We start from the raw sequence: 56,130 nt of genomic DNA on the forward strand, positions 1-56,130 counted from the left end.
CCGTCAGTGCCCTGCGCACGTTAGATGAAGTGCTTCTTCATCTTGGCACAGAGGGACGGGTCCATCCCATTTCCCACCGGGGCATTGCCCAGCACACCACCTGTGGGAGGCCAATGGGTTCACGCCAGCCTGCGTAGAACTTATTTTTTGGCTGCCATGGCGGACAGTGTCCTGAACTGGTTACCCCATCACGGTTTTTATATGGAATGCTGCTATGCCATCAACGTCGTCACATGGAGCGACTGACACCATGCATCATGAGTGCGTGATTTCACTGGGTTCCAATATCGAACCCGAGCACCATTTTGCCCGAGCACTGGACATTTTAAGCAGCGAGTGTGAGCTGGTCGCCCACTCGGAGGCTGTTCGTACGGCGCCGGTTGGCTTTCAGCAGCAGCCCGACTTTCTCAATGCTGCGCTGGTGGTTCGCACCACGCTGGAGCGGCGCGCCTTCAAGGCCTATTTGAAGGATGTCGAGCATCGCCTGGGACGCGTGCGTGGGCCGATCAAATCGGGGCCTCGTACCATGGATTTGGACATCGTGGCCTGGGATGGCGAGATAGTGGACGAAGGCTATTTTCAGCACGACTACGTGCGTGGCCCAGTCGATGCCGTGCTAGCCGACAGCGGGCGCTCGCTAATCAGTGCGGGCCCTGTCCGACATAATTGATGCGACAGGCCTCACGTTTTCGGGGTGGCGGCCGATAATTACGCTAACCGCGCCCTGCGCGTTTACTTTCGAGGTCATGCCCGTGCTTAGCCTTGCGACCAACATCACGTCGCTGCTGGTGATGAACAATTTACGTACTAGCCAGCAGGCCATGCAGACCTCCATGCAGCGCCTGTCTTCCGGCTTGCGTATCAATAGCGCCAAGGACGACCCCGCTGGTCAGGCCATTGCCAATCGCATGGGCGCGCAGATTCGAGGCATGAACCAGGCCATTCGTAACACCAACGATGGCATCTCCATGGTGCAAACGGCGGAAGGCTCGCTGAACCAGATCAACGACAACCTTCAACGTATCCGTGAGCTGAGCGTTCAAGCCCTCAACGGCACCAACTCTTCCGAAGATTTGGCCTCTATTCAGCTGGAAATCGATCAGCGCTTGGAAGAGATCACCCGTGTCACTGAGCAGAGTAACTTCAACGGCATTCCTCTGATCAACGCAGATCGGACCCTGAACATTCAGGTAGGCGCCAATGCGGGGGATGTGATTGGCATTCGTTTTTCCGCCATGGGGCTTCAGGCGCTTGGTCTGGAAGATTTTAGCGTGCTGGACGACAGCAACGCCACCGACAAACCCATGGACGTGGTGGATGAAGCCATGAAGCTGGTCGACCGCCAGCGCAGCTACCTGGGCGCCGTGCAAAACCGCTTCGAAAGCGTGATCGACGGCCTCAACACCAACATCATCAACACCTCTGCCGCCCAGTCACGCATCCAGGACGCCGATTACGCGCAGGAAGTCTCCAACCTGATTCGTGCCCAGCTGTTGCAGCAGGTCGGCATCTCCATGCTGGCTCAGGTCAACCAGCAGCCGCAGGTGATTCTACGGCTGCTGCAAGGCTTGTAAGCCGAGATCAGTCGATGAGCCCTTGCTCTCGCGCCATGGCATAAGCCGCTTGCGGCCACGAAGATGGTGGTCAGCAGCAAGATGGCCATGGCCATCCAGGTGCCGCCAGGCAGTGCCTGGGCCACGGTGAGGGTAGCCACGTCGAACTGGAAGTTTTCGAGTGCCTCGGTGATATCGATCACGTCGGTCAATTGGTAGTAAATGCCGGTACCGCCCAGCAGCGTGAACCAGACGGTCGTCGCCAAAGGGGCGAGCACCGCCACCGCCAGAACCAAAAAAAAGCGCCATTCAATGAATGGCGCGAGGACAGGAAACTGAGCACAGTATACCGTCGGGTTAGACCAAAGTCTAACGATTTGGCCAAAATGTTTTCTAATGGTGCGAGATGGGTGTGGTGCGCACCATTTTGGCGCTTTCAGGCGCAATGAGGGACCCGTTCGCTTATCTAAGCGCATGAATGAACAGTAAAAAGCAAAAGATGGCAGCGTTGCTGCAAAGCATCATCAATATTGTATACAAGGTGCTCACTGCCATGCCGACTCGCTCCCGTACTGCCCGTTCCTCTTTGTTTCCGCTAGCGCTATTTGGCGCGGCGCTGATGATGCCACTCGGCGCTGCTGCCGAGACGACCTCGATTCGCTTCCAACTGGACTGGCGTTTCGAAGGTCCGGCAGCACCGTTTCTGATGGCAGCCGAAAAAGGCTACTTCGCCGAAGAAGGTCTGCAGGTTCAGATCGATTCGGGAAGCGGCTCTGCAGGGGCGGTGAACCGGGTGGCCTCGGGTGCCTATGAGATGGGCTTTGGCGATCTCAACGCGCTGGTCGAATTCCTTGCGGAAAACCCGGAAGGCCCCGGCATCAAGGGCGTTTATATCGTTTATGACGGCACGCCCGCGGCGGTGTTTGCGCGCAAGGAGAGCGGCATCGAGAGCCCCGCTGACCTGGCAGGCAAAACCATCGCCGCCCCGGCCTTCGACACCGGCTATCGCGCCTGGGGCATCTTTGCCGCTGCCAATGGGCTGGAGGCCGACGCGGTGGCGTGGCAAAACGTCGACCCTGCGCTACGCGAAACCCTGCTGACCCGGGGCGATGTCGATGCCATCACCGGCTTCTACTTCACCAGCCTGCTCAATCTGGAAGAGCGCGGCATGAGCGAAGACGAGCTGACCATCATGCCGTTCCCCGACTACGGCGTCCCGCTGTACGGCAACGCGATTCTGGTCAGTGATGCCTTTGCCGATGCCAACCCCGAGGCCGTGCAGGGCTTCCTGCGCGCCTTCAACCGTGCGCTGGGAGAGACCCTGGCAGACCCCGAAGCGGCCATCGAGTACGTGCGTAACCGCGACGGCCTGATCGATGTCGAGATGGAAACGCGTCGCCTGAAGCTGGCGTTGGAGAGCGTGGTGGATACCCCCGATGCCCGTGAATATGGCGTGGGCGGTGTGGATGACGCGCGGCTGAGCCAGGCGATTCAACTGGTGGCGGATGCTTACGATCTGCCCACGTTGCCATCCCCCGATCAGGTCTTTGACTCCCGCTACCTGCCGCCGGTAGAAGAGCGCATGCTGCTGCCGGAGGCGGAGTGATGTCGGCAGCGTTCGTCCGCTTCGATGACGTCAGCCTGGCGTACGACGGCTCGGGCAACGCCATCGAAGATATCGACCTGTCGATCCACGAAGGCGAGTTCGTCGCCTTCGTAGGGCCGTCAGGGTGTGGCAAATCCACTTTCATGAAGCTGTGTACCGGCCTGCATGCCCCTACGCAGGGAAGCATTCAGGTGGATGGGCTGCCCGTGACCGGGCCTTTGAAAATCACCGGCATGGCGTTCCAGAATGCCAACCTGCTGCCCTGGCGTACCACCCTGGACAACGTGCTGCTGCCGCTGGAAATCGTCGAGCCCTATCGGCGGCAGTTCCGCAAGCGCCGGGAAGAGTTCAAAGGCTGGGCTCGGGCGCTGCTCGAGACGGTGGGCCTGGCCGAGCATGAAAGCAAGTACCCCTGGGAGCTGTCGGGGGGTATGCAGCAGCGGGCGTCCATCTGTCGCGCGCTGATTCATCGGCCGCGCTTGCTGATGCTGGACGAGCCCTTTGGCGCGCTGGATGCGTTCACCCGTGAAGAGCTCTGGTGCGTCTTGCGTGACCTGTGGGAAGCCCAGCGCTTTACCGTAGTGTTGGTGACCCATGACCTGCGCGAAGCCGCTTTCCTGGCCGACACCGTCTATGTCATGAGCCGTCGTCCGGGGCGCGTGATCGAGCGGCGCATCATCGAACTGCCTCGCCCTCGGGCGCTGGAAACCACTTACCAGAAACCGTTCATTGACCTGGTGCAGTCGCTGCGTGCCCAGATCGGTGAAGTGCGCAGCGCCTGAAGGAGTGCCCATGACCCATAATCGCAAGCTGGCCGAGCGGCTGGCTCCCTGGATCGCCATGACGGGGCTGGTGGTGATCTGGGAAGTGACGGTACGCCTGTTCAACGTGCCCAGCTTTATTTTTCCCAGCGCGCTGGACACGGTTCAGGCGCTGGTGACCTACGCCGGGCCCATCGGCAAGCACTCCTGGCAAACCTTCTGGACCACGCTGATTGGCTTTGGCCTGGGCGTTGCCGTGGGGCTGTTGCTGGGCTTCATCATCGGCTCGTCGCGCTTTTTGTACAACGCCTGCTACCCGCTGCTGGTGGGGTTCAACGCCATTCCCAAGGTGGCCTTCGTGCCCATTCTGGTGGTCTGGTTCGGTATCGGCTCGGTGCCCGCAATACTCACCGCCTTCCTGATCTGCTTCTTCCCCATCGTGGTGAACGTGGCCACTGGCCTGGCGACCCTGGAGCCTGAGATGGAAGATGTGTTGAGGGTGCTGGGCGCACGGCGCATCGATGTGCTGCTCAAGGTGGGCTTGCCGCGTTCGCTGCCGTACTTCTTCGCCTCGCTGAAAATCGCCATCACGCTGGCCTTCGTGGGCACGGTGGTGTCCGAGACCGTGGCCTCCAACCAGGGCATTGGCTACCTCATGATGAGCGCGGGCTCGCAGATGCGCATGGGGCTGGTATTTGCCGGGCTGCTGGTGATCAGCGCCATGGCCATGGTGATGTACGAGCTGTTCTCGCTGCTGGAAAAGCGCATGACCGCCTGGGCACACCGCGGGCAGCAGCGCCAGTAGCCGGTCAGGCTACCAGCGGTAGAGGAGCGACGCGCTGGTGGTATGGTCGGTACGCTCGCTGGCCTCTTCGGGGGGCTGGGAGTTGCGCTTGATCTCATGAGACAGGCGCAGCGACAGCCGCGAATTCAGGCGTGCCGTGAGGGCCGACAGCGAGCGCGAGGTGGTGTTCTCATGGGTATACTCCACCGACATCTCCTGGCGTAGATCCGCGAACTGGGAGAACTCCCAGCGGTAGTCCAGCGCCGAGTAGGCCACGCCCAGCCGCTCGTTCTCATCGTCACGCAGCCGGTCATGGCGATAGCCGGGCCCTGCTTCCAGAGAAAGATAGTGGCGCTCGCCATCCACAATCTGTCGACCATAGCCGCCAATGGCGGTGAGCTGCTGATCGTAGCCCGCAAAGCGGTCCTTTTCCCAGCGGGCAAACCCAAACAGATAATGCGGGCCGTTGAAGTCATAGCGCTCCCGCCCCGCCACGAGGTACTGCTCCGCGCTGGTGTTGCCATCCTTGCTGACATTGCGCACTTCTGCCCGAAACGAGTGGGTGAAGTCGCCGGTCAGCCAAGTGAGCAGTGTTTTGCCGATCAGCGTGCGGCTGTCGGTATTGCCGGAGAGCTGGTTGAAACCAAGCTCGGCATCGCCGCTGAAGATGGGTGCATCTTCCTGGGGCGGCGGTGGCGCATAAAAAGGGTTGGCTGCGGCAGCCCCCGCCCAGAGCGGGCAGCTGGCCAGTAACAGGTAGCGTGAAAGGTGTCGCACTCTTCTCCTCCTTGAGTGTTGCGGTGGGCAGGGAGTATATAAGCCGCTGGGTGAAAAAGCGCAAAGCCTAACGCCGCCTGGCGGTGCGTGCCATAATGACGCTCTTGCGCATCACGAGTTCCCTTATGACAGAGCCCCGCCCACGCACCCTGGCCGAACTGCAGCGCTGGCGTCGCACGCGCGCCAAGCGACGTTGGTACAAACGCAGCTTTCGCTTACAGGTCATGATCCTGGTGGGCCTGCTGCTGGCGGGTATGCTGCTGGCCCAAGGGACCTACCTGAACTACCGTAAAGCCGACATTATCACCTATCAAATGGGCGAGCGGGCGCTGGCGGTCGCCAAGACCGTGGCGGCCATGCCGCAAATCGTCGATGCCTTCTCCACGCCCGAGCCCTCCCACTTCATTCAGCCGCTGGCCGAGCGGGTGCGCCAGGAGACGGGCGCGCGCTATGTGGTGGTGGGCAACGCCCAGTCGATACGCTACTCCCACCCGGTGCCCGAGCGCATCGGCGAGCGCATGGTGGGGGATGATAATGATCAAGCGCTGATCTATGGTCAATCCTACGTGTCCGAAGCCACCGGCACCCTGGGCACCGCCATGCGCGGCAAAACGCCGATTTGGGATGAAGAGGGCAACATCATCGGCGTGGTTTCCGTCGGCTTCATGCTCGACCGCGTGGACATGGACGTGGCGCGCTACACCAAGCTGGGCTGGATACTGGTGGCCATGATGATCGTGCTCGGGTTTGCTGGCGCTTATTGGCTGTCGCAGCACCTCAAGAAGATCATTCTCGGCCTCGAACCCTACGAAATCGCCCGCCTTGCCATGGAAAAGGAAGCCATCCTGCAATCGATTCACGAGGGCATTCTGGCCGTCAATCGAGACGGCCACATTACCCTGGTGAACCAGCAGGCGCGCCGCTTTTTAGAGCTGCCCGACGAGCACGTGCTGTTGGGGCAGCCCATCCGCGAGGTAGTGCCCAACTCCCGCCTGCTGGAAGTGCTCAGACACGGTGAGCAGGAGTTCGACCAAGAAATGTGGCTGGGGGATCACCCGGTAGTGGTCAACCGTGTGCCCATCATTCACGAGGGCGAGATCGAAGGCGCCGTGGCGACCTTCCGTAGCCGCCGGGAAATCATCGACCTCTCTCAGGCGCTGACCCAGGCCAGCCGCGATGTGGACATGCTGCGCGCCCAGGCCCACGAGTTCTCCAACAAGCTCTACACCATTTCCGGGCTGCTGCAGTTGCAGCGCATCGAGGAGGCGCTGGCCCTGATTCATCAGGAAACCGAGCGTGCCCAGGCACAGATGAACTTTCTGATGCGCCATGTGGCCGATGCGGTGCTGAGCGGCACGCTGCTGGGTAAACTGACCCGCGCCCGTGAACTGGGCGTGGCACTGGAAATCGACGAACAAAGCTCGCTCTCCTGCCCGCTGACCGCAACGGGGCAAGAGGTCATGATGAGCGTGGTGGGCAATTTGCTGGATAATGCCTGCCATGCGGCACTGAACGGCCCTCACGGCGACCAGCCCACTGTGCGGCTGTTTTTCACCGACCTGGGCGAGCAGCTACTTATTGAAGTGGAAGATAATGGTGCCGGGGTGCCCGCCGAGCATGCGGAGTCGATTTTTGCCGAAGGATTTTCCACCAAAACCGGCAAGCATCGGGGCATAGGGCTGGCCCTGGTGGCGCGGCTGTGCCGCCAGCACGGGGGCGCAGTGATGCTGGAAGAGAGCGAGCTGGGGGGCGCCTGTTTCATTGCCGTGCTGGACCGCTCGCTATGTGCCAGCAGCGATGGGCCTCGGCTGCCAGGCTAAGCGGTTCACGCTCATAATAACGAAGTCAACAAGAGGATGACGCATGTCTGCGACGCAATACGGCATTCTGGTCGTCGAAGACGATTTCCGCATCGCCGATATTCACCGCGCCTTCATCGAGCAAAGCGACGGTTTTTATGTGGTGGGTATGGCGCGCAACGGCAGCGAAGCCAAAGCGCTGATGGCCGCACACGCCTCGCAAATACAGCTGATTCTGCTGGATGCTTACCTGCCCGACGTGGAAGGGCTGGAGCTTTTGTGGTCGATTCGCCGCGACCATGTGCACGTGGATATCGTCATGGTGACGGCGGCCCGTGAGGTGGAGACCATCAGCGAGGCGCTGCGTGGCGGGGTGTTCGATTACCTGATCAAACCCATCGAAGCGGCAAGAATGAACCAGATGCTGGCGCGTTTTCGGCGCGAACGGGAGGCGCTGGCCAACCGCGCCGAGCTGAACCAGGACGAGCTGGACCATGTGCTGGCCCGGGTGACGCCCAGCGAGCCTGAACGCGCCCCTCAGCGCAGCTTGCCCAAGGGCATCGACCGCTTGACCCTGCGCCGTGTGGTGGAAGCCTTGGCAGCAGACAGCGGCGCCCTGACCGCCATGCAGGTGGCGCGTACCATGGGCGCCAGCCGTTCGACGGCACGCCGCTATCTGGAGTTTCTCGTGGCCGAGCAAGCCGTAGGCGCCGAGCTGGGTTACGGGGATGTCGGGCGACCCGAGCGGCGCTACCGCTTATTGAAGGGGGATCACGGCTGGCTGGATGCGTGAGCAAAATGAACAAAACGCTCATAAAGAACAATTTGTCGTTTATGGTCACAAGCTTGTCCTGAAAGGTGGCTTTCTTCTAACGTTCGCAGTGTAACCACAATTGCCGCGTGTTCATCACCGCGCATAACAACATAATTGACTGTGGAGAACGCCCATGACCTCGCTTTCCTTCAAGCGCGCCGCTGTATTTGCTCTGCCTCTGGCAGCCCTCGCCATGACCACTGGCGTACAGGCCCAGGAGTGGACCCCAAGCCGTTCCATCGAATTCGTCGCGCCTGCCAACCCGGGCGGTGGCTGGGATACGCTGGTGCGTACCGTTTCCCGCGTGCTGCAGGAAGAGCAGCTGGCAGACCGTAACTTTGCGGCCATCAACGTGCCTGGCGGCGGCGGTGCCGTGGCATGGGCGCAGATCGCCCGTGACAGCGGTAACCCGCACAAGCTGTTTGCCACCAGCCCGCCCATCATCCTGGTGCCGCTGGCAGGCGCCTCGCGCTACGACCACACGGATTTCACCCCCGTGGCGCGCCTGATCACTGACTACTCCATCATTCTGGTGGCGGCGGATTCCGAATATCAGACCATCACCGATCTGTTCGATGCGATGAAAGAGAACCCGCGTCTGAGCGTGGGTGGCGGCAGTGCGCCAGGCTCGATGGACCACATCTCGGTGGCTGGCCTGGCCTCTGCGGCGGGTCTCGATGCTTCCTCGGTGAACTACATCCCCTTCTCGGGGGGTGGCGATGCCATGACCAACCTGATGGGCGGCCATATCGAGGCGGTCATTACTGGCGCGGGTGAGTCCGTGGGCCAGCTGGGCGAAGGCAGCCAACTGCGTGCGCTGGGCGTCTCTGCCCCTGAGCGCCTGGGCGGTGCCCTGGCCGACGTGCCCACGTACCAGGAGCAGGGTGTGGACTACACCTTCGATATCTGGCGTGGCGTGATGGGCACCCCTGACATGCCTGCCGAAGCCGTGGCCTACTACGAAGACCTGTTTGCCGAAATGCTCGAAACCGATGGCTGGCAGCAGGCTCGCGACCAGTTGGGCTGGATCGATGCCTACCAGGATAGCGAAGAGTTTGGCGCGTTCCTGGATGAGCAGAAAGAGCAGTTCAGCAGTGTCCTGAGCGACCTGGGCTTGCTGGCTCAATAACCCCCGTTTCACCGTGCTGCCCCGGGCCTGCCAGGCCCGGGGTCACTGCCTGTGACCGTAAGCGCAACCTGCGCCTTCGGAGAGACACCCCATGACTCGATTGAACACTAATCAGTGGCTGGCCCTCGTGCTGGCGCTTTTTGCAGCCGCCTATCTAGCAATGGCCTGGCAAATTCCAACCTTTCCTCTGCCGCGTCCGGTGGATTCAGATCTTTTTCCAAAAGTGCTGGGAGTGACCTTGTTATTGCTAGCAGGGCTGCTTTTCTTTGAAAAACCGGTGCCGCTGGCAGGCGCTGACGAGATCGACGAAGAGGCCACCAACGGTCCGCTGCTGTTGACGCCCTGGGCGCGTGTGGTGGTCACCGCCGTGGCCATCGCCGCCTATGCCTTCCTGCTGGTGCCGTTGGGCTTCGTACTGGCGTCGACGCTGCTGTGCGCCGGGCTGACGGCCTATTACGGGTATCGTCGTCATGGCATCAACCTGGCGGCTTCGCTGGGGGTAGTGCTGGCGCTGTATATCACCATGACGCGCGTCATGGATGTGTATCTGCCCACTGGCCTCCTGCCGTTCTGAATACGCCGTGCCCACGCACCTGCCGTAGTTTTTTAAGAGAGATACGCCCATGGATGCCTTGAACAACTTGATGTACGGCTTTGGCATCGCGCTCGAGCCCATCAACATCGCTTACGTCTTTGCCGGTGTGTTTGCCGGTACCATCATCGGTATGTTGCCGGGCCTCGGCCCGATCAGTGCCCTGGCGCTGATGATTCCGATCACCTTCTCAATGGAGCCTGCATCAGGCCTGATTCTGATGGCGGGTGTGTATTACGGGGCCATTTTCGGTGGCTCGACCTCTTCTATCTTGCTCAATGCGCCGGGGGTGGCGGGCACGGTCGCCACCTCTTTCGATGGCTACCCCATGGCCAAGCAGGGTTTGGCGGGCAAGGCGCTGGCCATTGCCGCCTACGCGTCGTTCATTGGCGGCACCGTCTCCATCGTCTTCTTGATGCTGGTGGCGCCGCTGCTTTCCAAAGTGGCGGTCAGCTTTGGGCCTCCCGAATATTTCGCGCTCATGGTGCTGGGCCTGACGGCGGTCGTCTCGCTGTCGGACAAGTCGCTGGTGAAGGGTCTGATTGCGGCGGTGATCGGCGTCATGATCTCGATCGTCGGCATCGACATGCAAACCGGCACCGAGCGCTACACCTTTGGCTCGATTCAACTGCTCGACGGCATCGACTTCCTGGTCGTGGCGCTGGGTATCTTCGCCCTGGCGGAAGTGTTCTACATGCTGCTGCGTGGGGGCGGTGGCAAGGAAGCGCCGCGCAATGCCATTGGCTCGCTCAAGCTGAGCGGCAGTGAAATGAAGCAAATCGCAGGCCCCATCAGCCGCAGCTCGGTGCTGGGCTTCTTTACCGGTGTACTGCCGGGGGCCGGTGCCACCATTGGTTCTTTCCTGGGCTACAGCATGGAAAAACGCCTGGCCAAGGATGGTGACACCTTCGGCAAGGGCAACATCAAGGGCGTGGCAGCTCCCGAAGCGGCCAACAACGCCGCCTGTACCGGCTCGTTCGTACCACTGCTGACCCTGGGGGTGCCTGGCTCGGGCACCACGGCGGTGCTGCTGGGGGCGCTGCTGGTCATGGGCGTGACGCCTGGCCCCATGATGCTGGAGCAGCGCCCGGACGTGTTCTGGGGGGTCATTGCCAGTATGTACATTGGTAATATTTTCCTGCTGGTACTCAACCTGCCGCTGATTCCGCTGATCGCCAAAATTCTCGATATGCCGCGTCCGCTGCTGCTCTCGATGATCCTGATCTTCTGCATGATCGGTGTTTACGGCATGAGCTTCAGCGTCTTCGACCTGCTGCTGCTGCTGGGCTTCGGCCTGATCGGCCTGGGCTTGCGGCTGTTCGGCTTCCCCACGGCGCCGCTGATTCTGGCGCTGATCCTGGGCAGCCTGATGGAAGAGTCCATGCGCCGCGCACTGCAGATTTCCGGAGGTGACTGGTCCATCTTCATCGACAAGCCTATTTCACTGTCACTGCTGATCATTGCGGCTCTGTCGCTGGGCATGCCGCTGCTGAAAAAGCGCCGCAAGCAGAAGGCCATGGCCGCCAAATAAGCGATTGTTGGGTGGTGGTGATGGAGTGAGTTTTGGCGTTGTCAGCGCCCGGGGGGAACCCCGGGCGCTTTTTTGTGTGCATGCACCCCTCTTTGGTGCAAGGCGCTTTGCTGGTGCATGACAACTGTGCATGGTGCCTCTCGGCTTGCCCTGAATTAGTGCGTCTGGCGCAATGCGGGTTTTTTTGAGTATCGCTAACTGTCTGATTGTCATTGTCTTAATAGGCTTTGATTCAATCTGGCGCACCCCTTGCAGTGTGAAAGGTGGATTAGCCCACGGCGGGCGAATGCCCGCTCTACGCGCCTATAACAAGCCCCTTCCAAGGGGTGCAAGGAGGTTCAAGTGACCACATCGCAACGCAAGACACACCCTCGTACCCTTGGCCGTTTCGCCACGGCCGCCCTGGCCGCCGCCATCATGGGCGCCAGCGCCCAGGCCGTTGCCCAGGACAACGACCCGATCAAGGTGGGTATTCTGCACTCCCTCTCTGGCACCATGGCCATCAGCGAATCGACCCTGAAAGACACCGTCGAAATGCTCATCGACCAGCAGAACGAAGCCGGTGGCCTGTTGGGGCGTCAGTTGGAAGCCGTGGTGGTCGACCCCGCTTCCAACTGGCCGCTGTTTGCCGAGCGTGCCCGCGAGCTGCTGGCCCAGCATGAGGTAGACGTGGTGTTCGGTAACTGGACCTCGGTATCCCGCAAGGCGGTACTGCCGGTGTTCGAAGAGCTGAACGGCCTGCTGTTCTACCCGGTACAGTACGAAGGGGAAGAGTCTTCCGAGAACGTCTTCTACACCGGCGCGGCACCCAACCAGCAGGCCATTCCTGCGGTGGAGTATCTGATCAACGAAGTCGGGATCGAGCGTTTCGCGCTGATCGGCACCGACTACGTCTATCCGCGCACCACCAACCGGATTCTGGAAGCCTTCCTGAAGGATGAGCACGGGGTGGCCGAAGAAGACATCATGGTCAACTACACCCCGTTCGGCCATTCGGACTGGCAGAACATCGTCTCTGAAATTCGTCGCTTCGGTGAAGAGGGCAAGCCCACGGCGGTGGTCTCCACCATCAACGGCGATGCCAACGTGCCGTTCTACCGTGAGCTGGCCAACCAGGGGATCGATGCCGCGGATATTCCCGTCATCGCCTTCTCGGTGGGTGAGCAGGAGCTGTCCGGTATCGATACCGGGCCGCTGGTGGGCCACTTGGCCGCCTGGAACTACTTCATGAGCGTGGACACCGACGCCAACTACGACTTCATCGACGCCTGGATCGACTGGACGGGCGATGAAGAAGCGGTCACCAACGACCCCATGGAAGCCCACTACATCGGCTTCAACATGTGGGCCGAAGCGGTGCGCAAGGCGGGTACCACCGATGTCGACGCGGTGAAAGATGCCATCATCGGCGTGACCGTGCCTAACCTTTCCGGTGGCTATGCCGCCATGATGCCCAACCACCACATCACCAAGCCGGTATTGATCGGTGAAGTGCAGGACAACGGCCAGTTCGACATCGTCTGGCAAACGCCGTCCACCGTGGCAGGCGATGCCTGGTCGGATTACCTGCCGGGTTCTCGCGACCTGATTGCTGACTGGCGTGCACCGATGCGCTGCGGCAACTTCAACGTCGCCAACGGCTCGTGCGGTGGCAGCACCGCAGCAGAAGAAGCCGAAGCGGCACTCGCCGAGTAACCCCCCTCCCTTGCCGCGAGCCTTCGCGGCAAGGGAGCACGCTATCTCTCCCCATTGATGATCACCAAAGGAAGAACCCCATGAGGCGTTTCCTTTCTGGGGTGTTGTGTCTGCTGCTGCTCAGCATGGCGACGTTGTCGCAGGCACAAACCCCCACCACACCTTCTGATGACGACGCGGCACTGGCGCTGCTGGAAGCGCTGGACGTGGAGAACTTCCGCGCCAAAGGCGAGGCCATCAACGCCATTGTGCAAAGCGACGACGAACGTGCCCGGGATTGGCTGCAAGCCTTGCTCGATGGCCGCCTGCAGCGCACCAGCGAGGGTCGCTTCGTCGTGGTGTTGAACAACACCGGGCGTGACTGGCCCGTGGCCGATGCCTTGACCGACGAGCCGCTGGGCGAGATGTCCCGCCGCGACCTCAACCGCATCGGCATCAACAACGCCCTGCGTAACCAACTGCGCAGCGCCATCGCCGTGGTCGACCTCTACTCCCCCAACGTGGAACGCCGCCGTACCTCCGCCGAGCGCCTGTTGGGCGAAGTGGACGAGACGCTGGCCGAGCCTCTGGAAGCGCTGATTGCCGAAGAAGAGGATAGCCAGGTGCAGCGCCGGTTAGCGCAGGCACTGGCCATTTATCAAACCGAAGCGGGCCAAATGGAAGGCGTGGAAGCGCTGCGGGGCAGCCTGCATCCGCGTGCCCGTGTGGCCCTCAATCGCGCGGCCAATGGCGATGACCCAGTGGTCGCCGACGCGGCCAGAGAGGCGCTCCTTAGCATCGAACAAAACCTCAAGATCAATCGTGCCCTCGAAACGCTCTACTTTGGCCTGAGCCTGGGGTCGGTACTGGTGCTGGCGGCCATCGGCCTGGCCATCACCTTTGGCGTCATGGGCGTGATCAACATGGCCCACGGCGAGCTGATGATGCTGGGCGCCTATACCACCTGGATGATGCAGCAACTGCTGCCGGGCCAGCCGGGGCTGGCGCTGATTCTTTCCATTCCAGCGGGCTTCATGGTGGCTGCCCTGGTGGGCATTGCCATCGAACGGGGCGTGATCCAGTTCCTCAAGGGCCGCCCGCTGGAAACGCTGCTGGCCACGTTCGGCATCAGCCTGATTCTGCAGCAGCTGGTGCGCACGGTGATCTCTCCGCTCAACCGCACCGTGGTGACGCCCGAATGGATGAGCGGTTCGCTGGTCATCAACGATGCGCTCTCGCTGACCCTCAACCGCATGTTCGTGCTCGGCTTTGCGCTGGTGGTGTTTGCCGGGCTGATGCTGATCATGCGCCGCACGCGGCTGGGGCTCGAAGTGCGCGCCGTGACCCAGAACCGCGCCATGGCACGCTCCATGGGCATCCGGGCCACTCGGGTGGATATCATGACCTTCGCGCTGGGTTCCGGCGTGGCGGGGCTGGCCGGTGTGGCGCTGTCGCAGCTCACCAACGTCGGCCCCAACCTGGGCCAGAACTACATCATCGACTCGTTCATGGTGGTGGTGTTCGGTGGCGTGGGTAACCTGTGGGGCACGCTGGTGGCGGGGCTTTCACTGGGTATCATCAACCAGGTGCTGGAGCCCTGGGCGGGTGCCGTGCTGGCCAAGATCATCGTGCTGGTGTTCATCATCCTGTTCATTCAAAAACGCCCGCGTGGACTCTTCCCGCAGAAGGGCCGGGCTGCGGAGGGCTAACCCATCATGATGACATCATCTTCTCAACGGTTCTGGCTGCTCCGCCCGTTCGGCGAACGGGCCACTCAGCTCTTTCTCGGCGTGCTGCTGGCCGCCCTGGTGCTGGTCACCGTACTGCACGTGGCAGTGCCGCAAGGGCATCCGCTGCATGTCAACGCCTACACCGTGAACCTGTTCGGCAAGTACCTGAGCTATGCGCTGCTGGCCGTGGCGGTGGACCTGGTGTGGGGCTATCTGGGCATTCTGAGTCTGGGCCACGGGGCGTTCTTCGCCATTGGCGGCTACGCCATGGGCATGTACCTGATGCGCCAGATTGGCGACCGTGGCACCTATGGCCACCCGGTCCTGCCCGACTTCATGGTGTTTCTGAACTGGGACAGCCTGCCCTGGTACTGGCTGGGCTTCGATATGGCCTGGTTCGCCTTTGCCATGGTGCTGCTGGCCCCTGGCCTGCTGGCGCTGGTGTTCGGCTTCCTGGCGTTCCGCTCGCGGGTGACCGGGGTGTATCTGTCGATCATCACCCAGGCGCTGACGTTTGCCCTGATGCTGGCTTTCTTCCGCAACGAGATGGGCTTCGGCGGCAACAATGGCCTCACCGATTTCCGTGAGCTGCTGGGCTTCAACCTGCGCAGCAACGACACGCGGCTGGGGCTGTTCATTGCCACTGGGGTGGCGCTGGCGCTGGGCTACATCCTGTGCCGCGCCATTGTCACCAGCAAGCTGGGCCGTGTGTGCGTGGCCACCCGCGATGCCGAAGCGCGTACGCGTTTCATCGGCTACCGGGTCGAACGCTTCCAGCTGTTCGTGTTCGTGGTCTCGGCCATGCTGGCGGGCCTGGCGGGGGCGCTTTATGTGCCTCAGGTAGGCATCATCAACCCCAGCGAATTCTCGCCGCTGTTCTCCATCGAAATCGTGCTTTGGGTAGCACTGGGTGGGCGGGCCACGCTGTACGGTGCCGTCATTGGGGCGATTCTGGTCAACTACGCCAAAACCGTGTTTACCGGGGTCATGCCGGATGCCTGGCTGTTTGCCCTGGGCGCGCTGTTCGTACTGGTCACGGTCTTCCTGCCCAAGGGCGTCGCGGGCCTTTTGAGCCACGTGAAGCGCCGTCGCAAAGCCGAACAACCGCCTACGGAGGCTGCAGCATGAGCCTGATACAATCGCTGAAAGCACGCGACCGAGTGTTCGACTTCATGGCGGGGGAAGCCTCGCCGGTGGACGTTCGCCACGGCCCGATTCTGTACATGGAAGACGTGACGGTGAGCTTCGATGGCTTCAAGGCCATCAATAACCTCAACCTGACCATCGACGACGGCGAGTTGCGCTGCATCATCGGCCCCAACGGGGCCGGTAAAACCACCATGATGGACATCATCACCGGCAAGACCCGCCCCAACCAGGGCAGCGTCTGGTTCGGCAGCCGCCATAACCTGCTGCAAATGAACGAGCCGGAAATCGCCAGCCTCGGCATTGGCCGCAAGTTCCAGAAGCCCACGGTGTTCGAAGCGCTCAGCGTGTTCGACAATCTGGAGCTGGCCATGGCCGCCGACAAGCGCATCTTTCCCACGCTGACCGCCCGCATGACCAGCGAGATCAGCGACCGCATCGACGACGTGCTGGACACCATCGGCCTGACCGCGCTGCGCTTCCAGCCCGCCGGGATTCTCTCCCACGGCCAGAAGCAGTGGCTGGAGATCGGCATGCTGCTGATGCAGCGCCCGCGCCTGCTGCTGGTGGACGAGCCGGTGGCCGGGATGACCGAACAGGAGATGGAGCGCACTGCCGAGCTGCTTACGGGGCTGGCTGGCAAACAGTCGGTGGTGGTGGTGGAGCACGACATGGGCTTTGTACGCTCGATTGCGCGCAAGGTGACCGTGCTGCACCAGGGCAGCGTGCTGGCCGAAGGCAGCATGGATCAGGTCTCCAATGACCCGAAAGTGGTCGAAGTGTACCTGGGCGCGGACGAGGAGGAGATGGCCTGATGCTGACCGTCGACAAGTTGAACCAGTTTTACGGCGAAAGCCACACCCTGTGGGATCTGGACCTGGACGTGCCCACCGGGCAGTGCACCTGCGTGATGGGCCGCAACGGGGTGGGTAAAACCACCCTGATGAAAGCCATCATGGGGGAAGTGGCGGTGAAGAGCGGCCAGCTGCGCTACCAGGGCAATGATGGCGAGATCGAACTCACCAAAAAAGCCGTGGAGGCGCGCTCGCGCCTGGGTATCGGTTTCGTGCCCCAAGGGCGGCAGATTTTCCCGCTGCTGACGGTGGAGGAGAACCTGCGCACAGGGCTTGCCGCCCGAGGCGACGGGCTGAAAAAAATTCCCGAGCGCATCTACGAGCTGTTTCCGGTGCTCAAGGAGATGAAACACCGCCGTGGCGGCGATTTGTCCGGTGGGCAACAGCAGCAGCTCGCCATTGGCCGCGCGCTGGTCATCGAACCGAAACTGCTGATTCTGGACGAGCCCGGCGAGGGCATTCAGCCCAATATCGTCGCCCAGATTGGTCAGGTGATTCGCCAACTCATCAAAGAGGACGGCCTGACGGTGCTGCTGGTCGAGCAGAAGCTACCCTTCGCCCGCAAATACGCCGACCGCTTCGTGATCATGGACCGCGGCCGCCCGGTGGCCAAAGGCGATATCAGCGAACTCTCCAACGAGCTGATCAAACAGTATTTGACGGTTTGAGTTATCCACACCCGGTTTACAGCCGCGGATCGGGTTGAAACGGCAATTCCTCGACGCTGGCGACGGCGTGCTCGAACAAGGGGTGGGCCGGGTTGAGCATGTAATTAAGCTCTCTCGGCACCACCACGCTGGGCAGGGCCAGCGCCAGGCTCTGGCCGGAGGCTAGCCAGCCATCGCCCAGGTCGGCGGTTTCCGCAGGTGCTGGCGCTTCCCGCCAGTTTTCGGGTAAATCTTCCGTTCCAACGCTCAAAATGCTCTGATTGGGCAGCGTCAGTCGCAGCAGCGCATAGGCATTGAGCAGCCGATAGCTTTCCAGATGCACCATGATTTCCAGCAGTGCCAACGACTCTGAGCTGGCTACGTACACACAGGCATTGCCTGGGCTGTTCCAGCGCCCGCCGTAAAGCCGTGCGCCCTCGCCATCAAACGCGCTCTCCTGAAACTTGCGCTTCACCAGCCGGTAAGCGGTGACCTCGCTCATACCGAGACCCCGTGCTCCAACCGCCCGATCAGATTCAGCACCGTCTGGTACTCCGCCGAGGTGGCGCTCATTTCAACGGGGCGACGTCCGCCTAGCCCGGCATTGGGTTTGAGCAGCCAGGCGCGGGCACCCTCCGCGTCCCCCTCGAACAGATCCAGCGCCGCTTTGAAAAGCTCGGCAAAGCGATACAGCCGGTCGCTTTCCGCCATCTTGAAGCGGCCTGACTTGGCGCGGCGGCTCAGTGTGGCGGAAGGGATATCCACATAGCGCGCCAGCGCCTTCTGCTCGATACCGGATACCTTGGCAAGCCTTGGGTATACTCGGTACTCCACCCCCTCATGCAGCAGCTCATGCAGCTTACGCCCTCGGGCAGGCAGGCCAATTTGCTGCCAATAGCCGGAGGCCACGGCTTTGGTGGGTTGATATTGGGAGAAGGTAGCGGTCATTGGGGACCTCCTGTTGATATATTGCCTCTATATCAAATGGTATATTCGAGGTTGGTCTCCGCGTCAAGGCAGCGCTTGCCTCTGGGTGAGTGAACGATGAAGTTAGCGCCACAAACCGCACCAAAAGGCCCAAAACCTTGCTTTGGGTGCGTATTGACTCACCTTGTTTATGTGTAACATGGTCGCTTTCCGCAAAGGTTATCGGGTGGGGTATGCGCTACAAGGATAAACATCAGCTGGCTGCTGAGTGGTTGACGCTGCTGGAGCGTACGCCGGTGGCACTGCGCCAAGCCGTCGAGCAGCTGGCCCATGCCCGCCGGGCGCCGTTTGCCGAGCACTTTTACCGGGTCATGCTGGATGACCCCCATGCCTCGCTGTTTCTCTCCAACGAGCAGGTCGAAAAACGCCTGCATCCTTCCATGCAGCGTTGGCTCAGTGCCATGTTTGCCGTCGAGCACGCGGATCTCGAGGCGCTGGTAGAGCACCAGGAGAAAATAGGCCAGATACATGCGCGCATCGACATCCCGATAAACCTGGTACTGAGCGGTGCCCGGCAGCTGAAGCAGGTGTTTTACGAACAGATCAATCGCTCGATCCAGGCGCCGCTGTCGGCGGGCGAGGCGGCCGTGTACGTCTCTGACCATATCGACATGGCCATGGAGATCATGAGCCATGCCTATTCGGTGGCCAATAATCGCCATGCGCGCACCGAAGAAGCCTACAAGCTTTTTTCGCTCACCCAGAGTATCGGTGATGAGCGTGAACGGCAGCGGGCGGCGCTGCTCAACTGGGAAAATGCGCTGATGTTTGCCGTGGCGGCGCAGCAGGAGACCAGCGCCTTGCCCCGCCTGGCCAGCTCCGAGTTTGGCCTGTGGTATTTGCACAAGGCGTGCCATACCTTCGAAGGCGCGCCGGAGATTGCCGTCATTTCGCGACATATCCATCTGGTGGACGACCAATGGATGGCGCAGTTGACGGATGGCGACAGCGCACTGCGCCTGGCCGCGCTGAGCCATATTCGGGATGCAGCGCGCACGATTCTGATGCTGCTGGACGATATTCTGGACCGTGCCTCGGGGCTGGACGCGGGTCGCGATAGCCTCACTCGCTTGCTGAACCGTAAATTTCTGTCGGTAGTTCTGAATCGTGAAATCGAGCTGGCTCGGCGCTCGGAGAAGTGTTTTGCCTTGCTCATGGTGGACATCGATCACTTCAAGTCGATCAACGATACCCATGGCCATGATGCGGGCGATAACGTACTGCAACAGGTCGCCAGTATTCTGGATCGCTCTACCCGAGGCGGCGATTACGTGTTTCGGATGGGCGGTGAAGAGTTCTTGATTATTCTGGTGGATACGGACCCGGACGGAAGCCGCCTGTTCGCCGAGCGGCTACGCCAGGCCGTGGCCAAAGAGCCGATGCTGGCGGCGGCGGATACGCTGCTGAGCGTTACCGTGAGCGTAGGACTCACGTTGCACGACGGCCACCCGGATTATCAGCATTCCATGCAGCGCGCCGACCAGGCGCTCTATCAGGCAAAACGCAGTGGACGTAACCGTGTGGTCGTGCAGTGAGGTAGTGGGTTGAGGTAGTGCGTTGAGATAGTACGTTGAGATAGTACGTTGAGATAGTGCGTTGAGTGGTCAAATTGACACATGGACTGGAGCACACCACGCTTTGCTCTGATAATGAGCACCCTTGCAACTGGTCAAGCGTGTCACGAGCAAGAGCACAATAACAATCAGGATCAGCTTATCCCATGACGAATCGGTGGCATCGACAGAGAGATCAGCGCAAGGGTAGCGTCACTGCTATCGTAGTGTCGTATGTTATCCTTTTGCACGTCCTGTTCGGTGCCTATGCACAGGCAGCGCTGCTTGGCGATGGCGCTCACTCTCCATTGTTCGTGCTATGTGACCCCCATGGTGTGGCGGCCAATCAGGACGGCAGGTCAGAGACCTCGGGCTCCAGCGAACTCAATAACCTCCTGTGCAAGTCGGCCTGCGCACTGGGTGCGGGACTCACGAGCGTACCGCAAGGCATTATCACGTTGGCCGGCATGGAGGCCTTGCCTCCTTATAATGGAGTTTTCCATGTTCATGCTTCGTACAGCACTGTTTTCCTCGCTGCTATTGGTCAGCACCACTCTGCTTGCCCATCACGGCGGTTCTCATGATGGGGATTCGGGGGATCACGACTCACGCATTGAAATTTCTCAGCCCTGGACTCGTGCTACGCCACCTGGCGCAGGCGCAGGAGGTGGTTTTGTCACGATTACCAATCATGGCGATCAGGATGACCGCCTGATGGGTGTTACCACACCTATTACCGAGCGCAGTGAAATTCACACCATGGAAATGGATGGCGATGTGATGCGTATGGCGCCCCTGCCTGGCGGTATCGAATTGCCCGCAGGCAGTACGGTAACGCTGGCACCGGGTGGGCTGCATCTCATGTTCATGGAGCTACCAGCGCCGATCGTGGAGGGAGAACCTGTGCCCGTCACGCTGGAGTTTCAGCATGCCCCAAGTATCGATGTAGAGCTGCACGTCTTGCCGCCGGGTGCCTCGCCTGAAGGTACTGCTTCGGAAGGGATGTCGCACAGCCACCCAGTGCACTGATGCAGCGCCGCGACGTTGCGCTGCTTTCCATTGGCTCGTTGGTATTGCTACTGACGTTGGCCGTGTTTTTTGTGGTCTTCGGCCGTCAATCCGAGGGCCCGACGCTGGCCGAGCTGGGTGGGCAATTTCAGTTGGTGGATACTGAAGGTGGGGTCGTTACGCAAGATGAGCTGATCGGAAAGCCGACACTGTTGTTTTTTGGCTTTACCTACTGCCCGGATGTTTGCCCTAACACGCTGTTCAAACTCTCGCGTTTGATTCAGCAGTTGGGGCCACAGGCAGATCAGTTCAACTATCTCTTTGTTTCTCTGGACTGGCAGCGTGATGGCCCTGAACAGCTGGCGCGCTACCTTTCGGTGTTCGACGAGCGCATACGAGGTCTGTCTGGAAACGAGGCACAAATTGACGCAATGGCTGACGCCTATCAGGTTCAGTACGAGCGTGTGTCACTCGGACAAGGCGATTACACCCTCAGCCATACGGCTGCCACCTACCTATTGGATCGCGAAGGCAACGTCGTGGGCACTCTGGCCTACGACTTCAACCCGGAGTTTGCCAAGGCATCCCTGATATCCTTACTGTCATCTTCCGCGCCGCTGCATCGCGGCGAGCAGCGACACCCCTAAGGAGGCGTGGCCACTGGGTAACAGGTGGGCAAGGCACTAAGAGGGTGTCTACAAACCAATACGGTTAGCTCATTGCGTCACGGTGTCGCGCAAGCCTTGGCATGCCTTTTTTTGGTGCGTACTTAAAGCGCTGCGCTTTTTTATGTGCTTTTTTGGTGCAAAAGGCGACTGGTTTCCCTGGTGGGAGGGGCTGCCAGCAAAGAGCCTATGCCGAGACAAGGGCTATGACAGGGGCTATGGCAAGGGCTATGGCGGCGCCTTCACCATTTTGGCGCATTCTTTGCATTTATAAGGCAATGATTTATCCACAAGGAAGCGACAGCGCCCCATGATGTTGAGCGAACTTGCCCCACCCGCTGCTGGTTCCGGCCACCGCTTTGACGCCGAGCGCCGCTGGGCCGCCTCGTTGGCCCTGCGTTTTGCCAACCGCGATGGCGTGACCCGATTAGTGCAAGCGCGCCACCAAGGTCCGTTACGGGTACAGCGCCCCTTCTACCCAGAAGGCAGCCAGGAAGCGTGCCACGTTTACGTATTGCACCCGCCCGGCGGGCTGGTGAGCGGTGATGCGCTGACCATCCGTGCTCATATCGAGCGCGAAGCCCATGCGCTGCTCACCACCCCTGCTGCCAATAAGCTCTACAAAGCCGACAGCCAAGGCGTGGCCTGGACACAGCACACCGAGCTGACGGTAGAAGAGGGCGGCACCTTAGAGTGGCTGCCCCAGGAAACCATCGCGTTTAACGGCTCTAAAGGCAGCCAGCACACTCATATCGCGCTGCAGGGCAGTGCCCGCTGCCTGGGCTGGGAAGTGATGGCGCTTGGCCGCCCGGCCAGCGATTTACCCTATGTTTCCGGGCAGATCGAGCAGCACTTCCGCCTGACTCTGGACGGCAAGCCGCTATGGCTGGAGCGCCAGCCACTGGACCCCGCACACCCGCGCTTCGTGGGCCGCTGGGGGCAGGGCGGCGCGACGGTGCAGGCCACGCTGTGGGCCGTGGGGCTCGATGATGCCCCGGCGGCCATCGAAGTACTGCGCGAGGCGCTGCCGGATAACCCCCGCTGGGCAGTGACGGAGCGCCATGGCGTACTGCTGATGCGCTATTTAGGTGCATCCCGAAACGAAGCCTGGGCCCTGTGTGAACACGCCTGGCAGCTACTACGCCCGCGCTGGATCGAACGCGAAGCGCATACGCCGCGCATTTGGCTAACCTGATTGGCAACACGCTGATAACGCTGGAGACACTCCATGGAACTGACCCCACGAGACAAAGACAAGCTGATGCTGTTTACCGCCGCCCAGCTTGCCGAGCGCCGCAAAGCGCGTGGTTTAAAACTGAACTACCCCGAAGCGGTAGCGCTGATCAGCTTTGAGATTATGGAAGGCGCGCGAGATGGCCGCAGCGTGGCGGATTTAATGAGCTACGGCCGCGAAATCCTCACCCGAGACGACGTGATGGAAGGCGTGGCGGAGATGGTCGATGAAGTACAGGTGGAAGCCACCTTCCCCGATGGCACCAAGTTGGTCACCGTCCACACCCCTATCAACTAACCGTCCACCGCTAGGAGAGCGCCATGATTCCAGGACAGTATCAGTTACAAGAGGGTGATATCGAGCTGTGCGCGGGTCGAGAACGAATCACCGTCGAGGTGGCCAACACCGGCGACCGCCCCATTCAGCTAGGCTCCCACTACCACTTTGCCGAAGCCAACCCCGCGCTGGTGTTTGACCGCGATAAAACCCGTGGCTACCGGCTGGACGTCGCCGCAGGCACCGCCATCCGCTTCGAACCCGGCCAAACCCGCGCAGTCACGCTGATTCCGTTTGTCGGCAAGCGGGAAATCTACGGCTTCCGTGGTGATGTGATGGGGCCGCTGGATCGTCCTCTGAAAAGCTAATGGCGTCAGGCGATTAGGCACCGGCAGGCCATCGCTCATGGGACTGTCTGCGGCATGGATGCCGCAGCCAAGCGTACAGGGACGTATTCACAGCGTGTCCCATGAGTGATGGCCTCTCCAGTGCCAAGCTTCATCTTCTAGGAGAGGCAACACATGAAATCGGTAAACAAAATCAGTCGGCGCGCCTACGCCGATATGTACGGCCCCACGGTAGGCGACCGCGTGCGCCTGGGCGACACAGAGCTATGGATTCAAGTCGAAAAAGACGCCACCCACTACGGTGAAGAAGTGAAGTTCGGCGGCGGCAAGGTGATCCGCGATGGCATGGGCCAAAGCCAGCGCCAGGATGCCTCGGTGATGGACACCGTGATCACCAACGCGCTGATTCTCGACTGGTGGGGCATCGTCAAAGCCGATGTGGGGCTGCAAAATGGTCGCATCGCTGCCATTGGCAAGGCAGGCAACCCCGACACCCAGCCCGATGTCGAGATCGTCATTGGCCCCGGCACCGAAGTGATTGCCGGTGAAGGCAAGATCCTCACCGCTGGTGGCATCGACGCCCATATCCACTTCATCTGCCCCCAGCAGGTGGAAGAAGCGCTGATGAGCGGCGTTACCACCATGCTGGGCGGTGGCACTGGCCCCGCCACGGGCTCCAACGCCACCACCTGCACCCCCGGCGAGTGGCACATTGGCAAGATGCTCCAGGCCGTGGACGACCTGCCCATGAACATCGGCCTGCTGGGCAAAGGCAACGCCAGCCTGCCGGAAGGGCTCGAAGCGCAGCTGGAAGCGGGCGCCATGGGCCTCAAGCTGCATGAGGACTGGGGCACCACCCCCGCCTCCATCGACACCTGCCTGAGCGTGGCGGAAAAGTACGATGTGCAGATCGCCATCCACACCGATACGCTCAACGAATCCGGCTTCGTGGAAGACACCCTAGCGGCCTTCAAAGAGCGCGGCATCCACACCTACCACACCGAAGGTGCAGGCGGCGGCCACGCCCCGGACATTCTCACTGCCTGCTCCAAGGAGTATGTGCTGCCGTCCTCCACCAACCCCACGCGGCCCTACACGGTGAACACCATCGACGAGCATCTCGACATGCTCATGGTCTGCCACCACCTGGACCCCAATATTCCCGAAGACGTGGCCTTTGCCGATTCACGTATTCGTCGCGAAACCATCGCCGCCGAGGATATCCTCCACGACCTGGGCGTGATTTCGATGATCGCCTCTGACTCCCAGGCCATGGGCCGGGTGGGTGAAGTGGTTTGCCGCACCTGGCAAACGGCCCATAAAATGAAAGTGCAGCGCGGCTTGTTGCCGGAAGATGAAGCGCTGGGGGCTGACAACCTGCGCGCCAAGCGCTATATCGCCAAATACACCATCAACCCCGCCATTACTCACGGCATCGCCCATGAAGTAGGCTCCATTGAAGTGGGCAAACTGGCCGATTTGGTGCTGTGGAAGCCCGCCTTCTTCGGCGTCAAACCGGCGCTGATTTTGAAAGGCGGCATGATTGCCGGAGCGCCCATGGGCGACCCCAACGCCTCGATTCCCACGCCGCAGCCGGTGCACTACCGCCCCATGTTCGGCACCTTTGGCCGGGCGGCCAGCCAGGTAAGGCTCAACTTCGTCAGCCAGGCGGCCATCGATGCGGGCATCAAGGAGCGGCTGGGCCTGCAAAGTACGCTGTCGGCCTGCAAGAACGTGCGCGGCGTGCGTAAAAAGGACATGAAGCTCAACGACGCCTGCCCAGAGCTCACCGTCGACCCGCAAACCTACGAAGTGCGCTGCGACGGCGAACTGCTCACCTGTGAGCCCGCGACTGAACTGCCGCTGGCGCAGCGGTATCACTTGTTTTGATTGGAATGCACCGCCCATAGCGATAGGCGCTAGGGAGCTTTTTCGAAAGTTCGTTCATCGATATGAGTCCACTTCTGCCAGCCTGAGAGTGGCACAGTGGGAGGTAGCTTTAGCTCGCGACCATTCAGGCGGCCTCCCACAGAGGTCGCTGGCTCCATGGCTTCAAGCTGGAGAGTGAGACACAGAATATGACGAACAACTCTTTCAACGGGACGGTAGTAATGTTGAAACTGATAGAACGCTTAGGGCCGATAGACGCAAGCACCGCCAGCGACACGCTGACTCTGCCCTTCGAGCTGCGTATTCGTGGCCGCTTGAAAGCCGAAAGCGACAGCGGCCAGCCGCTGGGCCTGTTTCTGGATCGCGGCCCGGTATTGCGCGATGGTGACGGCTTGAAGGCCGAAAATGGCGAGATCGTGCGCGTTTGTGCCGCCATCGAGCCCGTGGTGACCGCGCGAGTGAGTACTGGCTTACCCCTAGCCCGGCTGGCGTACCACCTCGGCAATCGCCATGTGCAGCTGGCGCTGGGAGAAGACCAGCAGGGCGGCTGGGTGCGTTTCCCACCCGACCACGTTCTCGAAGAGCTGGCCGAGCTGCTGGGCGCGACGCTCGAGCACCACAACGCCACCTTCGACCCCGAGCCGGGCGCCTATAACCAGGTGGGGGGTGGGCATTCGCACGGCCATGGTCATAGCCATGGCCACGGGCATTCCCATGCTCACGACCACGACCACGACCACGCCCACGACCACGAGCACGACCACGAGCACGACCACGACCACGACCATGGACATGGACATGGACATGGACATGGACATGGACATGGACACAGCCATGCCCACTAAGCCAGACACCTCGCCGGACCTGGCGCTGCTGGGCTTGCTGCAACTGGTGAGCCCGGCGCTGCCCATCGGCGCCTTCGCCTTTTCCCAAGGGCTGGAAAGCGCCTTCGAGCTGGGCTGGGTCCGCGATGAAGAGAGCCTGAGCGAGTGGCTGTCTGGGGTGCTGGAAGATGGCCTGACCCGCTGTGAGCTGCCGGTGATCGACCGGCTATACGGCGCCTTTGCCGACCAGCAAGGCGACACGGTCGCCGAGTGGGACCACTGGCTGGCCGCTACCCGTGAAACCGCCGAACTGGCCGCAGAGGATAGCCGCCTGGGCGCGTCACTCACGCGGCTGCTGGGCAGCCTGGCGCTATTGCCAAACGATGAACGGCTGCCAGGTGAAGACTCACTGACGCCGCTTTTGCCACCGCAGGCGGGTTACGTCACGATGTTCAGCTGGGCGGCTTATCAACGGGGCATTCCCGTTCATCAGGCGCAGCTGGGGTTTGCCTGGGCCTGGCTGGAAAACCAGCTGGCCGTGGCCTGTAAAGCGCTGCCGCTGGGGCATACCGCGGCACAACGTATCATCGAGCGGCTACGCAGCGAACTGGTCGTGGCCGTCGATCGGGCAAAGCACCTGGACGACGATGCGCTGGGCCCCGTGCTGCCCGGCGTGGCACTGGCCAGCGCCCTGCATGAAACCCAATACTCCCGTTTATTTAGAAGTTAACTGGCATCATTCAGGAGAAGACAATGACTCACTGTTTACGCGTTGGCGTGGGTGGCCCGGTAGGTTCCGGAAAAACCGCGCTGCTCAAGCAGCTCTGTTTGGCGCTGCGCGATCATTATGATATTGCCGTGGTCACCAACGACATCTACACCCGCGAAGACGCCGATTTCCTGCTGCGTCACGAAGCGCTGCCCGCCGACCGCATTCTGGGGGTGGAAACCGGCGGCTGCCCGCACACGGCGATTCGGGAAGATGCCTCGATGAACCTGGCGGCCATTGACGAGCTGCACGTCCGCCACCCCAGCCTGGAGCTGGTGCTGGTAGAGTCCGGTGGCGACAACCTCTCCGCTACCTTCAGCCCCGAGCTTTCCGATCTCACCCTGTACGTGATCGACGTCTCTGCAGGCGACAAGATTCCACGCAAGGGTGGCCCGGGTATCACCAAGTCGGACCTGCTGATCATCAACAAGATCGATATCGCCGAGCAGGTACACGCGTCGCTGGAAGTGATGGAGCGAGATTCGAAGAAAATGCGCGGCGAACGCCCGTTCGTGTTCACCAACCTCTACGATGGCGTTGGCCTCGAAGAGATCATTCGCTTCATACTCGACAAAGGCATGCTGGAAGAGCGGCGCCCAGCGGCAGCAAGCGCCTGATAAAAAACTGCCCTGACCAGGCGGTAAGCGGTCAGGGCAGCGGAAGAGTGTGGTCAGCCTCGTGCCAAAACGGGCCGTCCCTGGCCACCACTCAGCTACATTGAACTGATAACTCCCTGATAACCTTAACCTAGGTTATGAAAACGCCTGTCGGCTATTAATTATTTGTTAGCAAAGTAATAAATGTCGCAAAATGGCTAAAGATGACACATTGAACCTCTGTGGTTGGCCTCAGTTGCTGTAAATGGCGATGCCACTAACGGTGACGCTGGCGCAGGTGGTTGATCACGCCACCTTGCGCAATCAGCTCCCGTTGGCGGGGGCTGAGCCCATGATGCAGCGTCAGCTCGCCCTTGCCGGGGATATGCGCGGTCAGCGTGTCCCCGCGTTCCAGCTGCGCGTAGAGCCCCTCGATCACCAGGCAGTCGCCCTGGGTTAGCCGGGCGCTGTCTTCCTCGCGGGTAAAGGTGAGGGGCAGGGCACCAAAGCAGATCAGATTTTGCCAGTGAATCCGCGCAAAACTCTTCGCGACCACCACCTGTAGCCCCAAATAGCGCGGCACCAGTGCGGCATTCTCGCGGCTGGAACCCTGGCCGTAATTCGTTCCGCCGATAATCGCGTGTCCACCCTGGGTGCGAGTGCTTTCTGCGCGCTCGGCATAGTGCGGGTCGACTGCCTCGAAGGTGAAGGGGGCCGAGGCATACACGCTGCTCCAGTAGGGCAGCACCCGCTGCCCGGCAGGCATGATGTCATCGGTGGAAATATTGTCGCCGGTGACCAGGAGCACCGGCACTTCCAGGCGGTCCGGCAATGGGGCGAGCTCTGGCAGGGCCGGGGTGTTGTCGGTCTTCTGCAGCGCTTTCAGCGTTGCTTCATGGGGAGGCAGCGGCGCGTTGAACAGGGCACGGTTCACCTCGATTCGGGCGGGTTCCTGGGGGCGAGGGTAGGGCATATCGAGGGTGCGTGGGTCGGTGATCACCCCGGCCACCGCCGAGGCGGCGGCGGTTTCCGGGCTGCACAAAAATACGCTGTCTTCCCGCGTGCCGGAGCGCCCGGGAAAATTGCGCGGCACGGTACGCAGGCTGTTGAGCCCCACGGCGGGCGCTTGCCCCATCCCGATACAGCCATTACAGCCCGCCTGGTGCAGCCGCGCGCCGCTGGCGACCAGGTCGGCCAGGTAGCCCTGCTCGATGAGCGAGGTCAGCACCTGGCGGGAAGAGGGGTTGATATCCAGCGAAACGCCGTCGGCCACCTGCTTGCCGCGCACGATCTCGGCCACCACGGCAAAATCGCGAAAGCCGGGGTTGCCCGACGAGCCGATGTACGCCTGATGCAGCGGCTGGCCCGCCGCCTCACGCACGGTGACGACGTTATCCGGGCTGGAGGGCAGCGCAATCATGGGTTCCAGCTGGCTGAGGTCGAGGGTCTCGTGCAGGTCGTAGTGGCAGCCGGGCTCGGCAGCCAGCGGGCTCCAGTCGGCTTCCCGGCCTCGGGAGGCCAAAAAGCGCCGGGTCTCGTCATCGCTGGGGAACACCGTGGCCGTGGCTCCCATCTCGGTGCCCATGTTGGCCAGCACATGGCGGTCCATGGCGGAAAGGTGGGCAAGCCCCGGCCCGTAATACTCGATGATGGTGTTCTTGCCGCCCGCCACGCCGTGGCGGCGCAGCAGTTCCAGTACGATGTCCTTCGCCGAGACCCAGTCGGGCAGCTGGCCTTCCAGCTTGATGCCCCAAATCTTCGGCATGGTGATGTACAGCGGCTCGCCTGCCATGGCCATGGCCACTTCGATGCCGCCTGCGCCAATGGCCAGCATGCCGAGGGCACCCGCCGCCGTGGTGTGGCTGTCGCAACCGACGATGGACTCGCCGGGCACACCGAAGTTTTCCATGTGCACCGGATGGCTGATGCCGTTGCCGGGGCCTGAGTACCACACGCCAAAGCGTTCGCAGGCACTTTTCAGAAACAGGTAGGTTTCGGCGTTCAGGTTGTCGGCCTGGACGAGGCCGTGGTCGATGTACTGCACGCTGGGCTCGGTGTGTACACGGTCGAGCCCCATGGCTTCCAGCTCCAGCATCACCAGCGTGCCCAGCACGTCCTGCAGCAGGGCCTGGTTGATGCGCAGGGCGATTTCACTGCCAGGGGTCAGCTCGCCGCTGACCAAGTGACGTTGAAGCAGCTGTTGGGCAAGGTTTGACGGCGGAACAGGGGAGGATGCGGTCATGGTCATTCACCAGGTTGTCGTTGTTATCGGTGGCACAGAGGATTCGGGAGAAAACGTGTTCAGGGCAGGGCGTAGCAGCGGTCCGCGCTGCCGGCTTTCACCACCTGACCGGGCGTGTCGTGGCCGATCAGCGCTGGCAAGGTGGCGGAAATATCCAGTAACGCGAGCAGGTTGACGCCGGTGGCGACGCCCATCTGCTCGAACATGTGCACCAGGTCTTCGGTGCAGACATTGCCCGTGGCGCCGGGGGCAAACGGGCAGCCGCCCAGGCCACCCAGCGAGGCATCGAATCGCAGGATGCCCGCTTGCCACGCCGCCAGGGCGTTGGCCAGCCCCATGCCCCGGGTGTTGTGGAAATGCAGCGTGAACGGCACGCCGGGAAAACGCTCCAGCACCTGGCGGCATAGCGCGCCGACCTGGGCAGGGTTGGCCACGCCGGTGGTATCGCACAGCGTGATGCCTTCCACGCCTAGCGCCAGCTGCTGCTCGATCAGGCTGAGCACGCGGGCTTCGGGCACCTTGCCTTCGAAGGGGCAGCCAAAGGTGGTGGAGAGCGAGGCGTTGATGAACACGCCGCTCCCCTGTGCCAGCTGGATGATCGAGGCGAACTGTTCGAGCGACGCCTCTGGCGTCATGCGCAGGTTGGCGCGGCCATGGGCGTCACTGGCCGACATCACCAGGTTGATTTCATCCACGCCGCAGGCCAGCGCCCGCTCGGCTCCCTTGACGTTGGGCACCAGCACGGTGACCTCCACGCCGTCGCGGCGCTGAATGGCATTCACCACGTCGGCGGCATCGCGCAGGTTGGGAATGGCCTTGGGCGAGACGAAGGAGGTGGCCTCGATGCGCGCAATGCCGGTGGCAGTGAGAGCGTCGATCAGCGCGACTTTCTGCTCGGTGGGGATAAAGCGCTCTTCGCTCTGAAAGCCATCGCGGGGGGCCACTTCGTTGATTTGCAGGGTGGTCATGGCGGTCTCCGGTTAGATGATGCCCGCTTGGCGCAGCTTGTCGCGGGTGGCGGCATCGATGCCCAGCTCTTCCAGTACGTCATCGGTGTGGGCGCCCAGCGTTGGCCCGCCTTGCCCCAGCCTGCCGGGGGTGGCGCTCAGCTTGGGCAGCACGCCCGGCACCTTGAGTGGGCGGCCATCGGCGCGGGTGACGCTCTGGATCATCTCCCGGGCAAGGTAGTGGGGGTCGTTGGCGATATCGGCAGCGGTATAGGGGAAGCCAGCCGGTACGCGGGCGTCGTCCAGGGCGCTGAGAATGTCGTCGCGGCGGCGGGTCTGGGTCCAGGCTTCGATGGCTGCGTCGATCTCGCTGGCGTGCTGGCTGCGGCCATCGTTGTGGGCCATGGCGGGGTGGTTGGCGAGATCCTCACGGCCAATCACGCCCATCAAGCGCTTGAAGATGCTGTCGCCATTACCGGCAATCAGCACGTATTCGCCTTCGCAGGTGCGGTAGGCGTTGGATGGCGTAATGCCGGGCAGCGCGCTGCCGCTGGGTTCACGTACCTGGCCGGTGGCATCGAACTCCGGCAGCAGGCTCTCCATCATGGCAAACACGGATTCGTACAGGGCCACATCGATCTCTTGCCCCAGGCCGCTGCGCTGACGCTCCTGCAGGGCCAGCAGGGTGCCGATCACCGCGTAGAGCGCCGAGAGCGAGTCGCCAATGCTGACCCCCACCCGCACCGAAGGCTCGCCGGGGTGGCCGGTCAAGTAGCGTAGCCCACCCATGGCTTCGCCAATCACCCCAAAGCCTGGCTTGTTGCGGTAGGGGCCTGTCTGGCCAAAGCCGGAAACTCGCACCATGATCAAGCCCGGGTTCTGGGCGGCCAGCGTGTCGTAGCCCAGCCCCCAGCTTTCCAGCGTGCCGGGGCGAAAATTCTCGACGATCACATCGGCTTCGGCGGCCAGGCGGCGCACCACCTCTTGGCCCTGTTCGCTGCGCAGGTCCAGCGTCACCGAACGCTTGGTACGGCTCTGGACGTGCCACCACAGCGAGGTGCCCTCTTCGAGAATACGCCATTTGCGAAGGGGGTCGCCGGTGCCGGGAGGCTCGATCTTGATCACGTCCGCCCCGAACTCCCCCAGCAGCTTGGTGGCAAACGGACCGGCGATGAGCTGGCCAAGCTCTACGACTTTAAGTCCATCGAGAGGAAGCTGTCGCGTCGTCATAATGAAGGCTCCTGGTAACGCTTGAGCGAGCAAGCGAGTCTGGATGCAGACTCGACTGTTGTTGTTCATCAAGCATCTGCGAGCCTGCCGAGCATCACAATTAGGCAATCAGGAAACGGGTGTTCGTCACTGGCGAACCCTGAGGCGACGCGCGGTACTTTTTCCAACGATGTTTTCGACCACGTTTCCAACCACTGACCAGGTAATGCCATGCTGCGATTCGATTTTGTCACGCTCAGACTGTTCGTCGCGATTGCCGACGAAGGGCGCCTGACCGCTGCGGCGGAGCGTGAGCACCTGGCGCTGGCGGCGGTCAGCAAACGGGTCAGCGACCTGGAGACACTAGTGGGCACCGAGCTTCTGTATCGGCGGCCACGTGGCGTGGAGCTGACCCCCGCTGGCAGGGCCTTCCTGCACCACGCCCGGCGTATTCTGGAAGATGTGGCCCGGTTGCAGGCCGAGCTGAGCGAGTACGGCGAAGGCGTGCGGGGCCACGTGCGGATTCATTCCAATACCTCGGCGATCATTGCTTTTCTGCCCCAGGATCTCAGCGCCTTTGCCCGGGAGTACCCGCAGATCAAGATCGACCTGCAGGAGCGCACCAGCAGCGAAGCGATTGCGGCGGTGCGCGACGGCGTGGCCGATATCGGCATCTTTGCCAGCCACGTGGCCGCCGATGAGCTGGAGGTGCGCCCCTATCGGCGGGACCAACTGGTGCTGGTCACCCCGCAGGATCACCCGCTGGCGGAGCACGACAAGCTCTATTTGCACCAGGCGGCGGAGTACGATTTCGTGGGGCTGCAACAGGACGCCTCGCTGCAATCGCTGCTGCATGAACAGGCCAGCCAAGCCGGTAGAAACCTGCGCATGCGCATACAGGTGCGCAGCTTCGATGCCATCTGCCGCATGATTCACTACGGCCTGGGCGTGGGGGTACTGCCCCAGCGCACGCTCTATCGAGACCTGAAAGACCTCAAGCTACGCATGATTCCGCTGGCCGACGAATGGGCTACCCGGGAGCTGGTGATTGACATGCGCCATCACGCGAGCCTTCCGGTGGTGGCGCGTCATCTGGTCGACCATCTGCTATCCCCTCAGGAGACACCCCATGACCACTGATTTCGTTGATGACATCAAGGCGCTCACTTTCGATGTGTTTGGCACCGTGGTGGACTGGCGCGGTAGCGTCATTCGCGAAGGCGAACAGCTCAACGCCGCCAAGGGCCTGGCCATCGACTGGCCGGCGTTTGCCGACCGCTGGCGGGCAGGCTACGCCCCGGCCATGAACCGCGTACGCCAGGGGGAGCTACCCTGGACCAAGCTGGATGCGCTGCACCGCATGACGCTGGATACCCTGCTGGAAGAGTTCGGCGTGGCCGACCAGCTGAGCGAGGCCGTCAAGCAGCACCTGAACCGCGTATGGCATCGCCTCACGCCCTGGCCGGACAGCGTCGCAGGGCTGCAGGCGTTAAAGCAGCGCTTCACCCTGGCCACGCTCTCCAACGGCAACGTGTCGCTGCTGGTGAACATGGCCCGCCACGCGGGGCTCCCTTGGGACTGCGTGCTCTCCTCCGAGCTTGCTGGGCACTACAAGCGCGACCCCGAGGTGTACCACATGGCGGCCAATCTCCTCGACCTGAAACCCTCGCAGATTCTGATGGTGGCCGCCCACCAGGATGACCTGCAGGCCGCCCACCGGGAAGGCATGCGCACGGCGTTCGTGAAGCGCCCGCTGGAGTTTGGCCCCACGGCCACGCCGGACTTGAGCATCGACCCCTGCTTCGATCTGGTGGCCGAGGACTTCCTCGACCTGGCACGGCAGCTGACATGAAGCTCGACCCCACGTCACTCAGGCTGTTTGTCAAGGTCGCGGAGCTGGGTACCATCAGCGGGGCGGCCGACGCCTCGTTCATGGCCACGTCGGCGGTCAGCAAGCGGCTCAGCGAGTTGGAGGGGTACTTCAATACGCCGCTGCTCAAGCGCAACAATCGCGGGATCGAGCTGACGCCTGCAGGCAGTGCGCTGCTGAACTTGTCGCGCGGCGTGCTGCACAACCTCGAAGACCTCGACCTGCAGATGCGTGACTACGCCAGCGGCCACCGGGGCCTGGTACGGGTCTTCGCCAACATGTCGGCCATTACCCAATACCTGCCCCACGAAATGCGCGCCTTTTTCGAACAGCACCCGGACATTGGCGTTCAGCTCGAAGAGAAGGTCAGCCCCATCATCACCCGGGAAGTGATGAACAATAACGCCGACATTGGCGTCTGCGCGCAGCTGATCCACGGCTACGAGCTGATGGAGTTTCCCTACCATGTGGATGATCTGGTGCTGGTGGTGCCGCAGCAGCATCCGCTGGCTCTGCGGGAGAGCGTTCAGTTCCGTGAATGCCTGGACTGCCCCCATGTGGGCCTGCATACCGCCAGTGCCATCAACCTGGAAATCATGCGGGCGGCCAGCATGGCCAACAAGACGCTGCGGATTCGTATTCAGGTCACCAGCTACGATGCCCTTTGCCTGATGGTGCAGGCGGGGCTGGGAGTGGGCGTGCTGCCCCGAGGGGCCATTCGCCAGTACGTGGACGGTCTCAACGTCAAGGTGCTGTCGATTCAGGATGGCTGGGCGCGGCGCAAGCTGCGTATTTACGTGAAGGATATGGAGCGGCTTTCCATGGCAGCCCGCGTGCTGGTGGAGCACCTGATTCAGTCGGCCAGCACCGCCTCTGCCCCGCCTGAGTCATGACACCATGGTTCTGCTTTCGCGTTTGGAGAAGGCAGGTTCATCAATCACCAATATACAGCCTGTCGCTTTGGCGTTATCACTTTAAGCACCACTAAGCGATCCCCTTGCTTAACTGGTTATCGGGAGAGGCCCAGAGCCTTTCGCAGCACATAACAGCACAACATGCTTCCCGACGCTTCGAGGATATAACAATGACGACGCTAACCTTACGCCACTTGCTTCCCGCTTCCCTGCTTGCCGTAGGCGCACTGACTGCCGCCATTGCCCAGGCCAATACCTCGCTCAACATTGGCGCGGTGCCCACGGGAACCGGCTGGTTCTTCGGCATCTCCGAAGGCGCTCGGGTGATCAGCGCCAACACGGACTACGAAATCACCGTGCGTGAAACAGGCGGTACCCGCGAGAACGCCATCCGCCTGACCCGTGGCGAGCTTGACCTGGCCTTCACCGAGGCGCTGGTAGGCTACGAAATGTACAACGGCACCGGCCGCTTCGAAGACACGCCCAACCCCGATGCCCGCCTGATCTACTGGATTGCCCCCTCCACCATGCACTGGGCCGTGCGCGAAGACTCCGGCATCGAGAGTTTCGAAGGGCTCAACGGGGCGCGCTTCAACCCTAGCAGCATCGGCGGCGGCGGCGAGTACATCACCGAGCTGGTGTTCGATATCCTGAACATAGAACCCGACTTCCAGCGCATGCGCATCGATGATGCCGCCGAAGGGGTGATCGACGGACGCCTGGTCGGCTTCAGCTACAACGGCGTGCCGCCCATTCCCGCCTTCACCGAGGTGCACTCCTCTCGCACGCTGCGCCTGCTGTCGCTGACGGACGAACAGGTCGAGGCGGTCACCGAAGAACTGCCTTTCCTGGCCAGCACCGTGATCCCTGCCGACACCTATCGCGGCATGCCCGATACCACGTCGCTGGGCATCTACATGGGCGTGGCCGCTAACGCCAGCCTGAGTGAAGACTCGGTCTATGACATCACCAAGGCTTACTGGGAGAACCACGAGCAGGTGGCCAACTCCTTCCAGCCTGCCCAAGGGGTGACGCCGCAGGTCGTGATCGACAACGCGACCTTCCCGTTGCATGCCGGTGCCCTGCGCTACTACCGGGACGACCTGGGGCTCGATATCCCCGAGGAAATCATCCCTCCTGAAGCGCAGTAATCCTCTACTTCTGCGGGCTTATCGCCCGCAGAAGCTTCTGATGCCCTTATCCTGACGCGCCGCCATCCTATCGTGCTGCGGTGCGGGAGCTATCCCAATGGACACCCCTGCAAACCCCAACGTCGTTGAGAAATATTCGGAGGACTCGGGCAAGCGTCAGCTGTCCGGCTTCTGGTTCATGGTCACGCGCCTGGCGGCGGTCTCCATGGCGCTGTTTCATCTCTATACGGCCCTCACCGGCCCCATGAACACCCAGAATGCGATCCACTTGCTGTTCGCGCTGCCGCTGATTTTTCTGGCTTACAGCTGCCGTAGCCGCGACGCCAACCGCATTCCCTGGTACGACCTGGTGCCGATCATCCTCGGCGCGGTCGTCAGCATCTATTACGTGATCCACTTTGACCGAATCATCTATCAACTGGGCTATTTGATGCCCACCCAGCTGGATATCCTTTTTGGTGTCTCGGCCATTCTGCTGCTGCTGGAAGCCTGCCGCCGAGCCATCGGCCTTGCTTTCCCCATCCTTGTACTCATCGCGCTCTCCTATGCCGCCTTCGGCCAGCACCTGCCGGGCGTTTGGGGGCATGGCGGCTTCCGCTGGGATGACCTGGTAGCGACCTTCTACCTGAGCCCTACCGGCGTCTACGGCAGCCTGATGCGCACCTCGTCCACGGTGATCGTCATCTTCATCATGTTCGGCGCCCTGTTGGTGACCACCGGCGGCGGCGACAGCTTCATGCGCCTGGCCAATGCCGCCACCGGTCGCCTCTCGGGCGGCCCCGCCAAGGCCGCCACCCTGTGTAGCGCCATGTTCGGCAGTATCAGCGGCAGTACCGCTGCCAACGTGGCCACCACCGGGGTGTTCACCATCCCGATGATGAAGAAGAACGGCTACAGCCCGCGCTTTGCTGCGGCCACCGAGGCAGCTGCCTCTACCGGTGGTCAGATACTGCCGCCCATCATGGGGGCCGCCGCCTTCGTCATGGCCGACGTCATTTCGACCAGCTACCTCGCTATCATCAGCGCCGCCCTCATGCCCGCGCTGCTCTTCTATCTCGCGATCTGGATGAGTGTGCACTTCGAGGCCAAGCGCCTGGGTCTGTCGCCGATTCCCAAATCCCAGCGCCCCAGCCTGCGCGAGGGTCTGTTCAACATCGAGACCCTGTTGATTCCCCTGATCGTACTGATCACCCTGCTGGTGATGCGCTATACCCCCACCACGGCCGCGGTGGCTGCCTACTTCACCGCGATGGGGCTTTACCTGTTCTCCTGGCGCAGCCCGGGTACCTTCGTGGAGCGCCTGAAGTCGCTGCCCGCAGCGCTGGAAGCGGGCGCCATGACCGCCGCCATGATCGCGGTCATCATCGGCAGCGTAGCGATCATCGCTTCGGTGATCAGCCTGACCGGCCTGGGGCTGAAGGTTTCCTCGGTCATTCTGGTGGTCAGCGGTGGTGACGTGCTGGTGACCCTGGTGCTGGCCATGGTGGTGGCGATCATCCTCGGTATGGGGCTGCCCACCGTGGCGGCTTACATGCTGGCCGCCTCGGTGGTGGCAGGGGCCTTCATCGAGGCCGGGCTGCCGAGCCTCTCGGCACACCTCTTCATCCTCTACTTCGCGATTCTCTCCGGGGTCACTCCGCCGGTGGCGCTGGCCGCCTATATCGGTGGAGCCATCGCTGGCTCCCACTGGTTCCGCACCGCGCTGACCGCCACCAAGATCTCGCTGGGCGGCTTCCTGATCCCCTACATGTTCATTTATCACCCGCCGCTGCTGGGCAACGGCACGGCGCTGGAGATCGCCCTGGCGGTGGGCTCCGGGGTGATTGGCATCACGGCGCTGGCGGCCTCCACCATCGGCTACTTCCTGCGCCCCTGTTCCTGGCTGGAACGCGGCCTGCTGCTTGCGGCCGCGTTGATGCTGATCAGCGGCCAACTGATCACCGACGTGGCGGGTATTGCCGTCATCGGAGGGTTGTTCGTTTGGCAGTACCTTAAAAATCAGCGCTCAGAGGTAGCTCTGACGCCCCCCACCCCCAAGGAGCCCGCCTGATGAGTGATCGACAGAACGCCCTGGACCCGAACGGCCTGGCCACCCGCCGCGAAGTGCTGGGCGATGCCTACGTGGATGCCGCGCTTTCCCAGGTGGATGAGTTCAGCTGGCCCATGCAGGAGCTGGTGACCCGCAACTGCTGGAACGACATCTGGAACCGCCCGGGCCTTGCACGGCCCACCCGCAGCCTGATCAACATCGGCATGCTGGTGGCATTGAACCGCCCCCATGAACTCAAGGTGCACCTGCGTGGCGCGCTGAACAACGGCTGCACCGAGGAAGAGATTCGCGAGGTGCTGCTGCAGTGCGTGCCCTACTGCGGCTTTCCGGCGGCCATCGACGGGCTGCGCACCGCCCGCGAGGTGTTGGCCGCCTGGCAAGAGGAGCAGAACGGCCGCTGAGGCCGTGCTCCGACGACCCGGCCGCCACCGGGCGAACGACAACAATAACCGAGTATGGAGAACTGCCATGATGCTATCCCCCAAACGCCTGCTCGCCCCGCTGGCCACGGCGGTGCTGACCGCCGGTGTCGCCTCGGGTGTGGCTACCCAGGCCATGGCCAACGAGGCCCTTGGCATCGGCGTGGCACCGGCCGCTTCTGGCTGGTACTTCGGCTTTTCGGAACTCTCGCGGCTGGTGAGCGGCGATTCACCCTTGGAAGTCTCGGTGCGCGAAACCGGCGGCTCCAGGGAGAACGCCATCCGCCTGAGCCGTGGCGAGATTGACCTGGGGCTGATAGACGCCCCGGGCGCTTACGAGGCCTACAACGGTGAGGGCCGCTACGAAAACGACGCCATCGAGCAGATGCGCGTCGTGCTGTGGGTCGCACCTTCCACCATGCACTGGGCCGTGCGCCAGGACAGTGGCATCGAGACATTCGAGGATCTGGAAGGCGCACGCTTCAACCCCAGCAGTATCGGTGGGGGCGGCGAGTACATCACCGAGCTGGTGTTCGATGCGCTGGGAATCTCGCCTGACTTCCAGCGCATGAGCATGTCGGATGCCGCCGATGCCGTGGTGGATGGGCGCATCGTCGGCTTCAGCTACAACGGCATTCCGCCTATCCCGGCGTTCACCGAAGTGCACTCCGCGCGCCCGCTGCGGGTGCTCTCGATGAGCGAGGAGCAGGTGTCCACCGTCACCGAGACGTTGCCCTTCCTGGCCGCCACCGAGATTCCTGAAAACGCCTACCGAGACATGCCCGCCGCCACCACGCTCGGCACCTACATCGGCATCGCCGCCACCCATGAACTCTCTGAAGAGGCAGGCTACGCATTCACCCGCGCTTACTGGGAGAACATCGAGCGGCTGGGCGAGACGTTCGCCCCCGCCCGTGGAATGACGCCGGAGATCTCGGTGGAGAACACCACCACGCCGCTGCACGCCGGTTCGCTGCGCTACTACCGCGAGATCGGTATCGAGGTGCCCAGCGACCTCGTGCCGCCGGAGGCGGAATAAATCCAACAATCCCGTGCCTGTGGAGTCATGGTATTGCGGCAGCGTGACCTCGAATGCCGCCACGAAAATGTCCTAGGGCGGCTTGCTGATTGCGTTTATTGTTGACGAGCGGGCAGGCCCTCAGCGCCCAGGAGGGCAGGGCGCTGGCCTTGAGGTATGAGCGTGAGGTACGAGCGAGAGGTATCTGCCTGATAGCGTTATGTTAGCCATGCCGTGAAACAGGGCACTTCCCTAAAGCAGGCAGGAAGCAAGGAGCCGCTTTGATGAACATTGTCATTCCCGATGATTACCAGGATTGTGTGCGCGACCTGGATGCCTTCGCCAAGCTGGCAGGCCACCAGGTGACGATTTACAACGACACAGTCACCGATGAGGATGCGCTGGTCGAACGCTTCAAGGAGGCCGATGCGCTGGTGCTGATTCGTGAGCGCACGCCGATCACCGCGTCCCTGCTGGCGCGGCTGCCCAAGCTCAAGCTGATCAGCCAAACCGGCGGCGGCGCGGCCCACGTGGATATGGCCGCCTGCCGAGCGCACGGCGTGATGGTACTGGCAGGCACCGGCTCGCCCTACGCCGCAGCGGAGCTTACCTGGGGGCTGGTGCTCTCGGCCATGCGGCGCATTCCCGACGAGGTGGCCAACCTCAAGGCTGGCCGCTGGCAGCGCACCCTGGGCATGGGCCTGAAAGGGCGCACCCTGGGCGTGTTTGGCTACGGCAAGATTGGCCAACTGGTGGCCCGCTACGGCCAGGCGTTCGAGATGAACGTGCTGGTATGGGGCCGCGAGGGCACCCGCCAGCGGGCCGCCGAGGCGGGGCTGGAGGTCGCCACCTCGCAGGAAGCATTCTTCGAACGCAGCGATGTGCTGAGCCTGCACCTGCGCCTGAACCCGGAAACCCGCGGGATCGTCACCGCCGCCAACCTGGCCAGCATGAAGCCGACCGCCGTGCTGGTGAACACCAGCCGTGCCCCGCTGATCGAAGCGGGCGCACTGGAAGCGGCGCTGAAGGCTGGCCGCCCCGGCATGGCCGCCGTGGACGTGTTCGATGAAGAGCCGGTGATCGAGCATCCGCTGCTGGCGCTGCCCAACTTCCTGGCCACGCCCCACCTGGGCTACGTAGAGAAAGACAGCTACGAGCTCTACTTTGGCGACGCGTTCGAGAATGTGCTGGCGTTCGAAGCAGGCACGCCAGGACGTAATCTGGCCGAAGAGGGCTAAGCCTCTGCCGCACACCCCGCGAGCGGTGAAGGCCACCGCCCGCGAGGTGATAGAGGCCGAGGCGTCGGTTCAGTGGCCCGACCAGCCCAGCAGGATGGGCACGTAAACCACCAGCAGCAGAACGCCGATCAGCCCTAGCAGGTACGGCAGGATGGCTTGCGTAATGCGTTCCAGCGGCAGCTGAGTCACCGACGAGGCCACGTAAAGGTTGATGGCCACGGGCGGGGTAATCATGCCAATCGAGAGCCCCACCACGATGATCAGCCCGAAGTGGATCGGGTCGATGCCCAGCTGCAGCACCAGCGGCAGCAGCACCGGGGTCAGGATGATCAAAGCGCTGGCCGTTTCGATAAACACCCCGGTCAGCAGAATCACCGCCACCACCAGCAGCATGATCACGTAGGGGTTGGTGGAGAGCGACAGCACCGACTGGGCAATTGCGCCGGGCACCTGCCAGCTGGAGAGCGTCCAGCTCAGCACCGCCGACATGGCAATCACCAGCATGATCACGGCGGTGGTCATCGCCGAACGGATCAACAGCTTGTACACCTGGGGCAGGGTCAAGTCCCGGTACACGAACAGCGACACCAGCAGCGCGTAGTTCACCGCCACCACCGCCGCTTCCGACGGCGTGAAAATCCCCGAGAAGATACCCCCCAGAATGATCACCGGCGTCATCAGCCCCCAGCTGGCCGATTTCAACGTGCGCCAAATGGTGGCCAGCGAGAGCGGCGTGCCTTTCGGGTACTGGCGCTTGTACGCCTGGGTGATGGCAATGGCCATCAGCGCCAGGCCCATGGCCAGCCCCGGCAAGAAGCCGTTCAGGAACAGCTTGGAGACCGACTGCTGGGCAATCACCGCGTAGATGATCATCGGCACCGAAGGCGGTATCACCACGCCGATGGTGCCGCTGGCGGCGATCAGGCTGGCCGCCGAGGCGGGATCGTAGCCCTTGCGCTTCAGCTCCGGCACCAGGCTCGACCCCACCGCCGCCGTGGTGGCCGCCCCCGAGCCGGAAATGGCCGCGAAGAACATGCCCGCCATCACCGAGACCACCGAGAGCCCGCCGCGCATGAAGCCCACCAGCGAATCGGCAAAGCTCACCAGCCGCTCGCTGACCTTGCCTTGGGCCATCAAATCACCGGCCAGGATAAACATGGGAATGGCCACGAGGGCGAACGAGTTGATGCCCTGGAACATCTGCTGGGTGACCACCATCAGCGGCACCCCCGACTGATGCAGGGCGTAGAGCGTGCTGGCGCCAATGGCAAAGGCAATCGGTATGCCCAGCAGCATGAACAGGAAGAACAGCCCGAACAGCACCAGCGTCATAGCACTTCCTCCTGGGCGGTGATGGGCTGCCCGTGCACCAGCACCTCGATTATGTCTACCAGCGCATACCACGCCATGATGCCCGCCGAGAGCGGGATGACGGCGTAGACGTAGGTCATCGAGAGGCGCAGCGCGGCCGACTTCTGAAAGCTTTGTACCTGCATGTAGCGATGGCCGATGACCACCAGTGTGACCATGAAGGCCAGCACGATGGCCAGCGCGGCCAACCTGGCCAGCTTGCGCAGCGGCAGGGGCAGGGCATCCACCGCAAAGGTGACCGCAATGTGCCGCCCACGCTGGAAAGCCAGCGTGCCCGCTAAAAAGGTGATCCACACCAGCAGAAACCGCGCGACCTCTTCGGTCCAGCCCACGGCGCTGAACAGCACCCGTGAGACGATCTGTAGCGTGATTACGCCAATTAAAGCTGCCATGCCCGCAAACACCACGGGCTGGATGATGGCATCCAGCCCGCGTTCAATGCGTTGCAGCAGCGTCAATAGAGGCTGTGCAAACGACATCACTGTTGCAGCGCCTCCTGAATGCGCGGCAGGTAATCACCGAACTGCTGGCCGTACTTCTCATAAACCGGCGCAACGGCGGCCTGGAAGGCTTCCATATCGGGGGAGTCGTTGATTTCCATGCCCGCTTCGCGCAGGGCGGCCAGCTGTTCGGCTTCCATATCGGCGTTCACCTGACGCTCATGCTCGGCGGCTTCCTGGGCGGCTTGGCGGATGACGTCTTGGGCGGCTTCCGGCAGCTGGTTCCAGGCGGGCATGCCCATCACGAAAATCGCCGGGGCGTAGGTGTGGCGTGACAGGGTCATGTAGTTCTGGGTTTCATCCAGCTTGAACGAGTGAATCACGTTCACCGGGTTTTCCTGGCCGTCGATGGTGCCCTGCTGCATGGCGGTCAGCGCTTCGGTCCAGGCCATCGGGATGGCGTTGGCCCCCAGCTCGCGGAAGGTATCGGTGTACACCGGGTTTTCCATCACGCGAATGCGCAGGCCATCCAGGTCTTCCGGCGAGTTCACGGCGCGCTCGCTGTTGGTCAGGTTGCGGAAGCCGCGCTCGGCGTAGGCCAGGCCTTTCAGGTTCACGTCGGCCAGCTTGTCCAGCAGCTCCTGGCCAATGGGGCCATCCAGCACGTCATAGGCGGCTTCGGGAGTGGGGAACAGGAAGGGCAATTCGAAGACCGCCATTTCTTCCACGAAGTTGGCCACCGGCCCGTTGGTGATCACGCCCATGTCCACGGTGCCGATCTGCATGCCTTCCAGCAGCGTGCGCTCATCGCCCAGCGAGGCGTTGGGGAAGATCTCGATGTTCACCTTGCCTTCGGTGCGCTCTTCCACCAGCTCTTCGAACTTGGTAGCGGCAATATGGAAGCCATCCTGCTCGTTCACCACGTGGGCCAAACGAAGGGTGACGGGGTTCATGTCGGCAAATTCGTTGGCGTTCGCGGCGCCCACCAGCGCCAGTGAGATGCCCAGTGCCAGCGTACTACGTGCAAATGTTTTCATTTATTATGTTCCCAAACGGATCAGGGTAGGTGCGAGGTGCAAAAGTGCCCCCAGAGCATGCACCACCGCAGGGAAAACGGTCAATCATCTACGCGCCGAAAACCGCCAAGCGGCTGGACACCACGCGCCCACACGGGTACGATACGCACCCAAAGCGCCCGTAGCTCAGTTGGATAGAGTGTCGGCCTCCGAAGCCGAAGGTCGCAGGTTCAATTCCTGCCGGGCGCGCCAAACATATCAAGGGCTTACGTTAACGCGTAGGCCCTTTTGTTTTGGCTGTGTCAAATCTGTGTCATCCATGTGTCACGCCTGCCAATATTGCCTTCAAGACTTGCTACTCAGCCGCTGACCTATGGCTTTTATCTGACACCGGTGTGTCACACGCATATTAGCGTTCTGCTACCCAGTGTGTCGCTTGTGGGTATAACTATCGATATTCTCACGTCCGCTTAGCACAAGATGCTTAAGTCGGCTGAGTATCGTAAGCTAGTGCTTATAAGCGCCTGGCGTCCCTCGAACAGGCAACGGAGGGTGTCCAGCAGCAAGCTCTTGCCGAACCGGCGAGGACGGGACAGAAAATAGTATTTGTTCTGGTTGGCTAGGCGCTCAATGAACGGGGTTTTATCGACTTAGTAGTAATCGCCTTCGCGGATATCGAAAAGGTCTGAATGCCAATGGGAAGCTTGCGACGATGGGCGGATGACATGCGGGCCTCCAATGACGATACCGTTCACGCTTGGTGTGGGTGGGAAGTTTAGCACGGTCGCGTAGAGGTAGACTTGTAGCGGTAGTTACCCACCACGTGAAGTGTCGAGTAGAATTACGCCCTCACGACAACGATTGCGATGATGAACCGTTCAAACGGGCGTATGTCCCGCCGCACTACTGCTTTTTTATCACCCAATTTTTCTTCTTTTAGAGGTTTCTGTGTCTGACCACTCCCGCGCCAATGATGCCATGGCCCTCTTTATCGCGCTTCATCAGAATGATTGGCAGGGTTTCTTCGACGCCAATTCGTTGCAGCGCGGCAAGCGTTATGCCAATCAGCGTCGCGTGCTGGGTGAGCTGAGTCTGGAGCTTGATGCGGAGTGGCTGACGTTATCAGGCGACGTGGAGGGGAGCGAGCGCGAGCCTTACCACACGGATGTCACCATTGGCATTCTCGGGCGTGATGAGACGCTCATCACCGACTGTAGCTGCCCAGTGGGTGTCAGGTGTAAACACGCCGTGGCGCTTATCCAGACCTTTCTCAACCGGATGGGCAATGGGGCTGAGGTGTTTGCAGAGCGTCAGCCGCACAACGGCGCTTCGGGCAAGACGGACACGCAGCAATCGCTTAAACAGCGCTGGGAAAAGTGGATCAAGGAACTCGACCAGTCGCCGGCATCCGTGGGCGAGGGGCAACGTGTCGAGGCGACATATCGACTTGCGCTGTTTCTGGACAGCCGTGACCAGGTGGGCCCAACGCCTGTCTTATCCGTGCTGCCCGCCTGGTTGCGTCCTGGCAAGCAGAAGAGCCGCGGTAACGGCTGGGTGGCACCTCGTAGTATTGAAGTCAGTCGGTCAGGAGCGCTAGTGCCGGCCCCCGAGGGAGGTTGGCTCCCCGAGCAGGAGGAGGCCATTGATCAGCTGATGCACGGTGAGCACGAAGTGACGTGGTCAAGCACGCAGCGCATGTGGGCACTGGTGTCACATTCTTTTCAGGCCCGGGCCTTATGGGCGTTATTGGAGAGTGAAACACCCCCATTGCTGTTTCATCGCAGGCAGACGGGCACCCGGCTTGAGCGGGGGCCTACCTGCCAATTGTCACCGAGTTGGCAAGCGGATAGTGAAGGCGTACAACGATTACATCCGACCACCGTGCCAGAAGACACCCTCTCCTCCGAGGCGATCATCGCCAGAGTCGGTCGTGGCCTCTGCTATCTCGACCCCGAACGCGGCCAGTTCGGGCGGATGGAGGGTGCGCCTGAGCTCCTCGACAAGCTGTATCGGTCGCCGCCGCTGCCACCGGACATCAGCGAATGGCTGGGCGAACGGCTTCAGCAGGCACCCACACTGGCTGAACGCCTGCCCACACCGACACGGATAGAAGAGCAAACACTCAAGGATGTTACACCCCAACTCAAAGTGACGATGTGTGTCGCGGAAGGGCAGCTTGGGTTTAGCCATGGGGCGCCACTACCCCGCTGGATTCAGGTGGGCGCCGGCGTGGTGAGCTTTGATTATGCAGGCATTGAGGTACCGCCCGAAGAGGGTGACACCGCCAATGGATACCGGGATGGGCAGCGGCTGACGATACAGCGCGATACCCAGGCCGAGCGGACCCTGGTGTATGGCCTGCCCTCGGGCATGGTGACCCTTGAGCACTTGGAGAAGAAGAGCACGGTACCCGCATATCTGGAACTGCCGCCCTGGACGTTGCTATTGCCTCACCACGGTACGCCGCCCACACGGGCGACAGAGTGGCCAACGCACCTCGCCGGTCCTGATGAGTGGTGGGAGATGATAGACACGTTGCGCCAAGCGGGCTGCCTCATCGAATTCAGTGAAGACTTCCCTAAAGAGCCTATCTATCTTGAGCCCGAGGCGTGGTACGGCGAACTGGAGCCGGCCGGTAACGGCTGGTTTGATTTGGCGTTGGATATTGAGGTGGAAGGCGAGCGGGTTAACCTGCTGCCCATTTTGCGCCAACTGCTCAAGCGCGAGGATTTTCCCCTGGAGCCCCGCGAAGAGGAGGCCGATGACGCGAGCTGGACCTTGGAACTGGACGATCATCGCCGTTTGACGCTGCCCTTGTCTCGGCTGCGTGGGCTAATGACGCCGATCTTGGATTGGCTGGGCGATGAGCGCGACCCCGACGCGTCCGTGACATTGCCGCTAACGGCCGCCGAGAAAGTGGCGCCTGTCGCCGAGCACGAGCGCTGGGCAGGGCGTGAAGAAGTGAGCGCTTTGGCCCAGCGATTACGCGAGCTGCCGGCGAGCTTACCCCAACCACCCGGTTTTGTCGGTGAGTTGCGCGACTATCAGTCCCGCGGCCTGGCCTGGCTGCGTTTTCTTTCCGAGCTCGGCACCGGCGGCATCCTGGCCGATGACATGGGACTGGGCAAGACGGTGCAAGTCCTGGCGCATGTGCTTGATGAGCGGGCTCGTGGTTCGCTCAAGGGGCCGACCCTGGTGATTGCCCCCACAAGTTTGGTGGGTAACTGGTGCACCGAAGCCGCGCGCTTCGCGCCGGATCTCCAGGTGGTGGTGTTGCAAGGCGGCAAAGCCCAGCGTGAGCGTCAGTTCGCGGAGGCGCTACCCGATGCCGACCTGGTCATTACCACCTATGCGCTCCTGATCCGCGACCTTGAGCGCTTGGGCGAAACGGCATTCGGCCTGTTAGTGCTTGATGAAGCCCAAGCCATCAAGAACGCGGCCAGCCAGACCGCGCGAGCGGTGCGCGCGCTAAAGGCCAAGCGTGCCGTGGCGATGACCGGCACGCCACTGGAGAATCACCTGGGCGAGCTGTGGGCTCAATTGGATGCTGTGGCGCCAGGCGCGCTGGGTAGCCAGCAATGGTTTGGTCAGCGCTTTCGCACGCCTATCGAGAAGGAGGGAGATGTTGCGCTTCGCGAGCAGCTCTCTCGACGCCTAGCGCCGCTGATGCTGCGCCGGACCAAGCAGCAGGTGCTCGGTGAACTGCCCGATAAGACCGAGACGCGTCGCGAAATCACCCTGAGCGGTGCTCAGCGAGAACTCTACGAGAGCCTACGTCTCGCCCAGCACCAGCGCGTGCAACAAGCCGTTGCCGAACGTGGCCTAGCCGGTTCCGGCATCGTGATGCTGGATGCGCTGCTCAAGCTGCGCCAGGTATGCTGCGACCCGCGGCTGGTCAAACTCGACAGCGCCCAAAAGGTGCGTCGCTCAGCGAAACTTGATCAACTGCGGGAACTGTTGCCGCCCCTGATTGAAGAGGGGCGGCGTATCCTGGTGTTTTCGCAGTTTACCGAGATGTTGGGGCTGATCGGCCAGGCACTGGAGAAAGATGGTATCGCCTATACCACCCTAACGGGCGATACCCCCGGTAAGACGCGAACACAGCGCGTAGCGCGCTTTCAGCAGGGGGAGGTGCCGGTTTTTTTGATTAGCCTCAAGGCCGGCGGCACCGGGCTCAACCTCACCGCGGCGGATACAGTGATTCATTACGACCCTTGGTGGAATCCGGCGGTGGAAGCACAGGCGACAGGCCGTGCCCATCGCATGGGCCAGCAGAACCCGGTGTTTGTCTACAAACTGATGTGTGCCGGTACCGTGGAAGAGCGCATTCACGACTTGCAGTCGCGCAAGGCAGACCTGGCCGCGTCCATCTTGGAAGGCGGTGCCGAACGCCAGAGTGACGGCCCGCTATTCGACGAGGAAGACCTGGCGCTGCTGTTTGCGCCGGTGGCGTAGTTCAGGCATCAAAGCAAAAACAACCTCCATGCCACTGCCCTAAGGCCACGCATCACCCGCCATGGTGTTCTGTTGCCAAACGATTAGCAGGGACACGCGATGGCGACTCATCATCATGATACGGGATATAAAGAGCTATTCAGCCACCCCGAGTTCGTGCAGCAACTGATTGAAGGCTTTGCCCCTTCCGACATCGCCGGGCTAATGAACTTCGCGACCCTCAAGAAACACAACGGTCATTACATTACGCCCTTGTTTGAAGAGAAGATCGAAGACGTGGTGTGGTCGGTGGAGGTGACTTGGCAGGGTATGAAGCAGGACGTATTTCTTTACATTCTGCTGGAGTTTCAGTCATCAGTTGACCGCACCATGCCGATTCGGTTGATGCACTACGTTGCCTGCTTTTACAGCGAGCTGCTTAAGCAGAAAGCCATCGTTCCCAGACAAGGCTTGCCACCGGTGTTTCCAGTGGTTCTGTACAACGGCGCCAAGCCTTGGACGGCACCGCTGAACATATACGACATGATTCGGCCGGAACCGCCGAGTTTCCTGCAGGTCTACCAGCCGCGTCTTCGCTATTACCTGGTCGACGAAGGGCGCTATACTAACGAAGAGTTAGGCCTGCGCCAGACACCGCTTAGTGGTGTTTTTGGCGTGGAAAACGCTGGAGAAAGCTGGGAAGCTCTGCAAAATGCGGTGGATCGTGTGGTGGCAATTATTCAGGCCGACCCCAACAAGGAACGCACCGACCGGATCATCACTCGTTGGCTAAAGCGGCACTTGGGCTGAGTGCCGAGGTCAATCTGGATCGGCTAGACAGCCTGATGGAGGATAAAGCCATGTTGGCAGAGAACTTAGAAAATCTTGTCAAGAAAGAGCGCCTGGAAGGTCGGCAAGAAGGCCTGCAAGAAGGTCGCTTGGCAGAAGCACGTGAAGTTGTGCGTACTCAACTCAATTTCAAGTTTGGTGATGTGCCCGAGTGGGTAGAAGCGCAGCTTAGCCAAGCCGATCATGATCAATTGAAAGGCTGGATGCGTGAAGTTCTGTTCGCCGATAACCTGGGCGATATGTTTAAGCATTAAGCCTGTTGTTAGCTGAAACTCCCGGGTGATTGAGGAAAGGCGGCATACCTTGGTGTTTTCGCAGTTCACCGAGATGCTGGGATTGATTGGGCAGGCGCTGGAGAAGGACGGCATCGCCTACACCACCCTAACGGGCGATACCCCCGGTAAGACGCGAACACAGCGCGTAGTGCGCTTTCAGCAGGTGAGATTCCGGTCTTTCTGATTAGCCTCAAGGCTGGCGGCACCGGACTCAACCTCACGGTGGCTGATACCGTGATTCATTACGACCCTTGGTGGAATCCGGCGGTGGAAGCACAGGCGACAGGCCGTGCCCATCGCATGGACCAACAGAATCCCGTGTTTGTCTACAAGCTGATGTGTGTCGGTACCGTAGAAGAGCGCATTCACGACTTGCAGTCGCGCAAGGCAGCCCTGGCCGCTTCCATCTTGGAAGGCGGTGCCGAACGCCAGAGTAGCGGCCCGCTATTCGACGAGGAAGACCTGGCACTGCTGTTTGCGCCGGTGGCGTAACTTAAGTGGATGGATGAGGCCGGAGATATTATGTGTCAGTGGCAAGCGTTTCCACCTCAAACGCTACGATTTGGCGCTCAATGCTGGAAAACTCCACGCCAATGAGATGAATGGGCATGCCACTGGCACGGTGTTTGTCGGCATAGCCTTTGGCTTTGATCTGCTCCAGTGCTTTTCCCTCAGGCAGCTGCTCCACGACCTTGAACTCGAAAAGGTAAATATGCCCGCCGAAGTCGACGCTCATATCGACTTTACCCCGGTGGCTGGCGTCTTCCACCGTCACGCCCACCCCCAGTGCCGCGAAGTGGCTGTAGAACACGCTGGCATAATGCCCTTCGTATTTGGCAATGGGGTTGTTGCGATACCAGTCGTGGGGCAGGCCGGCGTAGAGAGCTTTGAGGTGACCTTCCAGCCCTGCTAGATCATGCTCATGCAGTACCTTAAACAGCGCCAGTTGATAGGTTTGCGCGTCGCTGTCTGGGATACCCAGCACGGGCAACAGAAACTCGTTCAGGCTGCTTTCGACTTCCCGGTTAGGAAACCCCAGCGAGTACAGCTGGTAGCCCACCATCGGCTCCTGCATATCCTTGATGGTGATATAGCCGGTCTGAAACAGCAGTGCCTCGGTTGCGATGTCATCGACATCAAAGCGGCCCAACAACTGTGCCTTGGCCTGAAGGGTGCCAAGTTGCGGGGTAAACACACCGCGTGCTTTCAGCAAGTCCACCAAAAACGTGGGCGTGGCGCTCTCAAACCAGTAAGGGCTAAATTTACGCTCTTCTAGCAATAGCAGCACATCAAAGGGGTTATAGACCGCTTCAACGTCCTGCCCACCCCAGCGGTAGCCGTTATACCAGCGGCGAATATCTTCACGGTCAAGCCCGGGCAGCTCCGGTGCAAAGACGGTATCGACATCGTGGTCGGTATAGCCGCAGATGGCGGCATAGTCAGATGAAAGCGTGATATCGCGCAGATTGTTCAGCCCCGAAAAGAGGCTGACTTTGCTGAATTTAGAGACACCCGTCAGCAACACAAAATGCAGGTGTGGGTCGGCATCCTTGAGCACGCTATACAAATTTTTCAGCCCCTCGCGAAGTTCGCGAGCCCTGTCAGCGTCGAGGATATTATCCAATATGGGCTTGTCGTACTCATCAATCAGCACCACGACGCGTTGCCCATGGACATGCTGGGCGTGCTCGATCAGGTTGGCGAAATCGTCGGCAATTCGCTCAGGCGGCGGTGTCTCAATTTTCAGGTTTGCTCGCTGCTGTTGCAGCTGATAACGAATGTTGGCGTCCAGGTCCTGGCGGCTGTTAACCACTCCGCTGGAGAAACTGAGGCGTAGTACCGGGTGTTGCTGCTGCCAGTCCCACTTATCGTGAATATAAAGTCCTTCAAACAGGGTTTCATGGCCTTCAAACAGGCAGCGCAACGTATCCAGCAGCAGGCTTTTACCAAACCGTCGCGGGCGGGAGAGGAAATAGTAACCGCCCGTTTCAGCCATGGTGTGAATCAAGGGCGTTTTGTCGACGTAGTAATACTGACCCTTGCGCAGCTTCTCAAAGGACTGAATGCCAATGGGGAGTTTACGGCGTTGAGCAGATGACATTGAGGACTCCCATGATAACCTGTTCGCTTGTGTCGTTGGCGATGAGTTTAGCACGGTGGCAAGTAGGGCAGGTGGTGATTCAACATCGGTTCGTGCCACCCGTGCTGCCGCAGGAGGCGGCAAAAAAGGGGCTCTGAAGAACCGCTAGATCATGCCCTTGGCCGCAGTCGCGGGGGGTTAACCACCAAAATTCATTTGGTTTGCGATCGTCATGGTTGGCCTCTGGCATTCACGCTGTCTCCCGGCCAAGAGGCAGACTCTCGGCACTTTATTTCGACATTAGAGAGCGTTTATCTGCCTGGTAACGTAGGGCGCCTGCGCAAACGTAGTCGCTATATGGTGGCTGATAAAGGCTATGACAGCGATGAGCTGCGTCGTTATTGCGATAGGCACGGGATGAAGCCGGTCATAGCTCAACGCAACATGTATCGAAGAAGGCGGCCAGGTCTACCTAGACGGTTTGATAAGCCTAAATATCGACAACGAAATGCGGTAGAACGCTGTTTTAGCTGGCTAAAGGAGCTACGCCGCATTGCCACACGCTACGATAAGTTAGCAAGCAGCTTTAGGGCGATGGTATGCGTGGCATGCATAGACCGCTGCCTGCGAGCTAACTTTTCGTACAAAGCCTAGTGAAACGCTGTCGTTGATTCCCCGCGTGATGGTGGAATTTGCTTGCAGGTTGGTCGCCATGCGATTACCAATCGCTTGCCCTGCTGCATCATCCTTTGCACTATTAATCCGAAGACCAGAAGAAAGTCGCTCAATACTTGTCGACAGCTTTGCGCCAGTATTATTCAGGTTTTGCTGTGCCTTGAGCGCAGCAAAACTGGTGTTGATCGTCGCCATTGTTCCGCTCTTCTTGTCCACGATAGTGAGATATTGCGACAAATATTAAAATAAATTTAGCGTGCTGGCGAGTGAGATGATGGGACGTCTGTTGTCGTGCTGCGACTGCAACTCTCATGATGCGGTATGTGCTTGAGGTAACCAGCCTGATTGGTGTTGCTTAACTGCTTGATTTGTGGCTTGCAAGGCTCTTTCTGTATTCCCCAAACGGCACCACATGCTCAACGAAGCGGCGCACCTTGGCGAGTTCTCCCAGGTGTTCGGGGTAGACGAGGTAGTAGGCGTTGCGGCTGAGCAGTTGGTAGGGCCATGCCAGGGCGAGCCGTTGGCTCTCCAGCTCTTCATTCACGGTGAAGTGGGGCACCAGTGCCACGCCGCCGCCTGCCATGGCGGTTCTGACCAGCATGGGGAAGGTTTCGAAACGGGTGCCGTGGTAGCTGCGCTCGGTCATGACGTGCTGGCTGGCAAACCAGTGGTGCCAGGCATCCGGGCGGGTCGAAAGGTGGAGCAGCGGGCGCTGCGTCAAATCATCGAGTGAATGAATCGGGTGCTGGGCCAGCCAGGCTGGGGAGGCGACGGCGACCATGAGGTCGTCGGCCAGCTTGTGGCAGGCCAGATTGGGCCAGCTGCCGTGCCCATACAAGAGGGCAATGTCGATGTTCTCCTGCTCCAGGTCGAAATCCTCGACGCGGTCGTGAAACGCCAGGCTGATACCAGGATGCGCCGCCATGAACGAGGGCAGCTTGTTGGCTAGCCAGCGGCTGCCGAAGCTGGGCAGGGTGGCGATGTTGAGCACTTCGCTGTGGCCGCTGTACGTCATGATGGCCTGGGTGGACATCTCGATTTGGGTCAGCACTTTGCGCACATCGCTCAGGAAAATCGCCCCTTCGGGGGTCAGCAGCAGGCTGCGGCGTACCCGGCGAAACAGCTTGTGCTCCAGGGTGGTTTCCAGCTGTGCCACCTGTTTGCTGACCGCGCTCTGGGTCAGGTTCAGCTCATCGGCAGCCCGGGTGAAGCTCATGTGGCGGGCGGCCGCTTCGAAGCACTGCATGGCGGTGATGGAAGGAAGATTGCGCATGGTGAACGCGGGCGCTCCTGGGCATGCGTCACTCAACGGAATGACGGTAAGGGATCCCACCCTACCAAAGGGCTCCCTTGGGCGCCATACTGTTGGGTACCCGGTGCTCGCCGCTCTTTATAAAAGCCTTTAAGCATTCCTTTTTGGCATGCATTGAGTGCTTTTTTTCGTTTGTGGTTCGCTCCCCGAGTCGGTTTGATAGAACGCAGCGCAAGCACGTGTCATGAAGAGGCCATGAGGCTGGCGACGCGTGCCGTTCTTTATCGACCCAGAGAGCCACAACATGTCCTTTATCACCACTGATGCAATACGCGACCGTTTTTCCAAGGCGATGTCGGCCATGTATCAAGCGGAAGTGCCGCAGTACGGTGCGCTGCTGGAACTGGTCGAGCGGGTGAACCAGGAAACCCTTCAGCAGCAGCCCGCGCTGCACCACCGCCTGGAGGCGCAGGGCGAGCTGGCCCGGCTGAGCGTGGAGCGCCACGGGGCGATTCGGGTGGGCACCAAGGCCGAGCTTGCCATGTTGCGCCGGTTGTTTGCGGTCATGGGCATGTACCCGGTGGGGTATTACGACCTCTCGGAAGCGGGCGTGCCGGTGCACTCTACAGCGTTTCGGCCCATCGAAGACGAGGCCCTCGCGCTGAACCCTTTCCGAGTCTTTACCTCTTTACTGCGCCTGGAGCTGATCGAGAGCGAGACGCTGCGCCAGCGCGCCGAGGAGATTCTGGCCCAGCGGGATATCTTTACCCCAGCGGTGCGGGCGCTCATCCAGCGCCACGAAACCCAGGGCGGGTTGTCCAGTGAAGAAGCCGACCAGTTCGTCAGCGAGGCGCTGGAAACCTTCCGCTGGCACCAGGAAGCGACCGTCGACCTGGAAACCTACCAGGCGCTGCACGACGAGCATCGCCTGATTGCCGATGTGGTGTGTTTCAAGGGGCCGCACATCAACCACCTGACGCCCAGAACCCTGGACATCGACGAAGCACAGCGTCGTATGCCGAGCATGGGCATGAACCCCAAGGCGGTGATCGAAGGGCCGCCCCGTCGGGAGTGCCCCATGTTGCTGCGCCAAACCAGCTTTCGGGCGCTGGAGGAGTCGATTCGTTTCGCCGGGGAGGCCCAGGGCACGCATACGGCGCGCTTTGGCGAAATCGAGCAGCGCGGCATGGCGCTGACCCCTAAAGGGCGGGCGCTTTATGATGAGCTGTTGAACCAAGGGCGTGCCCAGACCGCTGGCCTGGACAATGACGCCCATCAGGCCATTATGGAGCGCGTGTTCGCCGCGTTTCCGGACCACCACGAGGCGATTCGCACCGAGCAGCTGGCCTACTTCCACTACCACCTGACCGACGCCGGGCAGGCAGCCAAGGGCCGCGCCGAGCACGCCGACCTGGCAACGCTGCTGGCCCAGGGGTGGGTCGAGGCCCAGCCGATCACCTATGAAGATTTTCTGCCCGTCAGTGCCGCCGGTATTTTCCAATCCAACCTGGGCGGCAGCGAAAACGGCGCTTACGCCGGTAACGCAAACCGCGACGCCTTCGAAGCTGCCCTGGGCGCCCCGGTGCAGGATGAGCTGGCGCTATATGCCGAACGCGAACAGCGCTCGAAAGAGGCCGTGTTGGCGTGGTTGGGTGGGGAGGGCTGACAGGGGGTGTAGAGAAGATTGGATTCACCCATTTATCGACTGGCCGCAAGATGAAGGAAGGGCGCCATCAAAAGCACACGGTCGGCGGCTACCTCGACCGTGCCTCCGACGCACCGCCTGGAACTGCGGTCATCTGGCGAGGTTTTTCCCGACTCTCCGATCTCGTTGAAGGCGCCCGGATTGCCAAATATTCAGCATCAAACATTTATGGGTAACTGCAAGGTTATTGGACCGCTTACCAAACCAGTGGCTTTATCAGGCGGTGCCCCCACCGTCTCAATAAAGAATTGCGCAAGCTGCCCGCCGAGTTTGTTGCGGCGGCGAAGCAGGTCGGAGCTGCGGTGGTGAGCGGTGTCAGCCTGTTCGTCTTTCAAGGCGTCGACGCCTTCAAGTTTTTTTGTGAAGATGACGTCAAACGCGAGGCAGCAGCGCAACAATCGGCCACGCTATTTGCCCACTATCGCCGCCAACTGCTGAAGGAGAATGATACATGAGCCAGGCTAAAGTGCTTGTCCTGCATGGGCCCAACCTGAATTTGCTGGGCACCCGGCAGCCGGAAATCTACGGCTACGAGACGCTGGAAGACGTCAATAACGCGCTGCGTGAAAAAGCGGTCATGGCGGGATGGACGCTGAACTGCCTGCAAAGCAACCATGAGGGCGCCCTGATCGATGCCATTCACGCTGCACGCCTCGATGGCACCCAGGCGATCATTATCAACCCCGCCGCTTACACCCATACCTCTGTGGCTATCCTGGATGCTCTGAATGCTTTCGAGGGTACGGTGATTGAAGTGCACATTTCCAATGTGCACAAACGTGAGCGCTTTCGCCACCACTCCTATGTCTCACTGCGGGCCGATGGGGTGATTGCCGGGCTGGGCACACAGGGCTACCAAGCGGCCCTGGACGCGGTGATGAAAGCTGCCGATCAGTAACACTCGCAGGAGTCATATCGTGCTTTGATGACGAGCCGCTTCCTGCAAGGGCGGCTCTGACCTTCACGAAGAGCAATTCATTGGCACTCTCAAAAAGCCAGCTAGGGGGTAAGGCTGACCAGCCAGAGAATGAGGCTAAGGGTAAAAAAGGAAGCCACCGTGGCTACCAGCATGGCCACAGTACTGCCCCCCTTAGGGAAACGCTGCATAAATCCCGCCGGAGCTGCCTCATGGCCACCGACGAGGTAAAATCTGACCTGTCGTCCAACACCCGCTGACAGAGCCACTCCGATGAAACAGATCTCATTCGCCCAGGTTGAGCACCAGAACAAGAAGAAGGTCACCCGCCGCGAGCGGTTTCTTGCCAGGGTGGAGGAGCTGGTGCCGTGGCAACGGCTGATTGCAGCACTGTCGCCGTCCTACTTCCCGAAGTCAGCGGGCAAGCGAGGCCGACCACCCATTGGCCTGGAGCGCATGCTGCGCATTTACTTCCTGCAGCAGTGGTATGCCCTAGCCGATGAAGCAGACCCG

The 56,130-nt window shown here is 61.2% G+C and carries 54 protein-coding genes, 1 tRNA gene and 3 pseudogenes (1 of these 58 only partly in view); 44 read left to right on the forward strand and 14 right to left on the reverse strand.

Going from position 1 to position 56,130, the window contains the following annotated elements:
* The first annotated feature begins 250 nt into the window (after window positions 1-250).
* Window positions 251-670 (forward strand): 2-amino-4-hydroxy-6-hydroxymethyldihydropteridine diphosphokinase, encoded by a 420-nt coding sequence (gene folK / locus CWI66_RS08765; protein ID WP_100731455.1) that lies wholly within the window; start codon window positions 251-253, stop codon window positions 668-670.
* An 82-nt stretch (window positions 671-752) separates the two neighbouring features.
* Window positions 753-1,574 carry a flagellin N-terminal helical domain-containing protein gene (locus tag CWI66_RS08770; RefSeq protein ID WP_096923371.1) on the forward strand — a complete coding sequence of 274 codons (822 nt, stop codon included), beginning with the start codon at window positions 753-755 and terminating at the stop codon, window positions 1,572-1,574.
* A 44-nt stretch (window positions 1,575-1,618) separates the two neighbouring features.
* Here the strand turns inward: CWI66_RS08770 and CWI66_RS08775 are convergent.
* Window positions 1,619-1,849, reverse strand: a pseudogene (locus CWI66_RS08775) (BCCT family transporter); the annotation flags it as partial.
* A 257-nt stretch (window positions 1,850-2,106) separates the two neighbouring features.
* Here CWI66_RS08775 and CWI66_RS08780 point away from each other — a divergent pair.
* The 3 genes from CWI66_RS08780 to CWI66_RS08790 are packed head-to-tail and all read left to right on the forward strand — an operon-like array spanning window position 2,107 to window position 4,725.
* Window positions 2,107-3,159: an ABC transporter substrate-binding protein gene (locus tag CWI66_RS08780; RefSeq protein ID WP_232710807.1), complete on the forward strand. Its 1,053-nt coding sequence runs from the start codon at window positions 2,107-2,109 to the stop codon at window positions 3,157-3,159.
* Window positions 3,159-3,941 carry an ABC transporter ATP-binding protein gene (locus tag CWI66_RS08785; protein WP_100731457.1) on the forward strand — a complete coding sequence of 261 codons (783 nt, stop codon included), beginning with the start codon at window positions 3,159-3,161 and terminating at the stop codon, window positions 3,939-3,941. The genes CWI66_RS08780 and CWI66_RS08785 overlap by 1 nt, the downstream gene beginning before the upstream one ends.
* 10 nt (window positions 3,942-3,951) lie before the next feature.
* A complete protein-coding gene (locus tag CWI66_RS08790; RefSeq protein WP_100731458.1) occupies window positions 3,952-4,725 on the forward strand; it encodes an ABC transporter permease in 774 nt (257 codons plus the stop codon).
* 9 nt (window positions 4,726-4,734) lie between these two features.
* Here CWI66_RS08790 and CWI66_RS08795 read toward each other — a convergent pair whose 3' ends face one another.
* A complete protein-coding gene (locus CWI66_RS08795; protein ID WP_081135913.1) occupies window positions 4,735-5,481 on the reverse strand; it encodes a DUF481 domain-containing protein in 747 nt (248 codons plus the stop codon).
* Between the two features lie 125 nt (window positions 5,482-5,606).
* Here CWI66_RS08795 and CWI66_RS08800 point away from each other — a divergent pair, with 125 nt between their 5' ends.
* From CWI66_RS08800 to urtE, 10 genes are all read left to right on the forward strand, one after another.
* On the forward strand, window positions 5,607-7,301 hold the full coding sequence (locus CWI66_RS08800) for an ATP-binding protein (RefSeq protein ID WP_100731459.1): 1,695 nt from the start codon (window positions 5,607-5,609) through the stop codon (window positions 7,299-7,301).
* Between the two features lie 43 nt (window positions 7,302-7,344).
* Window positions 7,345-8,073, forward strand: coding sequence for a response regulator (locus CWI66_RS08805; protein ID WP_100731460.1), 729 nt, complete (start codon window positions 7,345-7,347; stop codon window positions 8,071-8,073).
* 154 nt (window positions 8,074-8,227) lie between these two features.
* Window positions 8,228-9,223: a Bug family tripartite tricarboxylate transporter substrate binding protein gene (locus CWI66_RS08810; RefSeq protein WP_096921847.1), complete on the forward strand. Its 996-nt coding sequence runs from the start codon at window positions 8,228-8,230 to the stop codon at window positions 9,221-9,223.
* Window positions 9,224-9,314: 91 nt separating this feature from the next.
* Complete coding sequence (locus tag CWI66_RS08815; protein ID WP_096921848.1) at window positions 9,315-9,797, forward strand: tripartite tricarboxylate transporter TctB family protein; 483 nt, start codon at window positions 9,315-9,317, stop codon at window positions 9,795-9,797.
* Between the two features lie 49 nt (window positions 9,798-9,846).
* Window positions 9,847-11,346 carry a tripartite tricarboxylate transporter permease gene (locus CWI66_RS08820; RefSeq protein ID WP_100731461.1) on the forward strand — a complete coding sequence of 500 codons (1,500 nt, stop codon included), beginning with the start codon at window positions 9,847-9,849 and terminating at the stop codon, window positions 11,344-11,346.
* A gap of 342 nt (window positions 11,347-11,688) precedes the next feature.
* Window positions 11,689-13,041 (forward strand): urea ABC transporter substrate-binding protein, encoded by a 1,353-nt coding sequence (urtA, locus tag CWI66_RS08825; RefSeq protein WP_081135922.1) that lies wholly within the window; start codon window positions 11,689-11,691, stop codon window positions 13,039-13,041.
* An 80-nt stretch (window positions 13,042-13,121) separates the two neighbouring features.
* On the forward strand, window positions 13,122-14,729 hold the full coding sequence (urtB, locus tag CWI66_RS08830) for an urea ABC transporter permease subunit UrtB (RefSeq protein ID WP_081135924.1): 1,608 nt from the start codon (window positions 13,122-13,124) through the stop codon (window positions 14,727-14,729).
* 6 nt (window positions 14,730-14,735) lie between these two features.
* Window positions 14,736-15,878, forward strand: a complete 1,143-nt coding sequence (gene urtC / locus CWI66_RS08835; protein ID WP_016915369.1) for an urea ABC transporter permease subunit UrtC — start codon at window positions 14,736-14,738, stop codon at window positions 15,876-15,878.
* Window positions 15,875-16,711: an urea ABC transporter ATP-binding protein UrtD gene (gene urtD / locus CWI66_RS08840; protein WP_016915368.1), complete on the forward strand. Its 837-nt coding sequence runs from the start codon at window positions 15,875-15,877 to the stop codon at window positions 16,709-16,711. The genes urtC and urtD overlap by 4 nt, the downstream gene beginning before the upstream one ends.
* On the forward strand, window positions 16,711-17,418 hold the full coding sequence (urtE, locus tag CWI66_RS08845; protein WP_100731462.1) for an urea ABC transporter ATP-binding subunit UrtE: 708 nt from the start codon (window positions 16,711-16,713) through the stop codon (window positions 17,416-17,418). Before urtD ends, urtE begins: the two co-directional genes overlap by 1 nt.
* Before the next feature lie 16 nt (window positions 17,419-17,434).
* Here the strand turns inward: urtE and CWI66_RS08850 are convergent, their stop codons facing one another.
* Together CWI66_RS08850 and parS are read right to left on the reverse strand one after the other, a co-directional pair.
* Window positions 17,435-17,899, reverse strand: a complete 465-nt coding sequence (locus tag CWI66_RS08850) for an RES family NAD+ phosphorylase (RefSeq protein WP_081193392.1) — start codon at window positions 17,897-17,899, stop codon at window positions 17,435-17,437.
* On the reverse strand, window positions 17,896-18,345 hold the full coding sequence (gene parS / locus CWI66_RS08855) for a type II RES/Xre toxin-antitoxin system antitoxin (RefSeq protein ID WP_016915365.1): 450 nt from the start codon (window positions 18,343-18,345) through the stop codon (window positions 17,896-17,898). Before parS ends, CWI66_RS08850 begins: the two co-directional genes overlap by 4 nt.
* A gap of 212 nt (window positions 18,346-18,557) precedes the next feature.
* Here parS and CWI66_RS08860 point away from each other — a divergent pair, with 212 nt between their 5' ends.
* The 11 genes from CWI66_RS08860 to ureG all read left to right on the forward strand — a co-directional run bounded on the left by CWI66_RS08860 (window position 18,558) and on the right by ureG (window position 27,567).
* On the forward strand, window positions 18,558-19,919 hold the full coding sequence (locus tag CWI66_RS08860; protein ID WP_016915364.1) for a diguanylate cyclase: 1,362 nt from the start codon (window positions 18,558-18,560) through the stop codon (window positions 19,917-19,919).
* 519 nt (window positions 19,920-20,438) lie between these two features.
* Window positions 20,439-20,966 (forward strand): copper chaperone PCu(A)C, encoded by a 528-nt coding sequence (locus CWI66_RS08865; RefSeq protein WP_081135928.1) that lies wholly within the window; start codon window positions 20,439-20,441, stop codon window positions 20,964-20,966.
* Window positions 20,966-21,592, forward strand: coding sequence for an SCO family protein (locus tag CWI66_RS08870; protein WP_100731463.1), 627 nt, complete (start codon window positions 20,966-20,968; stop codon window positions 21,590-21,592). The genes CWI66_RS08865 and CWI66_RS08870 overlap by 1 nt, the downstream gene beginning before the upstream one ends.
* 82 nt (window positions 21,593-21,674) lie before the next feature.
* Complete coding sequence (locus CWI66_RS18000) at window positions 21,675-21,884, forward strand: hypothetical protein (protein WP_016915361.1); 210 nt, start codon at window positions 21,675-21,677, stop codon at window positions 21,882-21,884.
* Between the two features lie 36 nt (window positions 21,885-21,920).
* On the forward strand, window positions 21,921-22,805 hold the full coding sequence (locus tag CWI66_RS08875) for an urease accessory protein UreD (RefSeq protein ID WP_100731464.1): 885 nt from the start codon (window positions 21,921-21,923) through the stop codon (window positions 22,803-22,805).
* Window positions 22,806-22,838: 33 nt separating this feature from the next.
* On the forward strand, window positions 22,839-23,141 hold the full coding sequence (gene ureA / locus CWI66_RS08880; RefSeq protein WP_016915359.1) for an urease subunit gamma: 303 nt from the start codon (window positions 22,839-22,841) through the stop codon (window positions 23,139-23,141).
* A gap of 23 nt (window positions 23,142-23,164) precedes the next feature.
* Window positions 23,165-23,488 carry an urease subunit beta gene (locus CWI66_RS08885; RefSeq protein ID WP_016915358.1) on the forward strand — a complete coding sequence of 108 codons (324 nt, stop codon included), beginning with the start codon at window positions 23,165-23,167 and terminating at the stop codon, window positions 23,486-23,488.
* Window positions 23,489-23,641: 153 nt separating this feature from the next.
* Entirely contained in the window at window positions 23,642-25,357 is a 1,716-nt protein-coding gene (gene ureC / locus CWI66_RS08890) for an urease subunit alpha (RefSeq protein WP_016915357.1), read from the forward strand.
* 221 nt (window positions 25,358-25,578) lie between these two features.
* The gene (locus CWI66_RS08895) at window positions 25,579-26,202 is read left to right on the forward strand and encodes an urease accessory protein UreE (RefSeq protein WP_100731465.1); all 624 of its coding nucleotides are present in this window, start codon (window positions 25,579-25,581) and stop codon (window positions 26,200-26,202) included.
* Window positions 26,192-26,911: an urease accessory protein UreF gene (locus CWI66_RS08900; RefSeq protein ID WP_081135940.1), complete on the forward strand. Its 720-nt coding sequence runs from the start codon at window positions 26,192-26,194 to the stop codon at window positions 26,909-26,911. Before CWI66_RS08895 ends, CWI66_RS08900 begins: the two co-directional genes overlap by 11 nt.
* 23 nt (window positions 26,912-26,934) lie before the next feature.
* On the forward strand, window positions 26,935-27,567 hold the full coding sequence (gene ureG / locus CWI66_RS08905) for an urease accessory protein UreG (protein ID WP_081135942.1): 633 nt from the start codon (window positions 26,935-26,937) through the stop codon (window positions 27,565-27,567).
* A 256-nt stretch (window positions 27,568-27,823) separates the two neighbouring features.
* On the opposite strand, the gene CWI66_RS08910 is transcribed toward ureG, so the two are convergent.
* The 3 genes from CWI66_RS08910 to CWI66_RS08920 are packed head-to-tail and all read right to left on the reverse strand — an operon-like array spanning window position 27,824 to window position 31,965.
* Window positions 27,824-29,788 carry an aconitate hydratase gene (locus CWI66_RS08910; RefSeq protein WP_232710809.1) on the reverse strand — a complete coding sequence of 655 codons (1,965 nt, stop codon included), beginning with the start codon at window positions 29,786-29,788 and terminating at the stop codon, window positions 27,824-27,826.
* A 59-nt stretch (window positions 29,789-29,847) separates the two neighbouring features.
* Window positions 29,848-30,756 (reverse strand): hydroxymethylglutaryl-CoA lyase, encoded by a 909-nt coding sequence (locus CWI66_RS08915; RefSeq protein ID WP_100731467.1) that lies wholly within the window; start codon window positions 30,754-30,756, stop codon window positions 29,848-29,850.
* Between the two features lie 12 nt (window positions 30,757-30,768).
* Window positions 30,769-31,965: a CaiB/BaiF CoA transferase family protein gene (locus CWI66_RS08920; RefSeq protein ID WP_016915351.1), complete on the reverse strand. Its 1,197-nt coding sequence runs from the start codon at window positions 31,963-31,965 to the stop codon at window positions 30,769-30,771.
* A 210-nt stretch (window positions 31,966-32,175) separates the two neighbouring features.
* On the opposite strand from CWI66_RS08920, the gene CWI66_RS08925 reads away from it, so the two are divergent.
* From CWI66_RS08925 to CWI66_RS08960, 8 genes are all read left to right on the forward strand, one after another.
* Complete coding sequence (locus CWI66_RS08925) at window positions 32,176-33,084, forward strand: LysR substrate-binding domain-containing protein (protein WP_100731468.1); 909 nt, start codon at window positions 32,176-32,178, stop codon at window positions 33,082-33,084.
* Window positions 33,074-33,796: a haloacid dehalogenase type II gene (locus tag CWI66_RS08930; RefSeq protein ID WP_100731469.1), complete on the forward strand. Its 723-nt coding sequence runs from the start codon at window positions 33,074-33,076 to the stop codon at window positions 33,794-33,796. The genes CWI66_RS08925 and CWI66_RS08930 overlap by 11 nt, the downstream gene beginning before the upstream one ends.
* Window positions 33,793-34,707: a LysR family transcriptional regulator gene (locus CWI66_RS08935; protein WP_016915348.1), complete on the forward strand. Its 915-nt coding sequence runs from the start codon at window positions 33,793-33,795 to the stop codon at window positions 34,705-34,707. Before CWI66_RS08930 ends, CWI66_RS08935 begins: the two co-directional genes overlap by 4 nt.
* Before the next feature lie 191 nt (window positions 34,708-34,898).
* Window positions 34,899-35,879, forward strand: coding sequence for a TAXI family TRAP transporter solute-binding subunit (locus CWI66_RS08940; protein ID WP_081193368.1), 981 nt, complete (start codon window positions 34,899-34,901; stop codon window positions 35,877-35,879).
* 97 nt (window positions 35,880-35,976) lie between these two features.
* Entirely contained in the window at window positions 35,977-37,929 is a 1,953-nt protein-coding gene (locus CWI66_RS08945) for a TRAP transporter permease (RefSeq protein WP_100731470.1), read from the forward strand.
* A complete protein-coding gene (locus CWI66_RS08950) occupies window positions 37,929-38,330 on the forward strand; it encodes a carboxymuconolactone decarboxylase family protein (protein ID WP_100731471.1) in 402 nt (133 codons plus the stop codon). The genes CWI66_RS08945 and CWI66_RS08950 overlap by 1 nt, the downstream gene beginning before the upstream one ends.
* Before the next feature lie 67 nt (window positions 38,331-38,397).
* Window positions 38,398-39,387, forward strand: a complete 990-nt coding sequence (locus tag CWI66_RS08955; RefSeq protein WP_100731472.1) for a TAXI family TRAP transporter solute-binding subunit — start codon at window positions 38,398-38,400, stop codon at window positions 39,385-39,387.
* A 263-nt stretch (window positions 39,388-39,650) separates the two neighbouring features.
* Window positions 39,651-40,604: a D-2-hydroxyacid dehydrogenase family protein gene (locus CWI66_RS08960; protein ID WP_100731473.1), complete on the forward strand. Its 954-nt coding sequence runs from the start codon at window positions 39,651-39,653 to the stop codon at window positions 40,602-40,604.
* Window positions 40,605-40,673: 69 nt separating this feature from the next.
* Here the strand turns inward: CWI66_RS08960 and CWI66_RS08965 are convergent, their stop codons facing one another.
* The 3 genes from CWI66_RS08965 to CWI66_RS08975 are packed head-to-tail and all read right to left on the reverse strand — an operon-like array spanning window position 40,674 to window position 43,452.
* Window positions 40,674-41,936 (reverse strand): TRAP transporter large permease, encoded by a 1,263-nt coding sequence (locus tag CWI66_RS08965; RefSeq protein ID WP_100731474.1) that lies wholly within the window; start codon window positions 41,934-41,936, stop codon window positions 40,674-40,676.
* Window positions 41,933-42,454 (reverse strand): TRAP transporter small permease, encoded by a 522-nt coding sequence (locus CWI66_RS08970; RefSeq protein WP_016915340.1) that lies wholly within the window; start codon window positions 42,452-42,454, stop codon window positions 41,933-41,935. Before CWI66_RS08970 ends, CWI66_RS08965 begins: the two co-directional genes overlap by 4 nt.
* Complete coding sequence (locus CWI66_RS08975; RefSeq protein ID WP_100731475.1) at window positions 42,454-43,452, reverse strand: TRAP transporter substrate-binding protein; 999 nt, start codon at window positions 43,450-43,452, stop codon at window positions 42,454-42,456. Before CWI66_RS08975 ends, CWI66_RS08970 begins: the two co-directional genes overlap by 1 nt.
* Before the next feature lie 154 nt (window positions 43,453-43,606).
* Between CWI66_RS08975 and CWI66_RS08980 the strand changes: the two genes are divergently transcribed.
* Window positions 43,607-43,683 (forward strand) — tRNA-Arg (locus CWI66_RS08980).
* Window positions 43,684-43,901: 218 nt separating this feature from the next.
* Here the strand turns inward: CWI66_RS08980 and CWI66_RS18320 are convergent.
* Window positions 43,902-44,063, reverse strand: coding sequence for an AAA family ATPase (locus CWI66_RS18320; protein WP_083844203.1), 162 nt, complete (start codon window positions 44,061-44,063; stop codon window positions 43,902-43,904).
* A gap of 316 nt (window positions 44,064-44,379) precedes the next feature.
* On the opposite strand from CWI66_RS18320, the gene CWI66_RS18005 reads away from it, so the two are divergent.
* From CWI66_RS18005 to CWI66_RS09000, 4 genes are all read left to right on the forward strand, one after another.
* On the forward strand, window positions 44,380-47,886 hold the full coding sequence (locus tag CWI66_RS18005) for a DEAD/DEAH box helicase (protein ID WP_157808962.1): 3,507 nt from the start codon (window positions 44,380-44,382) through the stop codon (window positions 47,884-47,886).
* Between the two features lie 99 nt (window positions 47,887-47,985).
* Window positions 47,986-48,675: an Rpn family recombination-promoting nuclease/putative transposase gene (locus CWI66_RS08995; RefSeq protein WP_232710810.1), complete on the forward strand. Its 690-nt coding sequence runs from the start codon at window positions 47,986-47,988 to the stop codon at window positions 48,673-48,675.
* Window positions 48,651-48,968: a hypothetical protein gene (locus tag CWI66_RS18325; RefSeq protein ID WP_232710811.1), complete on the forward strand. Its 318-nt coding sequence runs from the start codon at window positions 48,651-48,653 to the stop codon at window positions 48,966-48,968. The genes CWI66_RS08995 and CWI66_RS18325 overlap by 25 nt, the downstream gene beginning before the upstream one ends.
* A gap of 189 nt (window positions 48,969-49,157) precedes the next feature.
* Window positions 49,158-49,481 (forward strand): helicase-related protein, encoded by a 324-nt coding sequence (locus tag CWI66_RS09000; protein WP_081135956.1) that lies wholly within the window; start codon window positions 49,158-49,160, stop codon window positions 49,479-49,481.
* Between the two features lie 28 nt (window positions 49,482-49,509).
* On the opposite strand, the gene CWI66_RS09005 is transcribed toward CWI66_RS09000, so the two are convergent.
* Complete coding sequence (locus CWI66_RS09005) at window positions 49,510-51,090, reverse strand: ATP-binding protein (RefSeq protein WP_081135958.1); 1,581 nt, start codon at window positions 51,088-51,090, stop codon at window positions 49,510-49,512.
* Window positions 51,091-51,166: 76 nt separating this feature from the next.
* On the opposite strand from CWI66_RS09005, the pseudogene CWI66_RS09010 reads away from it, so the two are divergent.
* A pseudogene (locus CWI66_RS09010) lies at window positions 51,167-51,723 on the forward strand (IS5 family transposase); the annotation flags it as partial.
* Here CWI66_RS09010 and CWI66_RS18575 read toward each other — a convergent pair.
* Together CWI66_RS18575 and CWI66_RS09020 are read right to left on the reverse strand one after the other, a co-directional pair.
* Complete coding sequence (locus tag CWI66_RS18575; RefSeq protein ID WP_081135962.1) at window positions 51,643-51,939, reverse strand: flagellin N-terminal helical domain-containing protein; 297 nt, start codon at window positions 51,937-51,939, stop codon at window positions 51,643-51,645. The pseudogene CWI66_RS09010 and the gene CWI66_RS18575 overlap by 81 nt on opposite strands.
* A 160-nt stretch (window positions 51,940-52,099) precedes the next feature.
* On the reverse strand, window positions 52,100-53,017 hold the full coding sequence (locus tag CWI66_RS09020) for a LysR substrate-binding domain-containing protein (RefSeq protein ID WP_081135964.1): 918 nt from the start codon (window positions 53,015-53,017) through the stop codon (window positions 52,100-52,102).
* 283 nt (window positions 53,018-53,300) lie between these two features.
* Between CWI66_RS09020 and hglS the strand changes: the two genes are divergently transcribed.
* From hglS to CWI66_RS09045, 4 genes and pseudogenes are all read left to right on the forward strand, one after another.
* Entirely contained in the window at window positions 53,301-54,662 is a 1,362-nt protein-coding gene (gene hglS / locus CWI66_RS09025) for a 2-oxoadipate dioxygenase/decarboxylase HglS (protein ID WP_100731477.1), read from the forward strand.
* Between the two features lie 287 nt (window positions 54,663-54,949).
* Window positions 54,950-55,156, forward strand: a complete 207-nt coding sequence (locus CWI66_RS09035; protein ID WP_198517496.1) for a hypothetical protein — start codon at window positions 54,950-54,952, stop codon at window positions 55,154-55,156.
* Window positions 55,153-55,599 (forward strand): type II 3-dehydroquinate dehydratase, encoded by a 447-nt coding sequence (gene aroQ / locus CWI66_RS09040; protein ID WP_016915326.1) that lies wholly within the window; start codon window positions 55,153-55,155, stop codon window positions 55,597-55,599. The genes CWI66_RS09035 and aroQ overlap by 4 nt, the downstream gene beginning before the upstream one ends.
* A 291-nt stretch (window positions 55,600-55,890) precedes the next feature.
* Window positions 55,891-56,130 (forward strand): annotated as a pseudogene (locus CWI66_RS09045) (transposase) (it continues 337 nt past the right edge of the window).

It is taken from the genome of Halomonas sp. 141 (genome assembly GCF_002810305.1).
Lineage (GTDB): Bacteria > Pseudomonadota > Gammaproteobacteria > Pseudomonadales > Halomonadaceae > Vreelandella > Vreelandella stevensii.

Bases quoted from the DNA above. Each gene is read 5' to 3' on its own strand.
- folK (WP_100731455.1), top strand. From the start codon at position 251: ATGCATCATGAGTGCGTGATTTCACTGGGTTCCAATATCGAACCCGAG.
- CWI66_RS08780 (WP_232710807.1), top strand. From the start codon at position 2,107: ATGCCGACTCGCTCCCGTACTGCCCGTTCCTCTTTGTTTCCGCTAGCG.
- CWI66_RS08785 (WP_100731457.1), top strand. From the start codon at position 3,159: ATGTCGGCAGCGTTCGTCCGCTTCGATGACGTCAGCCTGGCGTACGAC.
- CWI66_RS08790 (WP_100731458.1), top strand. From the start codon at position 3,952: ATGACCCATAATCGCAAGCTGGCCGAGCGGCTGGCTCCCTGGATCGCC.
- CWI66_RS08800 (WP_100731459.1), top strand. From the start codon at position 5,607: ATGACAGAGCCCCGCCCACGCACCCTGGCCGAACTGCAGCGCTGGCGT.
- CWI66_RS08805 (WP_100731460.1), top strand. From the start codon at position 7,345: ATGTCTGCGACGCAATACGGCATTCTGGTCGTCGAAGACGATTTCCGC.
- CWI66_RS08810 (WP_096921847.1), top strand. From the start codon at position 8,228: ATGACCTCGCTTTCCTTCAAGCGCGCCGCTGTATTTGCTCTGCCTCTG.
- CWI66_RS08815 (WP_096921848.1), top strand. From the start codon at position 9,315: ATGACTCGATTGAACACTAATCAGTGGCTGGCCCTCGTGCTGGCGCTT.
- CWI66_RS08820 (WP_100731461.1), top strand. From the start codon at position 9,847: ATGGATGCCTTGAACAACTTGATGTACGGCTTTGGCATCGCGCTCGAG.
- urtB (WP_081135924.1), top strand. From the start codon at position 13,122: ATGAGGCGTTTCCTTTCTGGGGTGTTGTGTCTGCTGCTGCTCAGCATG.
- urtC (WP_016915369.1), top strand. From the start codon at position 14,736: ATGATGACATCATCTTCTCAACGGTTCTGGCTGCTCCGCCCGTTCGGC.
- urtD (WP_016915368.1), top strand. From the start codon at position 15,875: ATGAGCCTGATACAATCGCTGAAAGCACGCGACCGAGTGTTCGACTTC.
- urtE (WP_100731462.1), top strand. From the start codon at position 16,711: ATGCTGACCGTCGACAAGTTGAACCAGTTTTACGGCGAAAGCCACACC.
- CWI66_RS08850 (WP_081193392.1), bottom strand. From the start codon at position 17,899: ATGAGCGAGGTCACCGCTTACCGGCTGGTGAAGCGCAAGTTTCAGGAG.
- parS (WP_016915365.1), bottom strand. From the start codon at position 18,345: ATGACCGCTACCTTCTCCCAATATCAACCCACCAAAGCCGTGGCCTCC.
- CWI66_RS08860 (WP_016915364.1), top strand. From the start codon at position 18,558: ATGCGCTACAAGGATAAACATCAGCTGGCTGCTGAGTGGTTGACGCTG.
- CWI66_RS08865 (WP_081135928.1), top strand. From the start codon at position 20,439: ATGTTCATGCTTCGTACAGCACTGTTTTCCTCGCTGCTATTGGTCAGC.
- CWI66_RS08870 (WP_100731463.1), top strand. From the start codon at position 20,966: ATGCAGCGCCGCGACGTTGCGCTGCTTTCCATTGGCTCGTTGGTATTG.
- CWI66_RS08875 (WP_100731464.1), top strand. From the start codon at position 21,921: ATGATGTTGAGCGAACTTGCCCCACCCGCTGCTGGTTCCGGCCACCGC.
- ureA (WP_016915359.1), top strand. From the start codon at position 22,839: ATGGAACTGACCCCACGAGACAAAGACAAGCTGATGCTGTTTACCGCC.
- CWI66_RS08885 (WP_016915358.1), top strand. From the start codon at position 23,165: ATGATTCCAGGACAGTATCAGTTACAAGAGGGTGATATCGAGCTGTGC.
- ureC (WP_016915357.1), top strand. From the start codon at position 23,642: ATGAAATCGGTAAACAAAATCAGTCGGCGCGCCTACGCCGATATGTAC.
- CWI66_RS08895 (WP_100731465.1), top strand. From the start codon at position 25,579: ATGTTGAAACTGATAGAACGCTTAGGGCCGATAGACGCAAGCACCGCC.
- CWI66_RS08900 (WP_081135940.1), top strand. From the start codon at position 26,192: ATGCCCACTAAGCCAGACACCTCGCCGGACCTGGCGCTGCTGGGCTTG.
- ureG (WP_081135942.1), top strand. From the start codon at position 26,935: ATGACTCACTGTTTACGCGTTGGCGTGGGTGGCCCGGTAGGTTCCGGA.
- CWI66_RS08910 (WP_232710809.1), bottom strand. From the start codon at position 29,788: ATGACCGCATCCTCCCCTGTTCCGCCGTCAAACCTTGCCCAACAGCTG.
- CWI66_RS08915 (WP_100731467.1), bottom strand. From the start codon at position 30,756: ATGACCACCCTGCAAATCAACGAAGTGGCCCCCCGCGATGGCTTTCAG.
- CWI66_RS08920 (WP_016915351.1), bottom strand. From the start codon at position 31,965: ATGACGACGCGACAGCTTCCTCTCGATGGACTTAAAGTCGTAGAGCTT.
- CWI66_RS08925 (WP_100731468.1), top strand. From the start codon at position 32,176: ATGCTGCGATTCGATTTTGTCACGCTCAGACTGTTCGTCGCGATTGCC.
- CWI66_RS08930 (WP_100731469.1), top strand. From the start codon at position 33,074: ATGACCACTGATTTCGTTGATGACATCAAGGCGCTCACTTTCGATGTG.
- CWI66_RS08935 (WP_016915348.1), top strand. From the start codon at position 33,793: ATGAAGCTCGACCCCACGTCACTCAGGCTGTTTGTCAAGGTCGCGGAG.
- CWI66_RS08940 (WP_081193368.1), top strand. From the start codon at position 34,899: ATGACGACGCTAACCTTACGCCACTTGCTTCCCGCTTCCCTGCTTGCC.
- CWI66_RS08945 (WP_100731470.1), top strand. From the start codon at position 35,977: ATGGACACCCCTGCAAACCCCAACGTCGTTGAGAAATATTCGGAGGAC.
- CWI66_RS08950 (WP_100731471.1), top strand. From the start codon at position 37,929: ATGAGTGATCGACAGAACGCCCTGGACCCGAACGGCCTGGCCACCCGC.
- CWI66_RS08955 (WP_100731472.1), top strand. From the start codon at position 38,398: ATGATGCTATCCCCCAAACGCCTGCTCGCCCCGCTGGCCACGGCGGTG.
- CWI66_RS08960 (WP_100731473.1), top strand. From the start codon at position 39,651: ATGAACATTGTCATTCCCGATGATTACCAGGATTGTGTGCGCGACCTG.
- CWI66_RS08965 (WP_100731474.1), bottom strand. From the start codon at position 41,936: ATGACGCTGGTGCTGTTCGGGCTGTTCTTCCTGTTCATGCTGCTGGGC.
- CWI66_RS08970 (WP_016915340.1), bottom strand. From the start codon at position 42,454: ATGTCGTTTGCACAGCCTCTATTGACGCTGCTGCAACGCATTGAACGC.
- CWI66_RS08975 (WP_100731475.1), bottom strand. From the start codon at position 43,452: ATGAAAACATTTGCACGTAGTACGCTGGCACTGGGCATCTCACTGGCG.
- CWI66_RS08995 (WP_232710810.1), top strand. From the start codon at position 47,986: ATGGCGACTCATCATCATGATACGGGATATAAAGAGCTATTCAGCCAC.
- CWI66_RS09005 (WP_081135958.1), bottom strand. From the start codon at position 51,090: ATGTCATCTGCTCAACGCCGTAAACTCCCCATTGGCATTCAGTCCTTT.
- CWI66_RS18575 (WP_081135962.1), bottom strand. From the start codon at position 51,939: ATGGCGACGATCAACACCAGTTTTGCTGCGCTCAAGGCACAGCAAAAC.
- CWI66_RS09020 (WP_081135964.1), bottom strand. From the start codon at position 53,017: ATGCGCAATCTTCCTTCCATCACCGCCATGCAGTGCTTCGAAGCGGCC.
- hglS (WP_100731477.1), top strand. From the start codon at position 53,301: ATGTCCTTTATCACCACTGATGCAATACGCGACCGTTTTTCCAAGGCG.
- aroQ (WP_016915326.1), top strand. From the start codon at position 55,153: ATGAGCCAGGCTAAAGTGCTTGTCCTGCATGGGCCCAACCTGAATTTG.